General features: G+C 41.3%; 45 protein-coding genes, 5 pseudogenes and 1 other annotated feature (1 of these 51 running past the window's edge). Of the genes and pseudogenes, 40 read left to right on the plus strand and 10 right to left on the minus strand.

Going from position 1 to position 57,671, the window contains the following annotated elements:
* Positions 1-702 (plus strand): rhodanese-like domain-containing protein (locus H8Z79_RS14865; RefSeq protein ID WP_263970815.1); only part of this gene is annotated, 702 nt, incomplete at its 5' end.
* 116 nt (positions 703-818) lie between these two features.
* Here the strand turns inward: H8Z79_RS14865 and H8Z79_RS14870 are convergent.
* Together H8Z79_RS14870 and H8Z79_RS17710 are read right to left on the minus strand one after the other, a co-directional pair.
* A complete protein-coding gene (locus H8Z79_RS14870) occupies positions 819-1,478 on the minus strand; it encodes a Crp/Fnr family transcriptional regulator (RefSeq protein WP_225877025.1) in 660 nt (219 codons plus the stop codon).
* Positions 1,479-1,528: 50 nt separating this feature from the next.
* Positions 1,529-1,603 (minus strand): annotated as a pseudogene (locus H8Z79_RS17710) (transposase); the annotation flags it as partial.
* 263 nt (positions 1,604-1,866) lie between these two features.
* Here H8Z79_RS17710 and H8Z79_RS14875 point away from each other — a divergent pair.
* From H8Z79_RS14875 to H8Z79_RS17645, 8 genes and pseudogenes are all read left to right on the plus strand, one after another.
* On the plus strand, positions 1,867-3,174 hold the full coding sequence (locus tag H8Z79_RS14875; protein WP_015541695.1) for an ABC transporter substrate-binding protein: 1,308 nt from the start codon (positions 1,867-1,869) through the stop codon (positions 3,172-3,174).
* A gap of 91 nt (positions 3,175-3,265) precedes the next feature.
* Positions 3,266-4,144: a carbohydrate ABC transporter permease gene (locus H8Z79_RS14880; protein WP_015541696.1), complete on the plus strand. Its 879-nt coding sequence runs from the start codon at positions 3,266-3,268 to the stop codon at positions 4,142-4,144.
* Positions 4,141-4,962: a carbohydrate ABC transporter permease gene (locus tag H8Z79_RS14885; RefSeq protein ID WP_055066548.1), complete on the plus strand. Its 822-nt coding sequence runs from the start codon at positions 4,141-4,143 to the stop codon at positions 4,960-4,962. Before H8Z79_RS14880 ends, H8Z79_RS14885 begins: the two co-directional genes overlap by 4 nt.
* 12 nt (positions 4,963-4,974) lie before the next feature.
* Positions 4,975-6,045: a Gfo/Idh/MocA family protein gene (locus H8Z79_RS14890; RefSeq protein WP_015541697.1), complete on the plus strand. Its 1,071-nt coding sequence runs from the start codon at positions 4,975-4,977 to the stop codon at positions 6,043-6,045.
* A 23-nt stretch (positions 6,046-6,068) separates the two neighbouring features.
* The gene (locus H8Z79_RS14895; protein WP_118049829.1) at positions 6,069-7,877 is read left to right on the plus strand and encodes a cache domain-containing sensor histidine kinase; all 1,809 of its coding nucleotides are present in this window, start codon (positions 6,069-6,071) and stop codon (positions 7,875-7,877) included.
* Complete coding sequence (locus H8Z79_RS14900; RefSeq protein WP_118041641.1) at positions 7,852-9,357, plus strand: response regulator transcription factor; 1,506 nt, start codon at positions 7,852-7,854, stop codon at positions 9,355-9,357. The genes H8Z79_RS14895 and H8Z79_RS14900 overlap by 26 nt, the downstream gene beginning before the upstream one ends.
* A gap of 280 nt (positions 9,358-9,637) precedes the next feature.
* The gene (locus H8Z79_RS14905; protein WP_015541698.1) at positions 9,638-10,411 is read left to right on the plus strand and encodes a NifB/NifX family molybdenum-iron cluster-binding protein; all 774 of its coding nucleotides are present in this window, start codon (positions 9,638-9,640) and stop codon (positions 10,409-10,411) included.
* Between the two features lie 159 nt (positions 10,412-10,570).
* Positions 10,571-10,663 (plus strand): annotated as a pseudogene (locus H8Z79_RS17645) (thioredoxin-disulfide reductase); the annotation flags it as partial.
* A gap of 470 nt (positions 10,664-11,133) precedes the next feature.
* On the opposite strand, the gene H8Z79_RS14915 reads toward H8Z79_RS17645, so the two are convergent.
* Complete coding sequence (locus H8Z79_RS14915) at positions 11,134-12,333, minus strand: helix-turn-helix domain-containing protein (protein WP_015541700.1); 1,200 nt, start codon at positions 12,331-12,333, stop codon at positions 11,134-11,136.
* A gap of 342 nt (positions 12,334-12,675) precedes the next feature.
* Here H8Z79_RS14915 and H8Z79_RS14920 point away from each other — a divergent pair, with 342 nt between their 5' ends.
* The 14 genes and pseudogenes from H8Z79_RS14920 to H8Z79_RS14985 all read left to right on the plus strand — a co-directional run bounded on the left by H8Z79_RS14920 (position 12,676) and on the right by H8Z79_RS14985 (position 25,626).
* Positions 12,676-13,023, plus strand: coding sequence for a TnpV protein (locus H8Z79_RS14920; RefSeq protein ID WP_118041619.1), 348 nt, complete (start codon positions 12,676-12,678; stop codon positions 13,021-13,023).
* Positions 13,024-13,180: 157 nt separating this feature from the next.
* Entirely contained in the window at positions 13,181-14,230 is a 1,050-nt protein-coding gene (locus H8Z79_RS14925) for a PDDEXK nuclease domain-containing protein (protein ID WP_187002915.1), read from the plus strand.
* 93 nt (positions 14,231-14,323) lie between these two features.
* On the plus strand, positions 14,324-14,638 hold the full coding sequence (locus tag H8Z79_RS14930) for a helix-turn-helix domain-containing protein (protein WP_019162573.1): 315 nt from the start codon (positions 14,324-14,326) through the stop codon (positions 14,636-14,638).
* Between the two features lie 251 nt (positions 14,639-14,889).
* Positions 14,890-15,807 (plus strand): ParM/StbA family protein, encoded by a 918-nt coding sequence (locus H8Z79_RS14935; protein WP_225877026.1) that lies wholly within the window; start codon positions 14,890-14,892, stop codon positions 15,805-15,807.
* On the plus strand, positions 15,797-16,099 hold the full coding sequence (locus tag H8Z79_RS14940; RefSeq protein ID WP_187002916.1) for a helix-turn-helix domain-containing protein: 303 nt from the start codon (positions 15,797-15,799) through the stop codon (positions 16,097-16,099). Before H8Z79_RS14935 ends, H8Z79_RS14940 begins: the two co-directional genes overlap by 11 nt.
* Positions 16,100-16,182: 83 nt before the next feature.
* Positions 16,183-17,238, plus strand: a pseudogene (locus H8Z79_RS17205) (FtsK/SpoIIIE domain-containing protein); the annotation flags it as partial.
* A pseudogene (locus H8Z79_RS14950) lies at positions 17,235-17,417 on the plus strand (ABC transporter ATP-binding protein); the annotation flags it as partial. The pseudogenes H8Z79_RS17205 and H8Z79_RS14950, both read left to right, overlap by 4 nt.
* The gene (locus H8Z79_RS14955; RefSeq protein ID WP_225877027.1) at positions 17,407-17,898 is read left to right on the plus strand and encodes an FtsX-like permease family protein; all 492 of its coding nucleotides are present in this window, start codon (positions 17,407-17,409) and stop codon (positions 17,896-17,898) included. The pseudogene H8Z79_RS14950 and the gene H8Z79_RS14955, both read left to right, overlap by 11 nt.
* Before the next feature lie 329 nt (positions 17,899-18,227).
* Positions 18,228-18,422 carry a hypothetical protein gene (locus H8Z79_RS14960; protein ID WP_004614488.1) on the plus strand — a complete coding sequence of 65 codons (195 nt, stop codon included), beginning with the start codon at positions 18,228-18,230 and terminating at the stop codon, positions 18,420-18,422.
* A gap of 104 nt (positions 18,423-18,526) precedes the next feature.
* Positions 18,527-19,747: a tyrosine-type recombinase/integrase gene (locus H8Z79_RS14965; RefSeq protein ID WP_187002917.1), complete on the plus strand. Its 1,221-nt coding sequence runs from the start codon at positions 18,527-18,529 to the stop codon at positions 19,745-19,747.
* 297 nt (positions 19,748-20,044) lie between these two features.
* Positions 20,045-20,503: an Hsp20/alpha crystallin family protein gene (locus tag H8Z79_RS14970; protein WP_015541701.1), complete on the plus strand. Its 459-nt coding sequence runs from the start codon at positions 20,045-20,047 to the stop codon at positions 20,501-20,503.
* A gap of 163 nt (positions 20,504-20,666) precedes the next feature.
* Positions 20,667-21,119, plus strand: a complete 453-nt coding sequence (locus H8Z79_RS14975) for an Hsp20/alpha crystallin family protein (protein WP_015541702.1) — start codon at positions 20,667-20,669, stop codon at positions 21,117-21,119.
* 190 nt (positions 21,120-21,309) lie between these two features.
* A complete protein-coding gene (locus H8Z79_RS14980) occupies positions 21,310-23,661 on the plus strand; it encodes a LuxR C-terminal-related transcriptional regulator (RefSeq protein WP_015541703.1) in 2,352 nt (783 codons plus the stop codon).
* A gap of 216 nt (positions 23,662-23,877) precedes the next feature.
* Positions 23,878-25,626 (plus strand): ABC transporter ATP-binding protein, encoded by a 1,749-nt coding sequence (locus H8Z79_RS14985; RefSeq protein ID WP_118039246.1) that lies wholly within the window; start codon positions 23,878-23,880, stop codon positions 25,624-25,626.
* 8 nt (positions 25,627-25,634) lie between these two features.
* On the opposite strand, the gene thrH is transcribed toward H8Z79_RS14985, so the two are convergent.
* On the minus strand, positions 25,635-26,240 hold the full coding sequence (gene thrH / locus H8Z79_RS14990) for a bifunctional phosphoserine phosphatase/homoserine phosphotransferase ThrH (protein WP_118039247.1): 606 nt from the start codon (positions 26,238-26,240) through the stop codon (positions 25,635-25,637).
* A gap of 225 nt (positions 26,241-26,465) precedes the next feature.
* Between thrH and H8Z79_RS14995 the strand changes: the two genes are divergently transcribed.
* Together H8Z79_RS14995 and H8Z79_RS15000 are read left to right on the plus strand one after the other, a co-directional pair.
* The gene (locus H8Z79_RS14995) at positions 26,466-27,338 is read left to right on the plus strand and encodes a DMT family transporter (protein ID WP_118039248.1); all 873 of its coding nucleotides are present in this window, start codon (positions 26,466-26,468) and stop codon (positions 27,336-27,338) included.
* Between the two features lie 110 nt (positions 27,339-27,448).
* A pseudogene (locus tag H8Z79_RS15000) lies at positions 27,449-28,603 on the plus strand (FprA family A-type flavoprotein); the annotation flags it as partial.
* A gap of 114 nt (positions 28,604-28,717) precedes the next feature.
* On the opposite strand, the gene H8Z79_RS15005 reads toward H8Z79_RS15000, so the two are convergent.
* Complete coding sequence (locus H8Z79_RS15005) at positions 28,718-30,385, minus strand: alpha-glucosidase (RefSeq protein ID WP_118039250.1); 1,668 nt, start codon at positions 30,383-30,385, stop codon at positions 28,718-28,720.
* Positions 30,386-30,628: 243 nt separating this feature from the next.
* On the opposite strand from H8Z79_RS15005, the gene feoB reads away from it, so the two are divergent.
* Positions 30,629-32,992, plus strand: a complete 2,364-nt coding sequence (gene feoB / locus H8Z79_RS15010) for a ferrous iron transport protein B (RefSeq protein WP_118039251.1) — start codon at positions 30,629-30,631, stop codon at positions 32,990-32,992.
* 56 nt (positions 32,993-33,048) lie between these two features.
* Here the strand turns inward: feoB and H8Z79_RS15015 are convergent, their stop codons facing one another.
* The gene (locus H8Z79_RS15015) at positions 33,049-34,140 is read right to left on the minus strand and encodes an FtsW/RodA/SpoVE family cell cycle protein (protein WP_118039252.1); all 1,092 of its coding nucleotides are present in this window, start codon (positions 34,138-34,140) and stop codon (positions 33,049-33,051) included.
* A 125-nt stretch (positions 34,141-34,265) separates the two neighbouring features.
* Between H8Z79_RS15015 and H8Z79_RS15020 the strand changes: the two genes are divergently transcribed.
* From H8Z79_RS15020 to spoIIID, 3 genes are all read left to right on the plus strand, one after another.
* The gene (locus H8Z79_RS15020; protein WP_147348988.1) at positions 34,266-34,472 is read left to right on the plus strand and encodes a hypothetical protein; all 207 of its coding nucleotides are present in this window, start codon (positions 34,266-34,268) and stop codon (positions 34,470-34,472) included.
* Between the two features lie 14 nt (positions 34,473-34,486).
* On the plus strand, positions 34,487-35,173 hold the full coding sequence (locus tag H8Z79_RS15025; RefSeq protein ID WP_118039254.1) for a DNA alkylation repair protein: 687 nt from the start codon (positions 34,487-34,489) through the stop codon (positions 35,171-35,173).
* Between the two features lie 67 nt (positions 35,174-35,240).
* Entirely contained in the window at positions 35,241-35,495 is a 255-nt protein-coding gene (gene spoIIID / locus H8Z79_RS15030; RefSeq protein WP_118039255.1) for a sporulation transcriptional regulator SpoIIID, read from the plus strand.
* A 57-nt stretch (positions 35,496-35,552) separates the two neighbouring features.
* Here spoIIID and H8Z79_RS15035 read toward each other — a convergent pair whose 3' ends face one another.
* Positions 35,553-36,641 carry a pyridoxal phosphate-dependent aminotransferase gene (locus H8Z79_RS15035; protein ID WP_118039256.1) on the minus strand — a complete coding sequence of 363 codons (1,089 nt, stop codon included), beginning with the start codon at positions 36,639-36,641 and terminating at the stop codon, positions 35,553-35,555.
* A 180-nt stretch (positions 36,642-36,821) separates the two neighbouring features.
* Between H8Z79_RS15035 and H8Z79_RS15040 the strand changes: the two genes are divergently transcribed.
* The 3 genes from H8Z79_RS15040 to H8Z79_RS15050 are packed head-to-tail and all read left to right on the plus strand — an operon-like array spanning position 36,822 to position 38,476.
* On the plus strand, positions 36,822-37,073 hold the full coding sequence (locus tag H8Z79_RS15040) for a hypothetical protein (protein WP_015541721.1): 252 nt from the start codon (positions 36,822-36,824) through the stop codon (positions 37,071-37,073).
* Positions 37,074-37,086: 13 nt separating this feature from the next.
* Positions 37,087-37,650 (plus strand): GNAT family N-acetyltransferase, encoded by a 564-nt coding sequence (locus H8Z79_RS15045; RefSeq protein ID WP_118039257.1) that lies wholly within the window; start codon positions 37,087-37,089, stop codon positions 37,648-37,650.
* Positions 37,651-37,705: 55 nt separating this feature from the next.
* Positions 37,706-38,476 (plus strand): sulfite exporter TauE/SafE family protein, encoded by a 771-nt coding sequence (locus tag H8Z79_RS15050; RefSeq protein WP_243023212.1) that lies wholly within the window; start codon positions 37,706-37,708, stop codon positions 38,474-38,476.
* An 18-nt stretch (positions 38,477-38,494) separates the two neighbouring features.
* Here the strand turns inward: H8Z79_RS15050 and H8Z79_RS15055 are convergent, their stop codons facing one another.
* Positions 38,495-40,048, minus strand: a complete 1,554-nt coding sequence (locus tag H8Z79_RS15055) for a CDP-glycerol glycerophosphotransferase family protein (protein WP_187002918.1) — start codon at positions 40,046-40,048, stop codon at positions 38,495-38,497.
* Positions 40,049-40,078: 30 nt separating this feature from the next.
* Entirely contained in the window at positions 40,079-42,184 is a 2,106-nt protein-coding gene (locus H8Z79_RS15060; RefSeq protein WP_118039259.1) for a CDP-glycerol glycerophosphotransferase family protein, read from the minus strand.
* A 164-nt stretch (positions 42,185-42,348) separates the two neighbouring features.
* Here H8Z79_RS15060 and H8Z79_RS15065 point away from each other — a divergent pair, with 164 nt between their 5' ends.
* Positions 42,349-43,485, plus strand: a complete 1,137-nt coding sequence (locus tag H8Z79_RS15065; RefSeq protein WP_118039260.1) for an acyltransferase family protein — start codon at positions 42,349-42,351, stop codon at positions 43,483-43,485.
* On the opposite strand, the gene H8Z79_RS15070 is transcribed toward H8Z79_RS15065, so the two are convergent.
* A complete protein-coding gene (locus H8Z79_RS15070; protein ID WP_118039261.1) occupies positions 43,466-45,094 on the minus strand; it encodes a CDP-glycerol glycerophosphotransferase family protein in 1,629 nt (542 codons plus the stop codon). The two genes, H8Z79_RS15065 and H8Z79_RS15070, sit on opposite strands and share 20 nt — an antisense overlap.
* 81 nt (positions 45,095-45,175) lie before the next feature.
* Positions 45,176-45,309, plus strand: a sequence feature (ribosomal protein L10 leader region).
* Between the two features lie 37 nt (positions 45,310-45,346).
* Here H8Z79_RS15070 and rplJ point away from each other — a divergent pair.
* The 7 genes from rplJ to H8Z79_RS15105 form a co-directional block, all read left to right on the plus strand.
* Complete coding sequence (gene rplJ / locus H8Z79_RS15075; RefSeq protein ID WP_015541727.1) at positions 45,347-45,862, plus strand: 50S ribosomal protein L10; 516 nt, start codon at positions 45,347-45,349, stop codon at positions 45,860-45,862.
* 37 nt (positions 45,863-45,899) lie between these two features.
* A complete protein-coding gene (gene rplL, locus H8Z79_RS15080; RefSeq protein WP_015541728.1) occupies positions 45,900-46,274 on the plus strand; it encodes a 50S ribosomal protein L7/L12 in 375 nt (124 codons plus the stop codon).
* A 252-nt stretch (positions 46,275-46,526) separates the two neighbouring features.
* Positions 46,527-50,384 (plus strand): DNA-directed RNA polymerase subunit beta, encoded by a 3,858-nt coding sequence (gene rpoB, locus H8Z79_RS15085; RefSeq protein WP_015541729.1) that lies wholly within the window; start codon positions 46,527-46,529, stop codon positions 50,382-50,384.
* Between the two features lie 17 nt (positions 50,385-50,401).
* Complete coding sequence (gene rpoC, locus H8Z79_RS15090) at positions 50,402-54,109, plus strand: DNA-directed RNA polymerase subunit beta' (RefSeq protein ID WP_015541730.1); 3,708 nt, start codon at positions 50,402-50,404, stop codon at positions 54,107-54,109.
* Positions 54,110-54,315: 206 nt separating this feature from the next.
* Positions 54,316-56,040 (plus strand): serine/threonine-protein kinase, encoded by a 1,725-nt coding sequence (locus H8Z79_RS15095; RefSeq protein WP_225877028.1) that lies wholly within the window; start codon positions 54,316-54,318, stop codon positions 56,038-56,040.
* A 13-nt stretch (positions 56,041-56,053) separates the two neighbouring features.
* Entirely contained in the window at positions 56,054-56,878 is an 825-nt protein-coding gene (locus H8Z79_RS15100) for a PP2C family protein-serine/threonine phosphatase (protein WP_015541732.1), read from the plus strand.
* Positions 56,875-57,671 carry the 5' portion of a hypothetical protein gene (locus H8Z79_RS15105; RefSeq protein WP_015541733.1) on the plus strand. It continues 436 nt past the right edge of the window, so 797 of the gene's 1,233 nt are visible here — the first part of the coding sequence; the start codon lies at positions 56,875-56,877; its stop codon lies off the right edge, out of view. Before H8Z79_RS15100 ends, H8Z79_RS15105 begins: the two co-directional genes overlap by 4 nt.

Consider the following 57,671-nt stretch of genomic DNA (forward strand, 5'->3'; position numbering starts at 1 on the left):
ATCAAAGTATTTGATATGACAGCAGCCACTACAGGTATCAATGAAACCAATGCCAAAAAGTCAGGATTAGAGGTAGATACAGTAATTCTTTCTCCTATGAGTCATGCCGGTTACTATCCTGGTGGAAAAGTGATGACCATGAAGGTGGTTTTTGAAAAAGAAACCTATCGTTTGCTTGGTGCTCAGATTATTGGATATGAAGGAGTTGATAAACGTATTGATGTGCTGGCAACAGCAATTCATGCAGGGCTGAAGGCAACCCAGCTGAAAGACTTAGATCTCGCATATGCACCGCCTTATTCATCTGCCAAGGATCCTGTAAATATGGCTGGATTCATGATAGACAATATAGCGAAAGGTACCTTAAAACAATGGCATTTGGAAGATATGGATAAGATTTCTAAAGATCAAAATGTGGTGTTGCTGGATGTGAGAACGGTAGGTGAATTTAACAGGGGTCATATGGATGGATTCAACAATATTCCTGTAGATGAACTGAGGGAACGAATTAACGAAATTGAGAAAGGAAAGCCTGTGTATCTGATATGCCAAAGTGGTCTGCGCAGTTACATTGCCAGCCGTATTCTGGAAGGAAATGGATATGAAACATATAACTTTTCCGGTGGATTCCGCTTCTATGATGCAGTGGTTAATGACCGTGCGCTGATCGAAAGGGCATATGCATGCGGTATGGATTATTAAAAATAATCATAATATTTTTATAATTTTTTCGTAGTATAAAAAGATCCCCCATTTATTAGAATGACTTTTATAATTCTGATAAATGGAGGATTCTTTAGATGTTATAGAAAACAGTTTTATGATCTTTGTAGAGTTTCCAGTCTTTTCGAATCAAGGATTGCGATTTTGCCGCGGGAGAGTTTGACGAGTCCTTCGCCTTGAAAGTATCGGAGCATTCGCGTGATAACCTCCCTGTGGGAACCAAGATGGTTGGCGATGGTTTCGTGAGTGATCTTTAATTCATTTGTTCCTTCGATAGAGGTCTCTTCTAAAAGAAATGAAGCAACACGCTTATCCAAACTCTTCCACATGATTTGTTCAATCAGCCACATGACATCAGAAAAACGGGTAGCCATTAACTCATTGGTATAGTTTGCGACAGGAGCAGATTCCTTCATGATGCCCTTATAGATTTCAGCAGGGATGATCCAAAGATCAGTATCTTTTTCTGCTTCAATGGTTACTTCAAATTGAATGGATCGCATGATACATGAGGCGGATAAAAGACACATATCCATATCGAACAGACGGTAGAGTGTAATCTCTCGTCCTTCATTTGAAAGTATGTAGGTTCGAAGCTGCCCGGATTTAACCAGTAATAATCCAGTACAGTCCAGGTTTCCATTGTGAATGATCGTTCCTTTTTTTACATTTTGTGTGATTAAATTGTCTGAAATTAGTTTTTTCTGTGCTGTATTTAAGTCATTCCATAGTGGAAAATAATTTTCGAAGTTCATAATAGTTATCTCCTTTACGAACATAGTATACTTGCTTTTTTAAGACGCGTCAATTCGAAGAAACTAAAGTTAATTTTCTGTTGCCCTAATTCAAAAAAATCGTTATAATAATTAATTGTTAGCATAGTTACATTATAACATGTAACGGAGAAAAAGATGGTTGTCGTTAGCTATCTTTTTTTCTTTTTTCAGATAAATTTCGGGGAGGGTATGACTCGTTGTGAGTCATACCCTCCCTGCTTTGGAACTATTTATTTCCCGATAGCCCGCTCTTCTTTTGTTTATTTTCCATATTTTCTTTTCTTTTTCTCCATTTTAATTATGTGAAAAAAAAGATATACTTGCCTTACTTGATAAATATTTAAAAGAAAAAGGAGGAAAACAAAGTATGAGAACAAAAACAAAAAAACTGGCAGCGTTGGTTATGAGCGGAGTTATGACACTGTCTATTGCAGCACCGGTAGCTGTACAGGCCGATGATAAGGTAGAGCTTACCGGTATGGTACAGCAGTCCAGATGGTATTCCGGATTACAGAACATGGTGGAGAAGCTTGAGGAAGACGAGAATATTTCTATCGAATTTGAAGTTGTTCCTGATGACCAGTATGATAACCTGATGAAAATGAGATTAAATTCTCATGAAGCTCCTGATCTGATCGCATATCAGTTTGCTGATCTGTATGCTGCTGTAGACCCGGAAGAGTTCTTTGTTCCGTTAGATGATGAAGAATGGATGGCTAAAGTAAAAGCTCCGGAAATTACAGAATACAATGGAAAGCATTATGGATATTGCTTCGAGGCATCCAATGGTTTCCAGGGACTGATCTATAATAAAGATGTTTTTGAAAAAAATGGAATAACGGAACTTCCGAAAACTCTGGATGAATTTTATGCTGTCTGTGATAAATTAAAAGAAGCCGGAGTCGTTCCGATTGCTATGCCGTCAGATACCTGGGTACCGCAGATCTGGATGACTTCCGGTATGTCACGTGCATTGGGAACTGAAGAAGCTTGTGAGGATTTTGCAAATAAGATTCTGACAAACCAGGCAAAATTTAATGATTATCCGGAAATGGCTGCTGTAATCGACGAGTATCTGGATTTATTTAAAAAAGGTTACGTGAATGATGATTATATGACAGTAAGCTATGATGAGATTCTTGGACGTTTGGCAAGCGGTGAAATCGCAATGATTTATGGCGCAACAGAAATTCTGACATCTATTGAAGAATCTTATCCAGATGCTAACCTGACAATCTTCAATCCTCCTGTAGGATATGATGATAAAGACGTGCTGGCATATCTTCCTACAGCTATGGGACTGGCTGTAAATAAAGATACAGAAAATATGGATACAATCAAGAAGGTATTCGATCTTTGGAGCACACCGGAATATGGAAATCTGTATTTCCAGTCTCGTCCGGGATTCCCAAATATTGAAGGTATTGATGGTAATGAAAGTGCTATGAATCCGGATATTCCAAAAATCTACAATGAGTATATGAAAGATGGCAGAGTAGTTGCGCAGATGAACCAGTATATTGACACACTTCAGCCGCTGTTTGGAAATACTATTTGGGTTTACTACCTTGAAGCACCATCTAAAGGAAATATGGATGGAAAAGATATTCTGGATCGATTCCAGAAAGATGTGGATAAATTTATGACCGAAAAAGGCGCAGAAGGCTGGAAATAGTACATCCTCTACCCTTTGACTAATAAGATTAATCCAAAAAGGGGACTGGAGCAAAGAACTTTGGTCCCCTTTTCCATTAAGGAGATATAATATGACAAAAAAAAAGAAATCAATTTATCCTTTGTGGGTACTTACTCCGGCAATTTTGATATACACCCTTTTTTCGGTGGTTCCCATTGTGATCAGTCTGGTATGCTCTTTTACAGACTGGAATATGGGACGGCTATACACCCCTGTTTTTAATGGCTTGTCAAATTACGTGGAACTGTTACATGATCCTGTTTTTCTGCGATCAATTGGCAATACTTTCCTTTTTGCATTGATAACCACTATCCTGAAAACAGGAATAGGATTTCTGCTTGCGCTTGCTATGGTAAAAAAAATACCGGGAAGAGGGATCATGCGAACCATCTATTATGCTCCATGTGTAATCAGTATCACAGTTGTAGGAGTATTATTTAAAGCAATTTTGGCGAATAAAGGTTTGCTGAATAATGTTCTTCAAATAATAGGCCTGGGCGGACTCGCGAATGACTGGCTCGGAAGCTATGGTACTGCTATGGGAAGTGTTATTCTGGTAGAAACATGGATGTGGGCAGGATTTAATATGTTTATCTTCATCTCAGGATTACAGGCAATCCCGGAGGATTATTATGAAAGTGCTACATTAGAGGGCGCTTCCGCATTTGAAAAATTAAAAAATATCACACTTCCTCTGATTGTCCCGTCAATGACAGTTGTAGTGACACTCAGTATTGCCGGAGGACTCAAAGTATTTGATATTATTTATGTAATTACAAATGGAGGACCAGGATTTGATACACAGGTTCTGGCAACTTATACATACCAGTCATTCAGCCTGGGATTCCTTGGAGAATCATCAGCTGGAAGTATTATTCTGGCAATTATTGTCGTGATAATATCGTTTACTATGAATCACTATCTGACGAAACGAGAGGTGGAAATGTGAAGAAAAAAAAGGCAGAAAAAATTATTCTCTTTCTAGTTATGGTTGCATTGGCATTGTTATACATAGTACCATTTTTGATGATGGGGCTTGGCTCATTTAAAAACCAGGCGGATGCTGCAAAATTTGATCTTTCCCTGCCAACACAATGGATCTTTTCCAATTATAAGCACGTGCTGGAATCCGGAAAAATATTATCTGGATATATAAATAGTCTTATTGTTACAGTTCCGGTAACACTGGTATCTGTTTTTCTGGGAGCAATATCCGGTATTGTTATTTCTAGACGAAATGACAAAATGTCACATGGAATTTATTATTATTTTATCTTTGGTCTTACATTAACTTTGCAAACTGCATCAATCTTCTTTTTATTGCAGGCTTTGCATATATATGGTACATTTTTTTCTGTAATATGCATTTTCATTTCGCTCCGTATCCCTTTTACGGTTATGACTTTTTGTAGCTTCGTAAAAGGTGTGCCTAGAGAAATTGATGAAGCTGCTATTATGGACGGATGCAATTTCTGGCAGATGACCCTCAAGATATTAATGCCAATATTAAAACCAATTATGGTAACGAACGTTGTAATTACTGCTATTGATGTATGGAATAATTTTATGATTCCTCTGTTTTATCTGGGATCTGCAAAAAAAGCAACAGTATCCATGGCAATTTACAGCTTTTTCGGACGATATAACAGGGACTGGCAATATGTGTTTGCAGCATTAATGCTGGTTGTATTGCCGATGTTATTACTTTTTATAATTCTTCAGAAACATATTATTGCCGGTATGACAGCCGGTGCTGTGAAAGGATAAAGGGAAAAATAAATGATTACAAATTATATGATTATTGGTTACGGATGGAGAGCTGACTTCTACTACAGAATCGCAAAACTTTTGCCGGAACGTTTTTCTGTATGTGCAGGTGTATTACGTACAGAAGAACGTGCAAAAGAGGTTGCTCATAAAGAAGGCGTTTTTGCTACTTCTGATTTAGATCAGGCACTGGAACGTAAACCGGATTTTGCTGTCCTTTGTGTTCCAAGGGATGTAACGAAAGATTATCTGGTAAAATTAATGAAAAAAGGAATTCCGGTACTCTGCGAAACACCTCCGGGAAAGAATGTTGAAGAATTAAAAGAATTATGGGAAATGTCTCAGAAATACAATGGCCGCATTCAGATAGTAGAACAATATTTCCTTCAGCCTTACTATGCTGGTATACTGGATATAATAAAACAGGGATATCTGGGAAATGTATCCAGCATTATGCTGTCTGCACTTCACGGATATCATGCAGTCAGTGTATTCCGTAAAGTTCTTGGACTGAAATACGAAAACTGTACTATAGAAGGGAAAAAATTCTGGTCAGAAGTTACCGCTACAAATGGCAGAAATGGTTTTGATGAAAGCGGAACAGTCATTAAAGAGGACAGAGACTGGGCATATATGGAGTTTGAAAACGGAAAAACAGCCTTTATGGACTTTGAAGGTGAACAGTACTTTTCACAGATCCGTACGCGTCGATGGAATATTCGTGGTGTACGTGGTGAAATCAATGACAACACTGTACGATTTTTAAATGACTGCAACCAGCCGGTAGAACAGCTTATGAACAGAATCGATGTGGGAATCAATAATAACAGTGAATGGTCACATAAGGGAATAATGTTCCTGGATAAACAAATTTATAAAAATCCTTTTTATCCTGCAAGAATGAACGATGATGAAATTGCGGTAGCTGACTGCCTTTTGCATATGAAGAATTATGTAGAAACCGGAACAGAATTTTATTCACTGCGTGAAGCTCTTCAGGATACCTACTTATCCTTTATGCTGGAACAGGCAATTGAAACCGGTGATACCATCAAAACTGAAACACAGTCCTGGAGTATTTAACATTCGATAAAAGAGGTGATTACTTGACGAAATATCAATTTCAGAAAAAAATACTGTTACGTAGTATTTTTATTATGCTTATATTGTTTATTATCTTGACTGTTGTATTTTCCGGTTATGTTATTAAGACGCAAACAATTGAGTTTGAAGACCAGGTGGATACACAGCTTCAGGGAATCACCTCTCAAATTGATAATACGCTGCAGCTGGCAGATGATATTGCCTTACAGATTGCTGCAAACTTTCAGATTATAGATGTATTCAATAAATTACAGGGATATCATGGCAAAAAAAACTATTTTGTTGAAAAAACAGATATAGATTATGCTGTTAAACAGCATCTGATTTCCTATATGTTAAAACAGAATTTTCTGAAACGAATCAGTTTATTTGACGCTAACCAGGATCTTACTTATGTGGGAAGCGCAGTAGATTATGGATACTTAAAAAAGGGTTGTCCAAATCCAGAGCATTTTACAGAGATAGAAAATTATTTTGCAGAAGAAAATGGAAAAGGAAATCTGTTCTGGGTTGATGCTGCTGACCCATATATGAAGGATGTGTCACCAACAATTTCTGTTCTGCGTGAAATAAAGAATTATCAGCTGATTCCTTCAAAATGTCTTGGGTATGTGCAAGTCCAGGTTCAGATAGACAGCTTTGAACATCTGGGACAACTTCTGGGAAAAGACTCGGAATGCTATATTTTGGATCAGAAAAACAACCATATATTGTATTCATATCAAAGCAGCAGAAAAGAATCTGAAGTAAAAAAAATTTTAAATCAGATGAATAATCCAGTGAAAAGGGGATTGTACTGCAGGCTTTGGGAATCTGAAAAATATGGAATCAAAATCTTTGTTGTGTCTCAAAACACAGGACTGATTCATAGTCTGATCTCCACATTTACGTGGGGATTTATTTTGCTTTTATCTTTAATTCTCATCATGATTTCAGGACAGAAAAATGTGATCAGACGAACAACGGAGCCAATTGTTCAAATGTGTGAGATGCTGACAGGGTTGAAGGTTGATAAAAATCTGAAAAATATCCCTCTGGTAAGCGGTAATGAAACAGATGAATTAAGACAGCTGAATCATGCATTTGATGAACTGATAAAAAACTTAAAAATATCTATGGAAAAAGAGATGATCAGCAGGGTAAATGAAATACAGAGTCAGATGTATGCATTGCAGACTCAAATAAATCCTCACTTTATCCATAATATTTTAACGATTATTTCTGCCATGTCTGGCACTTCCGAACGTGAAAAAATACCGGAAATCTGCGAAAAACTTTCGAGCATGATCCGATACAATGTGAGCAGTTCAGAAAGCAGAGTGGATCTGAGCAGTGAACTTTTACACGCAGAGAATTATCTGGAATTAATGAAAATGCGTTACGAGGAAAAATTTCAGTATTCTATGTCTTATGTAGGAGAAATGCCAAATTTTCATTTGCCAAGATTTATCATTCAGCCGCTTCTTGAAAACTGCTTTGCACATGGCTTTCATAATAAAGAATTTCCGTGGAAAATTGATATTCAGATTTATTGTTCGGAGGAATGCTGGGAAGTACAGATCCGAGATAACGGATGCGGTATGGATCAGGAAGAACTGGAAAAACTGGAACTTGAATTACTGGAAATGAGAAATCGTGATGTGAAATCTCTTATGAAGGAATTGAAGATTGGCGGTCTGACTATAAAAAATGTTTATCTGCGATTATTTCTGGCTTATGGTAATAATATGATTTTTGATATAAGTAATAAATCTGAAGGAATGTGCATTACAGTTGGAGAAAATTATGAAAATACGTGTACTGGTAGTTGAAGATGAGCCTCCGATTCAGAGGAGTATTTGTCAGAAAATAGAGGAAAGTAATGAGAATTATATAGTAGTAGCTGCAATAGACAATGGAAAGGATGCTATACAATATCTGAAAGAGTATCCGGTAGATGTTATGTTTGTGGATATGAATCTGCCTATTGTGAGCGGAAAAGAACTGTTAAAATTTTGCTACAGTGAAAAGCTTCCGGTACTGCCCGTGGTTTTGAGTGGCTATACAGATTTTGAATACGTGAAATGTGCGGTAGCAAACCATGCAGTGGATTATTTGCTGAAGCCCTTAAACAGCCAGGAGCTGAAACTTATACTACAAAAAATTGAGATAAGAATCCGTGAACAGCAGCAGGAAGAAAAAATCCAAAATCTGACAGATGCAATAAAAGGATTCAATACACTGCAAACGAAAGAAAGCAATTCAGAAAAGAATCCTTCATATAGCATGCTGCTGATATCTCTTGGCGCATGTCCATATGAGAATGAAAGAAACTACAGGGAGCTCTTTGAAAAGCTGGATTTAGAAGGGAATTTTTCACAAATTGTTTCAGAGGAGAATTTCTGGCTGGTAAATGGAAAAAATATTAATGAAAAAATTATTTTTGTTCGCAGAGATCAAGTCCCGGATATCAATCATCTGAATCAATTTGTCAGGTCTTTGAAGTTTTTGGGGCTCACGATTACCATTGTATTTTACAAAGATGCCGTAAAAGTGTCTGATATTTTTGCAACATATCATTTACTGCAAAAATATGCACGTAAACATGTGATTTTTCTAAAGAATTCTGTTTTGATTTATAGTCCGGAAGGATTCAAATCGGATTATACAGATCTCAGAAGAAAAATCGACGGTATGATTCTCCAATGCAAAAATATGAACATAAGTGACATAACAGATTCTTTTGCAGAATTACTGAAATTACTTACTGTAAGGCCGATTACGCAAAAAGAAGCAGTAAGAAATATTAAATATTTCGTATCAGAGTTATACAAAGTGCATCATGGACACAGAGAATTCTTTGAAGTGGAAGAAGATATTCAATTTATTCTGGAGAATTATTATACGAAAGAAGAAATACTCAAAGAATTTGATTTCCTGTTAAAAGATATTTTTGGAATCGAGGTATATGATTCCAGAGATAAAAAGATTATTGCCTTAAAGATGAAAAACTATCTGGATGAAAAATTCAGAAGCAATGTGACAAACCAGTTACTGGCAGCTAATTTTGGATTTGTGCCGTCATATTTAGTCAGCATTTTTAAAATCTGCTATGGTTTGACACCGATGGATTATCTGGTAAATAAGAGAATAGATGAGGCAAAAGTGCTTCTGGAAGATGGTTCATTAAAGATTAAAGATATTGCCCGTGTGGTAGGATATGAGGATTCCCTTTATTTTTCGAAAGTGTTTAAAAAATTTACAGGGGTTAGTCCGAAAGAATATAAGGGCGGGCTATCGGGAAATAAATAGTTCCAAAGCAGGGAGGGTATGACTCACAACGAGTCATACCCTCCCCGAAATTTATCTGAAAAAAGAAAAAAAGATGGCTAACGACAACCATCTTTTTCTCCGTTACATGTTATAATGTAACTATGCTAACAATTAATTATTATAACGATTTTTTTGAATTAGGGCAACAGAAAATTAACTTTAGTTTCTTTGAATTCATAAAGGGCATATGTCAAAAAATATTATTGACATATGCCTTTTATAAGATTATTATATAAGAAAAGCGAGAAAGGAGCAGTTTATGCCGAGACCAGTAAAATGCAGAAAAGTTTGTTATTTCCCCAATATTTTAGAATTCCTTCCGGCAGATAATACTGAGAAAAAAACACCTATTGTTCTGACGGTAGATGAGTATGAGACAATTCGTCTTTTGGACAAGAAAGGTTATAGTCAGGAGCAGTGTGCAGCATCTATGCAAGTCGCAAGAACAACAGTTCAACGGATTTACGAGATTGCCAGGAAGAAAATAGCAGATGCACTTATTGATGGACATCCGCTTAGAATTGAGGGTGGGGATTTCATAATCTGTGACGGTCAGAGCAGCAACTGCAGCTTTGGAGGATGTTATAAACAGGAAATATACAAAAAATATGCAGAAGAAAAAGGAGAAGGTATCATGAGAATAGCAGTAACATATGAAAATGGACAGATTTTCCAGCACTTTGGACACACAGAGACATTTAAGATTTACGATGTAGAGGAAGGAAAAGTAGTACATTCAGAAATAGTAGATACGAATGGAAGCGGACATGGTGCATTAGCGGGAGTTCTTAATGCATTGAATGCAGATGTTCTGATCTGTGGCGGAATCGGAGGCGGTGCACAGACAGCGTTAGCGGCAGCTGGTATTAAACTTTTTGGAGGAGTTTCCGGAGATGCGGATGAAGCAGTAGAAGCCTTTATTAATGAAACATTGGATTACAATCCAGATGTGAAGTGTTCTCATCACGAGCACAGTCACGAGGAAGGACATACATGTGGCGAGCATAGATGTGGAAGCCATAGCTGTCATTAAGAAGAATAGTAAAAAATAATAATACGAAGGATGTGCCAAAGTAATGGAGAAGTTACCGTAGCACATCCTTTTTTGTTATTTTCATAGTGATTATTTCTTACTTGCCGAAAGTAATGAATTTATGTTTACGATATGATTATCGTGGGAGGAGGACCTGGTGGGTATGTCAGAACAAAGTTACTTCGTCAGATAGTAACAGCTGTTGCAGATGGTGCTATGGCAGTACATATGGCAGAAAAATATATGGGGAAATGTAAAGTGAATTCCGCCTTTATGCATAGGAAGCTGCGTGAGATTATCAAGGTGATTCGTGTTCATAGTCAGGATGAAATTGAAATCGAATGGAATTTTGACGATGTTTTTTCAGAACAGAGATAACTTGAGCAGGACAAGAATGACTTATCAGAAGATAATAAAGGTGCCGGGGCTACCTGATGGAAGCGTCAGATAGTCTTCGGCAGAAAAAAATAAAATTTTGGTTGAATGCAAGAGTTATTGCAACCCGGGTATATCACGCTAAATATAAGGTGTTTTGAGAGAGTAAATGCAATTATAAGATAGAAGTTACAGTTGAAATAGGCTATACTTAGAATACAGGCAGATGAAAATCAGAAGCTTTTTAACATCAAAATAAGACGGCTGGCATGAATCTTGCAGGACTAAATGCAACCCGTCTGAAGAGATGAAAACTGCTTCTCTCAGGCATTATATTTGGGCGTTTGTTATTTTATAAGATCAGGCTTGATGTGATTCATCATAAGGTTTACTTTCTGTTCAGTAAGAGAGTCAAAAGAAGTTCCTTTTGGGAGGATATAACGTATAAACTCATGATTCTTTTCCAGGCGTCCTTTCTGCCAGGAGGACATGGGGTCGCAGTAAAAGACCTTTGTAAGGACATCCTGCCGGTGCGGCATCTCAAATAATGAAGGATCCAGGAAAGAACTCCCGTTGTCTGTCAGTATTATCGGAAACAGCTGTGAATAAGTCTGTGGGCCAAGTTCAGACAGCAGGAGATCAAAAACATCCTGAACATATTTCCTTCGGTCACCAGGCAAGAGAAAAAGAAGCATCAGGGAACAGTTCCGAAAGAACAGAGTAAGGAGGACAGGACCGGATTTACCACCGGCGCCTTCCACTACATCAAGTTCTACTATTGAAGAATCGTGGGAAGAAGCAAGAAAATCCAGGAGATCTCTGTAAGTACGGTTCTTTCGATATCCGGGAACCGGTGTATCAAGCTGTTTCTTTTTACGTTTTTTGTAGCGGACTTTTCTGGGAAGATCAAGGTTGATAACAGAAAGATATTGCTTATCCACGTAGGAATAAAGAGTACGCTGACAGCAGGGAATATCTTCCATATGAGAAAGAAAGATATGAGAAAGCGGCTGGCCCTTTTTTATAAGTGGGGAAACGAGCCTGTCGAGCTGATCAAGTTCTTCAGGGGAGAGATTAATGCCGCTGCGGGAGGAAGAACGGAGTTCCAAAGAGGTATCATGGGAATGTTTGGCGCGGTAGAAAAAGAAATCATGGGAACAACGGCGCAGCTTAGGACAAGCGTTACAGACATAAGGAGGTTTTTTTAAGAGCTCGCATTTAGCAGTCGTAAAAGAAGGACAGAAAGAAGCGCATTTCCTGCTTCGACACTTAGAGCAAAGAGAGGAGCAGGAAAGATTACCGCAGACGCCCTGTTTGGAGCAGGAAGAAAAATAAATGCACTCGGATTTCCTGCGGCTGCGGTCATCGTAATAGTGAGGGGAGAAGATCAGATGGCGTCGAACTTCCCTGGAAACAGAGGAAGGGCTCTTGCCAAGTTCGTCAGCAATCTTTTTGAAGCTCCATCCTTTTTCGATGCCAGCCTCGATAGAGATTCTGTCAGAGAGTGTAAAGTGTTTGCCTTTGTTGGATTCAATAAAAGTATTCATAAATAGAAACTCCTTTCATGTTGGAGCCTGAGAGTAAGTTCATGTTACTATGATTGCAGAGGTAAATGCAACCCCTATGTCTGCGTTTGAGAACAAAAAGATCTAAGGGTTGCATTTACTTTTTCAATTAACTTTTCACAAATTCTTCACAAAAAATTAGCACTCACCTCTTGATAATGGAAGTCGATTTTTGTCCTGTCTTGTGTATCCCGGAAGTGCCTGTTTTACAGGCTTTCCGGGGCATCAGCCATTTTGTCTGGTATTGTAAAGCAGTGTCAGATTTATCGTAAATGTCGTAAATTTGTGGTCAAAAAATGATGAGAAATGGAGAGTGCTAATAAAATGGAATTAACGTATACAAATGTAAATGGATATCTGATCCCGAATCTCACCTATAAATCCGGTGAGCAGATGGAGCAACTTGGCAAGTATGGTTTTCTTCGCAGAGATTATCTGAAAAACTATCGAAATTCAACCTATCAGGTGATGCTTTTACAGGATACCATTGGAGAGCATCTTCTGGAAGTAGATAAGGCAGCCAGAGAACGGGAAGAAATGATTCTGAAACAGTTGGAAGAAAAAGAACCATTGCCAGATAAAGAAGCAGATCAGATTGCCTGGGTAAGAACTGCTAATCAGCACAGAGCGATTGCGGAAGAGATTATTCTCAAGGAATTGATTTATGTTTAAATGAAGGTGATGAGGTCGTGGAATGCGACCTCATTATTATATGTGACCATGAAAAAGCAGTAGGCAGAATGAGAAAAATAGGGTAATATAACAGTAAGCAGTTGGGACAGTTTTGAAATGCCAATTTGGCATTTCAAGTTATAGAAGGGAATCGATAATGAAAAAAGAGATATTAATAGCAGATAATATTGATAATATTTATGATGAAATAAATGCGTTAATCAGGGAAAAGAAAACTAATGTAAAAAAAGTTGTGAATGATGCCATTATTTCTCTTAATTGGGGAATTGGAAAAAGACTTAGTGTGGAGTTAACTGGAAATAACAAGCCTGAGTATGGAAAAAAGGTTGTTGCAGAAGTCAGTAAACGGCTGGAACAGGAGTATGGTTCGGGATTTGATAAAACATCAATTTCAAGAATGATTAAGTTTTATCAGGAATTTCCTGACTTCGAAAAAGTTGCGACATTGTCGCAACAATTGACCTGGTCGCATTTTGTAGAGATTCTGCCAATACAAGATGAGTTAAAAAGAGATTTTTATGCTGCAATGTGTATGCAGGAAAACAGGTCAGTGCGAACACTGCGTGAAAGAAAAAAATCCATGCTTTATGAACGAACTGCAATATCGAAGAAACCAGAAGAAACGATTAAAAATGAAATTGCGGAATTACGAGATGATGGAAAAATGAGTCTGGATCTTTTTTACAGAGATCCATATATGCTTGATTTTCTCGGTTTACGTGATACTTATAGTGAAAAAGATTTAGAAAATGCTATTCTTGCAGAATTAGAAAAATTTATTCTGGAAATGGGATCGGATTTTGCATTTTTAGCAAGACAGAAACATTTTGTACTGGATGGCAAGGACTACTATATGGATTTATTATTCTATCATAGAGGCTTGAGAAGGTTGGTTCTTGTTGAACTAAAGCTTGGGGAATTTGAACCGCAGGATAAAGGACAAGTCGAGCTGTATTTGCGATGGCTGGAAAAGAATGAAAGAGTGGAAGGTGAAGAAAGTCCTGTTGCACTTATATTATGTGCAGAAAAATCACAGGAAACTATAGAATTAATGCAATTGGATCATGGAAATATTCATGTGGGACAGTATATGACCCAAATGCCTCCAAAAGAACTTTTAGAACAGAAGCTATCCCTTGCTATTGCAAATGCGAGAGAATTGTTAGAACAAAGGAAAGAAGAATAGAAATTTTCAATTTAATAATGAAGTGCAGAGAAAGGCGTGAGTCATAGAAATGTGGCTTGCGTCTTTTTCTATCTGGAAAGGAAGTGAGATAGAATGGCACAGATTTTTCGTGTAGAGAGAACTAAGAATTTTACGGTAATGAGTAATCATCATTTCAAGAATAAGAATCTGACATTGAAAGCGAAAGGCCTATTATCGCTGATGTTAAGTTTGCCAGATGACTGGAATTACAATATGCAAGGACTGGCAACATTGAGCAGAGATGGGATTGATTCTGTTCGTTCTGCAATTAAGGAATTAGAGCATCATGGATATGTGGAACGTCATAGATTGCGTAATGAGTATGGCTTTTATGGCGATACCGAATATATTATCCGGGAAGTTCCATTAGGAGAAGAAAATGATTAAGTGGAGAAGAGAAGTGCCTAAGGGTGGATAGTCCAATTTTGGACAATCAGGTCATAGGAAATTTCTATCTCCGGACATCAGAAAATAGGAAAACCAGATATGGTAAATCCCATACTGGACAAACCGTTGCTATTAATAATCCATGTTATTAAATATGAATTATTAAAGAACCAGTAAATAAAATATCCATCTTATCAATTCACGTAAGTATTAATGGGATTGGATAAGAAAAGAAAGAATGAGGTATGATTATGAGAATGATGAAAAATAACAGAAATGAAACAGTTATGGTGATCGGGATTGATCATGGTTATGGAAACATGAAAACTGCCACCAGATGCTTTCCATCCGGTGTAGCCAGATATGACAAGGAGCCAATCTTTCAGAACAATCTTCTTGTTTACAATGGCATGTATTACCAGATCGGAGAGGAACACAAGGAGTTCTGTGCAGAGAAAACGCAGGACGAGGACTATTATGTGCTGACACTGGCGGCTATCGCAAGGGAACTGGATGGGAAAGGTATGAACCGGGCAAAGGTACACATTGCAGCCGGACTTCCACTTACCTGGCACTTTAGCGTGCAGGGAAAAGCTCCAGTGGAGCTTTTCATCGCAGTAGTTACACAGAAAGAAGATTTCCAGAAATATCTTCTCCAGAATGAAAGCGTGGATTTTATATTCCGCAATAAAGAGTATCATGTAGAGTTTGCAGGCGCTGATATTTACCCACAGGGATTTGCAGCAGCCTTTTACCGCTTACAGGATTTCAAAGGAATCAACATGCTTGTGGATATTGGAAACGGAACTATGAACATCATGTATATCAACAATTCCCGTCCATTAGAGAAGAAATGCTTTACAGAGAAATATGGAACGCATCAGTGTGTGCTTACTGTAAGGGAATCCCTGCTGAAAGAACTGGGAACAGTGGTGGACGATCTGGTGATTGAGCAGGTGATCCGTACCGGGACAGCAGATATTGGTGAGAAATATCTGACAGTCATTCGTAAAGCTGCCAGAGATTATACGAAAGAAATCTTCCATAAGCTGAGAGAACGGGAATATAATCCAGAACTGATGCGTTTGTATGTGGTCGGCGGTGGCGGTTGTATGATCCAGAATTTTGGAGAATATGACAAGAGTCGGGTAAGAAGAATTGGGAAATGAGTTAAAAGTTTCCAGACAAACAATTTCAAAATGGGAGTCATGTCAATCTTATCCAGATTTTCAACGCTTAGTATTGTTAAGCGATTATTTTGGATTAACATTAGACGAATTAGTAAGAGATATTGATGTACAAGAGGTAAGAGAAAAAAACTTGAATAACGAAAAACTATCTTCAATATACAGCGATATGAATGAAGCAAAAAGTTTTATTAGAGTTTGTCTTGCTATTGGTGTAGTAGTTCTTATCTTTTTTGCAATGATTGTTACGTATGGAATATTCTTTGTAAAATAAAATGTAAATTTTTGTATATCACTCAAAGCAGTTAGTCTTAGGATTGACTGCTTTTTTCATACCCAGAAAGGAGTGATTGATTTATGCGTATGAATTGGAACAAAGGACACCGTATCAGAGCCAGCGACAAGCACCTTGTCTATCACTTTTCCATAGGGACGCTTCTGTTTGTATTCATGGCGGTTCTCCTGCTACTGAATATCAAACAGCTTATATGTACTGATTGGGAGCATTTCAGCTTGTTAGAGAACGGCTTGACGCTTTCTCCTTACAACTTCATAACCATACTGATAGCGACTGGTGTTTGTGCATTGGTCGCTTTTCTGTACTACCGCTTCTGTTACGACAGTTTCAAGAAGCTCCTGCACCGTCAAAAGCTGGCACGAATGATACTGGAAAATAAGTGGTATGAAGCCGATACCGTACAAGACAGTGGTTTTTTTACTGACCTGCAAAGCAGATCAAGGGAAAAAATCGTCTGGTTTCCAAAGATTTACTATCAAATGGAAAAGGGACTGCTTCATATCCGCTGTGAAATTACGCTGGGGAAATATCAAGACCAGCTTTTACGGTTAGAGGATAAATTGGAAAGTGGCTTGTATTGTGAGCTGACCGACAAGACCCTGCATGACGGCTATATCGAATATACCCTGCTTTATGATATGATAGCGAACCGCATTACCATTGATGAAGTACGTGCAGAGAACGGCTGTCTTAGACTGATGAAAAATCTTGTCTGGGAATATGACGCACTTCCTCATGCTCTGATTGCTGGTGGGACGGGTGGCGGTAAAACTTATTTTCTGCTGACGCTTATTGAAGCCTTACTCCATACCAACGCTGTCCTTTATATCTTAGACCCGAAGAATAGCGACCTTGCGGACTTAGGAACGGTCATGCCAAACGTCTACCATACCAAAGAAGAAATGATAGACTGCGTCAATGCCTTTTATGAGGGCATGGTACAGCGAAGCGAGGAAATGAAGCGACACCCGAACTATAAGACGGGCGAAAACTACGCCTATCTGGGACTGCCACCCTGCTTTCTTATCTTTGATGAATATGTGGCATTTTTTGAAATGCTAGGGACAAAAGAAAGCGTGAGCCTACTTAGCCAGTTAAAGAAAATCGTTATGTTACTATTTTAATGGTAACACATGACCCGTTTAGTGCGTCTTTCTGTGAACGTATTTTGTTCTTGAAAGACGGTAAAATATTCAATGAAATTTTCAGAGGGGAAAAAAGCAGAAAAGATTTCTTCAATGAAATACTGGATATATTAACCTTGCTTGGAGGTGAAGTGGGAAATGTTAGGTAAGTTAGCGTATAGAAATACAAAAAGAAATATTAAAGATTATATGATTTATCTGATAACCGTTACTGTTTCCTTTTCTCTTATATTTGCTTTTAATTTGGTGGCAAGTTCTGATGAAATTGTAAAGTTATGTTCCAGTATGGATGCATTTAAGAATTCATTGTTCGCTGTAAATATTCTTATTATTTTTGTGATATGCTTTTTGATCAACTATACAACGAAATTTATGTTTGAAAAAAGAAGTAAAGAATTAGGAACATATATGCTTCTTGGCATTAAGAAAAAAGAAATTGCCCACTTAGTTGTAATTGAAAATATACTGTTGGGAATTTTAGCATTTGTATTAGCTATTCCTATTGGCTTTTTATTCAGCCAGTTTGTGTCGTTAGTAATTGTAAACTTACTGGGTATTCCAAAAACTCTCTTTATTTCTTTGAATTTCGTTTCTATTGGACTATTGATAATTTATTTTTTAACTGAATAAAGCAGACAGATACGTTTGTGAGATAGCGAGCCACGGGGACTGTACGCCACGACCTTTCCAAAAGAAAGCGAGCGACCCACGCAGTGATCCGAGAGCGACTGTTGGAAAAGTCGTTTTGCCATGACCTATCCTCACAGAATAATGATACGTCCGCATGGTGCGGTTCTGCCCACAAGAATGGGAATAGTTGAGATACTAATGGAGCTTTCCAAAGCCGTCTGTCTGCTTATGTAACTTATAAATAGACACACAGTAAAGGGGGTGTTACATTATGTTAAATACTGATGTGTTAAATGATGTGATGTTCCAGCGAGGTAAGGTGTTGGAATATGAATAAAACGAAGATAAGAGCAACGGAACAGCCGATTGCTGTTGATATAGAGGGACTGTCTGCTATGTTATCTTGTGGTCGTGCTACTGCAAGAAAGATTGGCGAGCAGGCAGGAGCAAAAATTGTGATAGGTCGCAGGGTTCTTTATTCCATAGAAAAAGTCAAGAAATACTTGTTATATTTGGAAGAATAGAGCGATTTTCTATTTATGTTCTCTGGCGTGTGTAGTATAATAAGAAAGGACAAAGCACGCTGTGAGAACAAGAAAAGAGGCTTTTTCAGAAAGGAATGGTTCTCATGGCAATTAGTAGAAAAGACCCAAAAGGAAGAAAATTAAGAGAGGGCGAAAACTGGCGTAATGATGGAAGATACAGTTATCGTTATACAGATGTAAGAACAGGCAAGAGATTGACAGTCTATGCACAAGATTTACCAGAGCTTCGAGAAAAAGAGAAGCAGATTGCAAAAGATATGGAAGATAATATATTGACAGACGGAGCAATCAAAAAAATGACGCTTAACACGTTGTTTGAGCGTTATATGACAACTCGTGAGCTGGCTGATACTACAAGGGTTAGTTATGTTCGTGCTTGGGAAAACAGAGTAAAAGACGAGATTGGAAATATTAAAGTTGTTCAGCTTTTACCCTCACATATTAAAGCGTATTATGCGAAACTTTCCAAAGCTGGATATGCTTATTCTACAATCAAGTATATTCACAACCTGCTTTATCCTGCATTAGAAATGGCTGTTGATGATGATATTATCCGAAAGAACCCTGCAAAAAGTTCCATTAGTGATTATGGAAAACCAGCAGAGGAAAAAGAAGCCTTAACAGTTTCTCAACAAGAAAAGTTTATGGAGTTTGTAAAACAGAGCAATGTCTATAACACATATTATCCTATGTTTACCATAATGATTGGTACGGGGTTAAGATGTGGGGAGCTTATTGGTCTTACATGGAAAGATATAAACATCAAGGCAAAAACGGTTAATGTAGACCACCAGCTCATTTATAAGAATTTAGGCGACGGTTGCAAGTTCCATATCTCAACACCAAAAACGGAGTCGGGTATTCGTATTATACCTATGACACAAGAAGTTGCAAAAGCCTTTGAGGAACAAAGGAAAATCAATTTCATGCTTGCAAAGGATAAGAGCATTGAGGTGGACGGGTATTCGGGGTTTGTCTTTACAGCGAAATCGGGCAGACCGCTTATGCCGAATGGCGTAAATAGTGTTTTATATAACATTGTAGACGCATATAACAAAACCGAAGTAGAGAGAGCAAAAAAAGAGCATAGGAAAGCAGAGCTGTTACCAAAGTTTTCAGCTCATGTAATGCGTCACACAGCTTGTACCAGAATGGCAGAGTGCCGTATGGACGTAAAAGTTCTTCAATATATTATGGGACACGCTCATATAGATGTAACAATGGAAGTGTACAACCATATTGGAGAGCTGACAAGGATTGAAAATGAGATTGCAAGACTAGATAGTATGGTGTTAAATGCTTGACACCACAAAAAGAGAAATTGGTGTCAAATTGGTGTCAAAACAGAAAAAATCACAATTTCAAAAGAAATAAGATACTGCAAACCATTGATTTTAAAGGGTTTGCAAAAAAAATCTCAAAAAATTAGCACTCACCTCTTGACAGTGCTAACAAAGTGTGTTATATTACAACTAGAACAAAGGAAGAGGGATAAAGAGATAAGAAGATTAAAGAAAATCTCTTAGATATCTTTCATACCAACCGGGTTCCGAATAAAAACTTATTTCAATATAGATTATTAAAAAAGGGAGAGATGACTTATGTTAATGCCTAGTATTTTTGGAGAAAACTTATTCGACGATTTCTTTACACCGTTCTATTACGATGACAAAGATGAGAAGAAAGCAGAAAAGAAACTTTATGGACACAGAGCACAGAATCTTCTGAAAACAGATATCAAAGAAACCAAGGAAGGTTATGAACTGGTTATTGATGTACCTGGATTTAAGAAAGATGAAGTAAAGGTAGCACTGAAAGATGGTTATCTGACCGTCAGTGCAGCCAAAGGTCTTGATGAAGAAGAGGATGACAAGAAGACAGGACGTTACATCAGGCGTGAACGTTATGCAGGTGCCTGCGAGAGAAGCTTCTATGTTGGCGAAGATGTCACACAGGAAGACATCAAAGGTGAATACAAACACGGTATCCTGAAACTGTTTGTTCCGAAGAAAGAAGCAAAACCAGTTTCCAACGATCCGAAGTATATTACCATTGAATAATCGATGGCCAACTGATTTGACAGAATTTCGGCAGATAATATCTGACAGGTAAAAGTTTATGGTACTGCCCGAAGACTTCGGGCGGTGCCGTTAAATATAGATTTGAAGGCAACAGCCGCAAGGCTTAAATATAGATTTTTTATCATAAAAGGAGAGATGACTTATGTTGATGCCTAGTATTTTTGGAGAAAACTTATTTGATGATGATTGGATGAACTTCCCGTTTAACGATGAGTTTTGGGGCAAGAAAAATCCACTTTATGGTAAACATGCACAGAACATGATGAAAACAGATATCCGTGAGACCGATGGCAGCTATGAACTTGATGTAGATCTTCCTGGATTTAAGAAAGATGAGATCAAGGTTCAGCTGAAAGACGGCTACCTGACACTGGCAGCAGCCAAAGGTCTGGATAAAGATGAAAAAGATAAAGAAGGTAACTACATCAGACGCGAACGCTATGCGGGAACCTTAAGCAGAAGCTTCTATGTTGGCGATGCTGTCAGCGAAGAAGATATTCATGCAAAATACGAATACGGTATTCTGAAACTTTCTGTTCCGAAGAAAGCACCAAAAGCCGTTGAAAAAAATGGTTACATTGCAATCGAAGGCTAACCTTCCAATGCTTATTCTCCTCATATATGTCCGGGATCCGTAAGGATCCCGGCTTTTTTGTGTAACGAAAAACTGTTACCATAATCATGTAAAAACAAAAAACTATCCTTTCGGATAGTTCCATAAAGAAAAATACTCTGCTACAATAAAGATACACTACACAAAATCTGAAAATCAAGAGGAGAGGAGTATGAAGAAAAACATTAAATCTGTAAGCGAAACATACATATGCCCGAAAAAAGCAGGGTATAAATTCCGTTCAGCCCGGAAATTTCATACTCCACTTTATCTTTATGGAGTGACCGGTATTGGCAAAACTGCATTGATCTTAAATAATGTTAATATGAAGAAATGCAGTTATTACAGTGCTACAACGATTCTTGCAGATGAGATCAATATAGAAAAGAAAACTACTGAGCACACTGTTGTGATCGATGATCTCCAGTCACTTGCGGATTCTTCCCAAAAAGAAGCTTATTTTGAAAAAATAAAAGAACTGCTCGGCAGAGAAGACATATGGCTGATCCTGATTTCACGGTGTCCGTTCCCACGCTGGCTGATGCCACTTCGTGCAAAATATATCTTTGTAGAAATCGAAGAAGAAGATTTCCTTTTTTCTCTTGATGAGCAGATTGCATACATAGAGCAGTTCGGACTTGAACTTCCGCATGAACAACATCAGGAAGCATGGAGTATAGGTGGTGGAAATCCATTGTCGCTGTTCTTTTATGTCATGGAAAACTGTAATCTGGAGCGGACGATTAAGCGTCAGTGGGATTATCTGGAGGTTCATGTATATGATCAGTGGGATCTGCAGCTTCAGGAATTTTTTATGGATGTTTCAGTCGTAGAAGAATTTACAGTTCAGCTTGCAGCAATGCTGACCGGCAGGCGTGATGTAGAAAAGTTGATCTCACAGGCTGAAGAAACAGGAAATTTCTTTGAAATATGTGGTACAAACGGAATCTGGAGATGCCGCTGGCCGATGCGTAAATCTATGCAGCAGAGACTTCGCAGACGCAAAACCGCAGAACAGATCGAGCGTCTATATTACAGTGCAGGGTTATATTATGAGATTAACGACCAGATCCCGGAAGCACTTGATATGTATGAAAAATATAATGATATGGATAGCATTTCAAGACTTCTGACTGCAAATGCAAGAAAAAATCCTTCCAGTGGGCATTACTTTGAGCTTCGCAGATATTACCTGGAACTTCCGGACAATATTGTGGAAAACAGTCCTGTTCTTATGGCGGGGCTCAGTTTACTGCAGTCAATGTTGATGAATATCGAAGAAAGCGATCGTTGGTATCACGCATTGGAAAAATATGCAGAGGAACATACGGGAAGCGAGAAGCGGGAGGCAAGAAGCCGCCTTCTTTATCTTAAAATTGCATTGCCACATACGGGAAGTACCGGACTGATCGATATTTTCAAGAATGCGGATCTGTTACTGCGCGACCGAAAAGCAGTACTTCCGGAGTTTTCTGTTACGAGTAATCTTCCGTCTCTGATGAATGGAGGAAAAGATTTCTGTGAATGGAGCAAACATGACAAAGAACTTGCGCGCGGGATCGGCATACCGGTAGCATTTGTTCTTGGCAAATATGGCAAAGGTCTTGTTCCGATGGCACTTGCAGAAAGTTATCTGGAAAAGGGACAGGATATTTTTGAGATTTTTTCACTTGCAGAAAAAGGAAAAATGGAGACAGACAGCGGCGGCAAGCTGGAAATGTTTTTTGTCGGTGTCGGTCTGCTTGCATGGCTTTCGGTTTTAAACAGAGATGCAGAAGGTGCAGAAAAAACGTTGCTGAGTTTTCGGGAACGGGCGAGGAAAGATGCACCGAATCTGCTTCCTAATATAGATGCTTTTTTATGCCGTGTGTATTTATACATGGGAAAAGATGTGGCAGACTGGATGGCACAGGCGCCGGATGAGAGCAGAGAATTTTGTACCATGGATCGTTTCCGTTATCTGACAAAAGTAAGAATCTACATACAGAGGGGGCAGTATCAGGCTGCGTATTGTCTGATTCAGCAGATTCTGTATTATGCAGAGATGATGAAACGAACTTACATATATATGGAAGCAACGCTTCTTCTGGCAATCGTACAATACCAGATGAATCAGCCAGCGTGGAAAGAAACGCTGCAGGAGTGTATAAGCAGGGCAGAAGAGTATCATTTTGTACGGGTTCTGACCAGAGAAGGCCCGGTATTGTTTCAGATGTTGGAAAAAGATAAATTTATCTGGCAGGATGCAGAGTACAAAAATCAGGTTCTGACAGAATGCCGGCAGATGGCAGAAGCCTACCCATTCTATCTCAGCGAAGAAGGAGAAGAGCAGATCGCTTTAAGTACCAATGCAGTCAAAATACTGAAATTACAGGCAGAAGGTATGGCGTCAGCGGCTATAGCCCAAAGCATGAAACTTTCGGAAGCGACAGTGAAATACCACTGTCGGGAAACATACCGTAAATTAGGCGTTAAAAATAAAACAGCAGCAATCGCGGAAGCGCGAAGACGCAAGCTGATCTGAGTGAAAACAAAATAATGAGCATGAAAGGGGCAGAACCATACGGTTCCTGCCTCTTCTCTATACCAAAGTATGCAAGAGAAGCTGCCAGTGGCAGGTTCTCTGTATGACATGAAACCCATTATCTTGCATTTTTTACATCATCTGTGCTAAGATGAGTGTCAGAAAGTGAGTGAAATAAATATGAAACAATAGAAAATAAAAGATGGGAGAAAAAAGATGAATCGGAAAGATTTCAAAAACAAAAGTGAAATGCAGATATTTCTGTCATATTTCAAACCTCACAGGAAACTGTTTTTCCTGGATATGGCATGTGCACTGGGAATTGCGATAATCGATCTGGCGTTTCCATTTATTTCCAGATGGTGTATGTACAAACTTTTGCCGGATAATGCATGGAGAACATTCTGGACCGTCATGGCAATCGTATTTTGTGCATACATTCTGCGGTCTGTTTTTACCTATATTATTACTTACTGGGGACACACGTTTGGTGTCCGGATAGAAACAGATTTTCGACGTGACTTATTTCAGCATATTCAGGAGCTGAGTTATTCGTATTTTGATAATGCCCGCGTGGGACAGTTAATGAGTCGGCTCACATCGGAACTGTTTGATATTACGGAGTTTGCACATCATGCGCCGGAAGATATTTTTATTTCAACAGTAACGATCATTGGTGCGCTGATCATTATGTTTACGATCCAGTGGAAACTGGCGCTGGTGATCGCGGTGACAATTCCGATTTTTCTTGTGATTGTGTGGAAATGCCGTTTTTCCATGCAGAATGCATCCCGTAATGTAAAAAAGGAGATGGCAGCGATCAATACGGATTTTGAATCCGGACTTTCCGGTCTTCGGACGGCGAAAGCTTTTGCAAATGAGGAAAAAGAACTCGACAAATTTGATTCTGCAAATTTGAGCTACCGTGATTCAAAAGCGGATTTTTATCGGGCAATGGGAATGTTTAATTCTGTAATGGAATTTTTCATGTGTATTCTTTCAGCAATCGTGATTGCGGTCGGCGGTGCACTGATCATGTCAGATCAGTTGAACATCATTGACCTGATCACATTCAGTTTGTATGTTTCTACTTTTGTAAATCCGGTACGTAAGCTTTCAACGACGGTGGAACTGATTGCGAACGGAACAGCCAGTCTGCACAGATTTGTGGAACTGATGCGGACAGAACCGGGACTTAAGGATGCACCGGATGCCACGGAGTTTCAGGATGTCAGAGGACAGATCGATATAGATCATGTCGGATTTGCTTATGAGGGAGATCAGACAGTACTTAAGGATGTTTCCCTTCATATAAAACCGGGTGAGACGATTGCGTTTGTAGGATCTTCCGGTGGTGGAAAAACTACGCTCAGTCAGTTGATTCCGCGATTCTATGATGTGACTGACGGAAGTATTTCCATTGATGGAATGGATGTAAGAAAGGCCACGCAGGAATCGCTGCACAGAAATATCGGTGTTGTGCAGCAGGAAGTTTTCCTTTTTGCAGACAGTATTGCGGAGAACATCCGTTATGGAAAACTCGATGCGACAATGAATGAAATCATACAGGCGGCAAAGATGGCAGAAATTTATGATGATATTATGGAAATGCCGAAAGGATTTGATACGAATGTCGGAGAAAGAGGCGCGCTTCTTTCCGGTGGACAGAAACAAAGAATTTCAATTGCACGTATTTTTCTGAAAAATCCACCGATTCTGATTCTGGATGAGGCCACTTCAGCGCTGGATAGTGTGACAGAGGCAAAAATCCAGAAAACATTTGAGAAACTTGCGGTCGGAAGAACGACGATCATCATAGCCCACAGACTTTCTACAGTCAAGAGTGCAGATGACATCGTGGTCATTGAACAGGGACAGATTGTTGAAAAAGGATCGCACAACGAACTGATGCAAAAAGAAGGGGTATATGCATCACTGGTTCATACACAGGAATTAAAAAAGTAATCGGGGGATTAACCCTCGATTACTTTTTTGATTGCGTCATAAAGTTCGTCGTATGTTTCATATGCCGGAATTTCAGGATATTCGGATTTGATCGCATCGGTGCTCTTAAAGAGGAATCCTGCCTTGCTTGCCTGGATCATACCGAGGTCATTGTGGCTGTCACCGCTTGCAATGGTATCATATCCGATAGACTGCAGTGCTTTTACGGTTGTGTATTTGGATTTTTCACAGCGCATCTTGAAGTCTGTGATCTCGCCGTTGTCTGCGACTACGAGAGAGTTGCAGAAGATAGTCGGATAACCGAGTTTTTTCATCAGAGGTCCGGCAAACTGTGAAAATGTATCACTGATGATGATGACCTGAGTCAGCTCGCGAAGTTTGTCCAGAAATTCTTTGGCGCCCGGGATCGGATCGATTTTGGAAATAGTTTCCTGAATCTCCTTCAGTCCAAGGCCATGTTCTTTCAAAATATTGAGACGGTATTTCATCAGTTTATCGTAGTCAGGCTCATCTCTTGTTGTTCTTTTTAATTCCGGGATACCGGTCTCTTCTGCAAATGCGATCCAGATTTCAGGAACCAGTACGCCTTCAAGGTCTAAACAGACAATTTCCATAGTTTCTCCTCCGTTCTGAGACAACTTTATCATTGTAGCATGGTACCGCGTCTCTTTAAGCGTGTATTTGAATATCATTATAACCGAAAAATATCGAAATCGCTATATAAAATTACGGAAAAGTCAATTTCCTTAATCTATTCAAAAGGAATCCTGCTTGTATCACGTTGGCAGTTAGTGATATGATAAACAGGAAAAAATGATGAGAGGCTTGGTGAAATAGAAATGAAACAGGAAAATTATATAAAAGGAATGGTGATGCTCATTCTGTCGGCGTTTTTCTTTGCATGTATGAATGTCAGTGTGCGTCTGGCGGGAGATCTGCCATCCATTCAGAAAAGTTTTTTCCGTAATCTGGTGGCGGCAATTTTTGCAGCAATCATTTTAGGTAAAAATCATATTGTACCAAAGGTGCAGAAACAGTACTGGGGTGCGCTGTTCCTTCGCTGTGCGTTCGGCACACTGGGAATCCTCTGTAACTTTTATGCGATCGACCATCTGCTTGTTGCAGATGCTTCGATCCTGAACAAATTGTCCCCGTTTTTTGCAATTATTTTTTCTTTTCTGATTTTGAAAGAAAAGATCACCCCGGTGCAGGGAGCTTGCGTGCTGCTGGCATTTATCGGATGCCTTTTCGTGGTAAAACCGGGATTTCAGAATGCAGCCCTGATTCCTGCGCTGATCGGAGTCTGCGGAGGACTTGGAGCAGGAATTGCCTATACAATGGTGCGTGTGCTGGGAACACATGGGGTGAAAGGCCCGATCATTGTATTTTACTTTTCTGCATTTTCCTGCCTGTTTGTGCTTCCGTATCTGATTTTCGATTATACTCCGATGACAGGAAAACAGCTCGTGACGCTTCTGATGGCGGGTCTTTTTGCAGCAGGCGGTCAGTTTACGATCACAGCAGCATATACGTATGCACCGGCAGGTAAGATTTCTATTTTTGATTATTCGCAGATCATATTCGCAACACTTCTGGGATTTTTCCTGTTTGGTGAAATTCCGGATTGCTATAGTTTCATAGGATATGGATTGATCATTCTTGCATCACTGGGGATGTTTGTTTATAACATGAAGGTTATAAAATGTCGATAATAAAAAGGTCCCTATTGATTTCGGTTAAGGGAGCAGATATAATGTGGACAGAAATGAAAATGTTTTAAAATAACACAAAAGCCGGATCAATAAGGAGGTACATTGTTAAGATGAAAATCGGAAATGATATTTATTATGTAGGTGTAAATGACCATCAGGTCGACCTGTTTGAGGGACAGTATGAGGTGCCGAACGGCATGTCCTATAACTCATATGTGATCAAAGATGAAAAGATCGCAGTTATGGATACGGTAGATGCAAACTTCACAGAAGAATGGCTTGGAAATGTTGCCAAAGTCCTGGATGGAGCAAAGCCGGATTATCTGGTTGTACAGCATATGGAGCCGGATCATGCGGCAAACATCGAAAACTTCATGAAAGCATATCCGGATACAACCGTTGTTGCAAATACAAAGACCTTTACCATGATGGAAAACTTCTTCAGAGGCATGGATCTGGAAGGTAAAAAACTGGTCGTTGCCAACGGCGAGAGCCTGACACTCGGCAAACATGTCCTGACATTTGTATTTGCACCGATGGTTCACTGGCCGGAAGTTATGGTTACATATGACAGCACAGACAAAGTCCTGTTTTCCGCAGACGGATTTGGTAAATTCGGTGCTCTTGATGTAGAAGAAGACTGGGATTGCGAAGCCCGCCGTTATTACATCGGTATTGTTGGTAAATACGGTGCACAGGTACAGAAGCTTCTCAAAGCAGCTGCAACTCTGGATATCCAGACGATCTGCCCGCTGCATGGACCGATCCTGACTGAGAATCTGGGACATTACATTGAGAAATATGACATCTGGTCCTCTTACAAGGTTGAGAGTGAAGGTGTTGTGATCGCATATTCATCTGTTTATGGAAATACAAAGAAAGCCGTAGAAGTTCTGGCACAGAAGCTGGAAGAGAAAGGCTGCCCGAAAGTTTCAGTATTTGATCTTGCAAGAGATGATATGGCAGAAGCCGTTGAAGATGCATTCCGCTATGGTAAACTGGTTCTTGCCACAATCACCTACAATGCCGATATCTTTCCGTTCATGAAAACATACATCGACCATCTGACAGAAAGAAACTATCAGAACCGTACGATTGGTCTGATCGAGAACGGAAGCTGGGCTCCGAATGCTGCAAAAGTTATGAAGGCAGAATTCGAAAAGAGCAAAAATATCACATGGCTTGATACCACAGTTAAGATCATGTCTTCCTTAAGCGAAGAAAACATCAAAGAACTTGATCAGATGGCTGAAGAGCTTTGCAAATAAAATAAAGAAATCCCCACAGGATATGAGTTGCTGAAACTTTGAAAAATTTCAGTATGCATGTTCCTGTGGGGACTTTTTACTGTATGAAATCAGATAAACGGAAAATTTGGTTTACAGTTCGATTACAACCGCCTGGTAATTATCAAGAATTACAGAGTCGTCGCTGATGTTCAGCTGAGGATAATTGTTGAGCAGGATTTTGCGGCATGCAGACGGCAGTTTTACAGTCTGAGGCTCTTTCTGGAAATTGCCGAGTACAAGGAGGGTTTTGTCTCCTTTACGATAGTAAGACATCAGGTTGTGCTGCTCTTCGAGATAAGGAATCAGTTCGCCGTAAACAATGGTTTCTTTATATTCCGGATTTTTACGCAGTGCAATCAGTTCTTTATAGAAAGAAAGAAGAGAATCCGGATCGTTTTCCTGTGAAGCTACATTGATCTCTTTATAATTCGGGTTGAGCGGAAGCCATGGATTTCCACTGGTAAATCCGGCATTGGCGCTGTCGTTCCACTGAACCGGTGTACGGGCATTGTCACGGCTGTATCTGGAGATGCAGGACAGTGCCTCCTTTTCGTTCAGACCGGCATTTTTTGCAACATGATATTCGTCGATTGTGCTGATATCATCGACCTGATTGATGGACTGGAAGCGCAGGTTTTCCATACCGATCTCCTGTCCCTGATAGATAAACGGCAGGCCACGGAGCATAAAATACATTGTTGCAAGAAGTTTCTTACTGTGGAGAGAAAGGTCTCCGTCCGGGATGTAGTGGCTGACACCACGCGGTTCATCATGGTTTTCTATAATATTGGAAAGATAACCGATATCCCTGACACGCTGCTGGGAGTGGAAACAGCATTCTTTGTAGTCATCAGGAGTGATGGTTTTGCGGTCGTACCAGCCGTTCGGGCTTCCGCCGAAAATAGTCGTGGAGAAATCAAACATACTGGAAAAATATCCATGGTCTCCGATGAAATCCGGAAGTTCTTCGTCTTTTTCATCAAATACTTCACCTACGGAAAAAGCATTGTGCGGGCCAAAGGTGCGCGCCTGCATTTCGCTTAAGAATTCACCGATTCCGGTAGCTTCTTTCAACATATTCTGAATGCTGGAAAGGCCGTCCGGACGATCGACGGGATAGTCTGCAAATGGAAATTTCTTCTTGATATTAATGATCGCATCGATACGGAAACCGCTGACACCGCGATCCAGCCACCAGTTGATATTTTTGTATATTTCTTCACGAACCTCCGGATTTTCCCAGTTCAGATCCGGTTGTTTCCTGTGGAAAACGTGCAGATACTGTTTGTCCGGATGTCCCGGCAGAGTTTCCCAGACAGGACCACCGAAGTAACTGCGCCAGTTGCATGGCAGTTCGCCTTCTTTTTTGTCGGTAATGTAGAAGAAATTGCCGTATTTTCCGTCCGGATCCTCGCAGGCTTTTTGGAACCACTCATGTTCATCAGAACAGTGGTTTACTACGAGATCCAGAAGAATATACATATCGCGTTTTTTTGCCTCGGCAAGAAGACGGTCCATGTCTTCCAGTGTTCCGAAAACAGGATTGATGTTGTAATAATCAGAGATGTCGTATCCCTGATCGGCAAAAGGAGACGGATAGCATGGGGAAATCCATACAATGTCGACACCCAGAACTTTCAGATAGTCTAATTTTTCTATAATTCCCGGGATATCCCCGATTCCGTCACCGTTTGAGTCATAAAAACTCTTTGGATAAATTTGATAGGCAACTTTTTCATGCCACCATTTTTTTTCCATAATAAAGTCCTCCTCAGTTTATATCGTGAATCTATTATAAGCTTTTTTGAGACGAAAGTGTTATAAAAATATATTTATATCTCTGATAAAAAATGAAGTAGATATATAAGGAAGAAAATTCTCAGGAAATTCTATTGACAATTTTTCTCATTTGGCATACCGTTAATCTGTATATAATGATAAAAAAAATCAATAAAACAAAGAATTAGACAAAAACAGGAAAAGACAGAAAGGAAAGTCGATATGACATCATTACGTGAACTTCCGATTGGAAAGACTGCAACAATACGTTCTGTCGGTGGAGAAGGAGCATTGCGGCAGCATTTTCTGGATATGGGACTGATCCCGAAGGGCGAAGTGACCATGGTGAAATATGCACCGATGGGAGATCCGATGGAACTTCGTATCCACAGCTATGAACTGACGCTGCGGCTTGCAGATGCAGAAAAGATAGAGATAGAGAATATACGCGACGCTGTTAATGTATCGGACAGCAGGGCGTTACATAAAAATGATACAGCGAGGACAATTCCGCATCCGGGACTTGGTGAAGGCGGAAAATATCACAAAAAAGAGACAGAGCATCCGCTTCCGGACAATGAAATTCTTACGTTCGCGCTTGCGGGAAATCAGAACTGCGGTAAAACAACATTATTTAATCAGCTGACCGGTTCCAGCCAGCATGTCGGAAATTTTCCGGGTGTTACAGTAGACAGAAAAGATGGAAATATTCGTGGAAAAAGCAATACGCTGGTTACCGACCTTCCGGGTATTTACTCTATGTCACCGTATTCCAGCGAGGAGATCGTAACTCGAAATTTTGTGCTTGATGAGCATCCAAAAGGAATCATTAATATTGTAGATGCGACGAATATCGAGAGAAACCTGTATCTGACGATGCAGTTGATGGAACTGGATATTCCAATGGTACTTGCGCTGAATATGATGGATGAGGTGAGGGAAAACGGCGGTTCCATTCTGGTCAATCAGATGGAGGAGATGCTGGGAATCCCGGTCATTCCGATTTCTGCGGCAAAGAATGAAGGAATTGATGAACTGGTACAGCATGCCGTTCATGTAGCAAAATATCAGGAACGTCCGCAGGCAATTGATTTCTGTGATGTGAATGAAGATGGTGGTGCGGTACATCGGTGCCTTCATGCAATCATGCATCTGATTGAGGATCATGCGAAGGCAGCCGGGATTCCGGTACGTTTTGCAGCAGCGAAGCTTGCCGAAGGTGATTCGCTGATTATGGAAAGTCTGAAACTGGACCAGAATGAAAAAGAGACACTGGAGCATATCGTTAAACAGATGGAAAAAGAGCGTGGGCTTGACCGTGCAGCGGCTATTGCCCATATGCGTTTTGATTTCATTGAGAAAGTCTGTGATGAAACAGTCGTAAAGCCAAAAGAAAGCAAAGAACATCTGAGGAGTATGAAGATTGACCGCATTCTGACAGGAAAGTATACGGCAATTCCGTGCTTTATCGGAATCATGGGACTTGTTTTCTTTCTGACTTTCAGCGTGATCGGTGCATTTCTGCAGAATATTCTTGAGATGGGCATTACGGCACTGGGCAATATTGTAGATCATTGGATGAGTGCGGCCGGTGTCAATGATGTGATTCATTCGCTTGTTATGGATGGAGTTTTTAACGGAGTCGGAAGTGTTTTAAGTTTCCTTCCGGTTATTGTGACGTTATTTTTCTTCTTATCTTTGCTGGAAGACAGCGGATATATGGCGAGAGTTGCCTTTGTGATGGATAAACTTCTTCGAAAGATCGGACTTTCCGGAAGAAGTATTGTTCCGATGCTGGTCGGATTTGGCTGTACTGTTCCGGGTGTTATGGCAAGCCGTACACTTCCGTCGGAACGTGACCGTAAGATGACGATCCTGCTGACTCCGTTTATGAGCTGTTCGGCAAAGCTTCCAATCTATGCATTTTTTACGGCAGCATTTTTCCCGAAACATGGAGCGCTTGTGATGATTGCGCTGTACTTTGGCGGGATTTTGATGGGGATTCTTATGGCGCTTCTGATGCGGAGAACGTTGTTCAGTGGAGAAGCAGTGCCGTTTGTTATGGAACTTCCGAATTATCGTATGCCGGGTGCAAAGAATGTCGGACATCTGCTCTGGGACAAAGCGAAAGATTTCCTGCAGAGAGCATTTACTGTTATATTTATGGCAACACTGGTGATCTGGTTCCTGCAGACTTTTGATATGCATCTCAGTATTGTGACTGATTCAAAAGACAGTATTCTTGCGATGGTGGCAAGCGTGGTTGCGCCGATCTTCAAACCGATGGGATTCGGTGACTGGCGGATCTCCACAGCATTGATCACCGGATTTATGGCAAAAGAAAGCGTGGTATCGACACTTTCCGTTTTATTTGGAAGCACTGCGGCTTTGCTGGGATGTATTACACCTTTGGCTGCCGCGAGCCTGCTTGCATTCTGCCTTCTGTATACACCATGTGTTGCTGCAATTGCATCGGTCAAAAGAGAACTTGGCAGTAAATGGGCAGTTGGTGTTGTGGTCGGACAGTGTGTGATTGCATGGATAGTCGCATTTGTTGTGCATCTGGTCGGAGGGTTTTTCTTCTGATAGTTGATCGTATCAAACGGAAATTTCCGGGAGGGCAGGATATCATAGTGAAACTGCTATTTCCGGTAACGGCTTACATTCAGGGCAAGCCCCATTTCTCCGAGGAGAAAGACGATGGAAGTGCCACCGTAACTGATGAAGGGAAGTGTGATTCCGGTGTTGGGAATTGTGTTGGTGACAACGGCAATGTTCAGAATGACCTGAATTGCCAGATGTCCCATGATCCCGGCCGTAAGCAGAGCGGCAGAAAGTTCCTGACTGTGCATGGAGATCACGCAGAGCCGCCAGAGCAGCAGGGCGAAGACCAGAATCAGGATAATGGCACCTGCAAGCCCTGTTTCTTCACATATAATTGAAAAAATCATATCATTCTGGGCTTCGGGGACAAAGCCCAGTTTTTGTATGCTGTCACCAAGACCACGGCCAAAAAGCCCACCGCTTCCAATCGCATAAAGCCCCTGAATGGTCTGGAAGCCTTTTTCATATTTTTCCGGATCGCGCCAGATAGCGAGGCGTTCCAGACGGTAGCTTTCTGCAGCGAGAAAGACGGCAATAAAACCGATGCCGGCACTGCCGAGCGCGACGAACTGCATGTAGTGTGGACTGGAAGCGAAGATCAGAATGACACCGATTCCGAGAATGATGATCGCGGTACTTAAGTTGTTGGAACCGACCAGACCTACGATGGGGAGCAGAGTCAGCATCGTGCGGCACATGAACCAGAAGCCGTCCGTTCGCCTGCGAGAGTATTCTATCTGCCAGGTGAGAAAGAGAATGACGGCAACTTTGGCAAACTCTGAAGGCTGAAAGGAAAGAGGACCGAGATTCAGCCAGCGTTTTGAACCGTTGATCTCCTGTCCGACAAGCAGTACTGCGGTAGAAAGAAGCATGGAGAGCAGATAGGCGGCAGGCGCAAGCCGGACAAAAAAGCGATAATTCATAGTGGAGATTACATACATGGCACCAAGACCGAGTGAGGTGGCGAAAAGCTGTTTTTTGAAGTAATAGGCAGAGTCATGGAAGCGAACCCGGCCGTTGTATTCGCTGGCACTTAAGAGGATGATCAGCCCAAAAACAGCCAGGACAAGAACGAGGATCAGAAGGGCAGTATCAACAGGTGGTTGTGCGTTCTTTTTCTGATCGGACATGAAGCACCCCAAAAGTCTTTTATTAAATGCTATATAAAAAATACCGAAAATATACATGAGGGATTGTACAAAAATAATGGTGTGCTATAATTTCATTAATCCGATCCTGAATGTTCTTACCGGCGGTGCAACATATTCTTTATCCGATGTTGCAGGCAAAGAAAGAAGAGGAACCGGCAGAACCGACCACGAAAATCTGTCCTTACTGTCAGAGTGAGATCAGTATCAAAGCAAGCCGCCGCCCGCACTGCACATCGGTACTTGAAGAAACAAAACACCTTGCGGGACAGTGCCGTGTGAACAGTTATGAAAATAGATCTGATATTATGTAAACTATGGAGGGGCTATGGAGTACAGAGAAAAGCTGGAAAAGAAATTATTTGAAATGCAGGATCTGAAATACAGGGATTTTCACAGCAGGCTGCTTCCGGGAATCGACAAAGAAACGATTATCGGGATCCGCACACCGGAGCTTCGAAAATTTACAAAAGAGTATGCAAAGACTCCGGAGGCAGAGCTTTTTATGCAGGAGTTGCCACACAGATATTATGAAGAGAACAATATGCATATAATGATTGCATCGTGGATAAAAGATTACGAAAAATGCCTTGCGGAAGTGAAAAGATTTCTTCCGTATGTAAATAACTGGGCAACCTGTGACCTCCCTGCACCAAAGATTTTTGTAAAACATAAAGATGAATTGCTTCCGGAGATCCGCAGCTGGATTGCGTCAGATGAGACTTATACGATCCGTTATGGAATCGGCATGCTGATGACGTTTTATCTGGATGAAGATTTCAGACCGGAATATCTGAAAATGGCAGCAGATGTCGAATCTGAAGAATACTATGTAAATATGATGATCGCATGGTATCTTGCAACGGCGCTTGCGAAGCAGTGGGATGCCACCATTCCATATCTGGAAGAACGTAAGTTGTCAGAGTGGGTGCACCGTAAGACTATCCAGAAAGCAATCGAGAGCTACCGGATCACACCGGAGCAGAAGGATTATCTGAAGACCCTGCGAAAATAGCATAGAAGACATACCACAAAACTCCTCCGCATACACTGTAAAAACAGTGCCTTCGGAGGAGTTTTCTTTGAAAGATTACATCGAAGAACGTGCAGTGGAAATTGCATATTACATAATAGAAACGAAAGCAACGGTACGGCAGACAGCAAAAAAATTCGGGATAAGCAAGAGTACGGTACATAAAGATGTCACAGACCGGCTAAGCGAAATCAATCCCGGCCTTGCGGGGGAAGCCCGTAAGATTCTAGACGTCAATAAGGAAGAACGCCACATCCGTGGCGGACTTGCTACCCGGGAGAAGTACCTTCATATGCAGCATTGAACCAGCGGACGTACCCCGGCGCCTCCTCGATATGCAATGAAAAAAGAAGCAGCTGGATCACAGCTGCTTCAGTACGTTTAAGAGTTTTGTATTATCGTCGGGCATCATGATGCAGAAGCGGACAAATTCACCGTCCAGACACTGGAAGGAAGAACAGTCGCGGATCATCAGGCCTTTTTTGATGCAGGCCTCAAAGACATCGGCGGAAGTCAGACCGTCCCGGCGGATTTTTAATAAGATAAAATTGGCATAGGCAGGATAAACTTTAAAAGTTGGGATATTTTGAAGTTCCTGCTCCATGCGGTCACGCTCATCGAGAATCAGATCACGCGTTTCCTGAATGTAGTCGTGGTCACGGAGCATCAGCTCTCCGGCAAAGGCACCAAGACTGTTCAGTGACCATGGCGTCTGTTTTTCTCGCATTTTGGAAAGAAATTCCATATTTCCGGTAATTCCGTAACCGAGACGCATGCCCGGTGCAGCATAAAATTTAGAAACACCACGCAGTACCATGAGATTGGTAAATTCTCTGGTCAGAGGAATCGCAGTTATTTCTTCGACATCCGGTGCGAACTCTGCGTAAGTTTCATCGATCATGACAAAAATATCTTTATCGGCACAGAATGCGATCAGTTTGCGGAGATCCTCCTGCATGACCGCAGAGGAAGTCGGGTTGTTCGGATTGCAGAGAATCAGGAAATCATAACCGTTTTCCAGAATTTTGCACAAATCCTCTACATCGAGAGTGAAATTTCGTTCTTCTCGCAGATGATAATATTCCTGTGTGCTTCCGGAGAAAGAGAGTTCTCTGGAATATTCGGAATATGTCGGTCCGAGAATCAGGGTGTGTTTCGGCGCACGTTCCTGAATCAGAAGTGAAATCAGTTCACTGGAACCGTTGCCCGGTAAAATAAATTCAGCGGGAATCCTGCAGTATTCTGAGATCGTATTTCTGAGAGACACATAATCTCTGTCCGGATAGGAAGAAAAAAGATCAACATTTTCTGCAATTGCTCTTTTTACAGAGGCGGAGAGTCCCAGCGGATTGACGTTTGCTCCAAATTTGACGATATCTTCTTTATTTAAATGATAGTAGTCACATATTTTTTCTATGTCACTTCCATGAAAAACCATTTTTGTAGTCATAAGGTTACACTCCTCATTTTTTCGCTATTTACTATAATAAATCATCGAAGCGTTTTTTACAATAGACAACCGTCGAAGATGTGTTATACTAGAAAAACAGATGTTATTGTGAACAGAAACAAACAGACAACATTTGTAATAATATTTATAGCAGACAAAAATGTAAGGTGAGGGATAAATATGAGACTGCAGATTGTGCAGGATGCACTGAAAACAAAAAATATCAAATATGAATATACCGAAGAGGATGGCTGCGGCAGCCTTGATTTTATGTTCCGCGGTCTGAAATTTCATGTGTGGGAGTACTGCGATGGAATCTGGGGCGCAGAAACGAACATCTATGAGGCTGGCAGAAGCGAGGACATCGAGGGTGATTATGAAGAAAAAATTGCCGATGAGATTCTGTCATGGCCGGATATGATCAATAACTGAACAGGAGAGAAAAATGAAACTTGTGAATATCGCCGATGAAGGCGCAAAATATAAATGGCAGCTTTACGATCTATATGATAAAGCATTTCCGGAACAGGAGAAAAAGCCCCTGCATGTAATGGAAAAACTGGTAGCAGATGGAAAGATGGAGATGCTTGCCATGGTCGACGAAGATGAATTCGCAGGACTGGCAATCAATCTGATCGATGCGGAGCAGGATCGGGCGCTTCTGGATTATTATGCGATCGCACCGGAGAAACGAAATTCCGGATATGGAAGCATGGGACTGGAGGCATTGCTTAAAAAGTTCAAAAATCATAAATATATTTTTGAAATAGAAACACAGGATGAAAAAGCAGAAAATGCCGAAGAACGCAAAAGAAGAAAGGCTTTTTATCTTCGGAACGGACTTAGGGAGACAGGATTGTTTGTAAATGTGTATGATACGGATTTTGAAATCCTTACACCGGACGGTGAGCTGACTTTCTGGGAATATGTAGATTTTCTGCGAGAAGTAATGTATGAAGAATACGTACAGATTCTTCGCCCGACTCTGATCGCGATGAAAAAGAAATAGCAAATAATATAACAGACAGTAATAAAAATACAAAAGGAAATTGAGGACAGGGAATGTGGGAGAGAATGTAATTTTAGTTTATCTGGTAGTATGTTTTTTTGTATTTCTGGCGGGATTTGTAGATTCGATTGCCGGAGGAGGCGGACTGATCTCGCTTCCGGCATATATGATCGCAGGGCTGCCTGTACATACAGCAATTGCAACAAATAAAATGAGCAGTTTTATGGGGACTTCTGTATCGTCTTTTTACTACATGAAAAAAGGCTTTATGAAGTGGAGAATCTGTATTCCTGCTGTTTTTGGTGCGATTGCCGGTTCCTGGATGGGTTCTCATCTGGCACTTCTGATTTCGGAGAGCGTTTTGAAGATTGCCATGCTGATCGTGCTGCCGATAATTTTGTTTTATGTTCTGAGGAACAACGCGCTTAAAGGAAATGAGGAAAATACAACAGACGTAATTGATGGAATGCTGATTTTTAAATGCGCGATCATTGCGGTCGTAATCGGTGTATATGACGGTATTTACGGGCCGGGAACGGGTACATTTCTGATGCTTTTGTTTACGGGATTCTGTCATATGACACTGAATGATGCAGCAGGAACCACAAAAGCGATCAACCTGACAACCAATATCACGGCCCTTGTGGTATTTCTGATCAATGGTAAAGTACTTCTTCCATTGGGAATTGCAGCCGGGGTATGCAATATGGCGGGCAATTATCTCGGAAGCCACAGTTTTACATCTAATGGACACAAGATCGTAAAACCGGTTATGATCGTGGTGATCGTGATTTTCTTTATTAAAGTATTGACAGAATTGATTTGAAACAACAAAAGCCAGAGCTTAATAGCCCTGGCTTTTGATATATTCATAAGTTCTCTTGCAGTTGTCATGGTCTCTGGCAACAAATAAATTTTCGCGCATTGCGGTATAAGTTTCTTTTTCCCGAAAACCATTTTCGGCGTACTCGCGGATGAGACGTACCAGCTCATTCTGCTTTGTACAACGGTCACCGAACAGATCTTTTTCCATATCTATATAGCTTCCGTTGGTTTCGTTGTACTGTTTCAGATCAAACTGATAAAAAAGTATCGGTTTTTCCAGATAATAAGCATCCCAGCAGGCACTTGAATAATCTGTGATCATCATGGAACAGCCCATAAGAAGCTGATTCAGAGGCACGGAATTGAAAGAAATCAGTTCGATCAGATTATTATCAGCATGGAAATTATCAATAAATTCCCTGAGCTTCGGATGAATATAAAATACAAGCCGAATCTGTTTTTCTTTCAGATAATCCAATAACTCCTGATCATTCAGAAGGGAAGTATAGTGCCGATAATAACTGCTCTGACAAAACAGCTCATCATTCTGGCCTTCCAGCCAGCTTCGCCATGTCGGCATCAGCAATATAAACGGATGTGCCGGATCAGCGGTGTTTTCCAGCTTGTCCCAGCGTGCGAGTCCGGTGACAGGGACTTTGGACGGTTCGTATTCCATATGCTGTGTGATGATATTTTTTTCAAATTCAGATGATGCCGTAAAATATGTCACAGGCGAGGAAGAATGCACCCCAAAAAGATTATCTACATTTTTAAGGTACAGCACGCCATGCTGAAGAAAATAGAGTTTTTGTTTATTGATCTCTCTTGTGATAGGGTTCGGCATCGGTTTCCAGATATAGGCATGGTGACGTCCGTCCGGAGAAATATACAGATCCGCAGTCAAAAGATACAGAATATGGCGAAAACTCAGGAAAGGGATCACGTTTTTACTGTATTTCTGCATGTCATTCCACTGAGGAGATTTCCGGTCCAGAATAAAGTAGACATTCTTTTCATTTTGTTTCATACAGTATTCAAAAAAGTAAAAACCATTTTCCTGCGCGGTGACACAGAATTTTTCGTAAATCAGCCATATATGATGTTTCTTGAGGAGTTTGCCGAATATTTTATAAATAGCAAAAGCGGACAGTTCCTTTATTCGGAAACTGAGTCGGTCATGTGGCTGCCAGTGACGGCATCGAAGCAGGAAACTGTGACCGGAGCCGCCCATCGGGAAATACACGAAATCACCCCGACGGACATAGTGCCTTCCGAGAAGGAGGGCAAGACGGACTTTGCTGTCAAGAACGGCTGTGTAAACAGTATCGGAAGTCGTGTCCTGAAAAACCAGTGCCCAGTCACCGTCATTTTGTTCCAGAAAAGAGACGTCAATCTTTAGTACCATTTCTGATGAATCGTCTATCGACAGTTCTACAGGATGTGAAAAATGAAATCCTGTATTCTGAAAAACGATTGAAGCCTGAAGCTGTGTGGCTTTCTCAGGACGACTCAGAAGCAGAATGAGCCTTTTCTTTTTTATTTTTAAGTTTTTAATATGAAGTGTTTGTTCCATAAAAACCTTCCTGATCATGGATGAAGGCGATTATTTCCGCTTCATCCATTTTTTGATTTCTTCGCAGATATGTCTGCTGTGTTCGTGATCTTCAAACCGGAAATATTCCTGCTGCATTTGTTCATATTTTGGTTCCATGCGGAAGCCATTCTGGATTGTTTTTTCCAGAGAATCCAGCAGCTGATCAAGAGTTTCGGCACGGTCACCAAAGAGGTCTGTCTTCATGTCAATGTAGCTGCCATGTGCTTCATTGTATTTGTCCAGATCAAACTGGTAAAACAGAGTCGGCTTGTTCTGGTACAGGACATCCCAGGAGACACTGGAATAATCCGTGATCAGCATTTTGCACTGCATCAGCAGTTCATTTACCGGTGTGTCACCGAAAGATTTCAGGTGAATACGGTCGCCTGCAATGTGGAAAGATTCCGTATGTGTCTGGAAAATCGCGTGCAGATAAAAATTTGCGTGCAGATCATATTTTTCCAGAATATCTTTAAAACGCTGAGAATTAAGCAGTGCTGCATAATGCCGGAAATAGTCGCTTTCTTCAAATTCGCGGTCAGAAGCACCTTCCAGCCAGCTTCTCCATGTCGGCATAACCAGAATATCATGTGAATTCTGAGATTTGTCTTTTAATACATCCCAACGTGCGAAACCGGTATTGATCACTTCATCCGGTTCATAATCAAAGTTATCAATTACGATCTGCTTTTCCTTTTCACTTGTAACAACAAAAAGATCGCAGCTACCCGGCTTGCCTTTGCCATAGAAGAAATCGACACGTTTCAATGCTGTAACCCCATGCTGAAGAAACACGAACGGCAGATTTTTCGTATATCTGGTAAAAATACTGTGGCGGCTTCTCTGTGCGTAAATATGACTGCGGGCATCGGTACTTACGAGCAGTTCGGCAGCAAGGATATAACACATATGACGAATTGTCATAAAGTGTACAACATTTTTCTTATATGGACGGATCATATCATAGTCAGGAGAATCTTTCGTGATCACATAGTAAATTTTCTGACCGAGATAGGTTTCCTCGTCATGGTCCATGCAGTGTTTGAAGAAATAATATCCGTTGTCCTGTGCTCTGGTCGAGTATTTCTCGTCTACAAGGCAGATATGTTTCTTTTTCCAGTAAGGCTTTGCTATATTATAAAGAAACATTGCAGTAAATTCCTTCAAAACGATATCAAAACCATCGTATTGTTCGCGGGCACGATTGATCAGCGCCAGTTTGGCTCCGCCGGTGTAATAAGGATAGACATAAAAATCATCCGGTGTGCGGAAAGAACCATTGTACAGGAATTTCATGAACATACGACGGCGTGGTGGGATGAGAATCTGTATAAGACTGGTGCGTTCGGTGTCGGAATCGAAAAGCTGAATCATGACATCCCAGTAAAGTCCGTTCCAGTCAATCGTGTGGAGATCAAGTGTTATTTTTATGCGAAGAAGCTCTCCGTTTTCTTTAATTCGGACCGTCTTAAAATCATAGGAAATGGCATCTTCGAGAAGCTTGTTACGAAAACGCAAAATGCTTTTCTGGTATTTGAGAGAACCGGGGTTCAGGTCAAAAGTAATCCGAAGAATTCCGCCGCGCATGTTTAAGCCCTTTAACTCGCAGCGGTGGGATAACTGCACGTGGTGGTTGCGGCTGTGCAGAGTGATAGTAAGCGACTGGTCGGAAACGGTCTCCGGGTTAAGACCAAGCTCCACGATACGTTCGGTTGGAGGTACTTTAACATCATCTTTCAGATAAATGTCTTCGATAAAAATATGAGGTGCCGGGGCAGAAGTGAAACCGGAAATTTCGTGCAGGCGATAGTAGGAAATTTTTGATGTAGTGGTCATTTCTGCAAGCAGACGGAAGGTTTTTGTGTAACGATATTCGTAAAATTCCTGCAATGCGGTAAAATCCAGAAGATAAGTGTCTGAAGACAGACTGGAGATTCCCGGATATAAGATGGTTCTGGTATCAGTGTCTTTCAGTAAAAAACGGACAGAATCTGTCGGTGATACCGGAGCGTTTATCAGTTTTAAAGTGATTCTGCCTTCGGCGGCAGATATAATTTCAACATCGAGAGAACCTGTGATCGTCAGGTTAGATGAAGAATTTTGATTGCTGAGCATAATGCCTCCTTGATAAAATAGTGTCCTTTTGGCGGACGTTTTGTGAAATTGTGCATTCATTATAACATAGGGGAGAGTGCAAAACAACGAGGAGAAAATTGACAAAGGATATTGCCGTGGGATAAAATAGTTTGAAAGGCAGAAAATCAGAAAGGAAACTACAGATGAATGTAAAAAGCAGATTTACAAAAAATAATACGCTGGCAATGAAGGGAATTGCGATTTCTTTTTTGCTTTTTTATCATTGTTTTTCGAAGAAATCCAGGATGGGCGGCATGTATGTGGATTTTGCACCGCTTTCCAGAGAAGTGGCAATGATGATCAGCCGCTGTATGGTTCAGTGCGTTGGGCTGTTTGCTTTTTTGTCTGTATATGGACTTACACGTTCTGTAAAAAAGAAATATCAGTCTTATGAGTTCAGTGGCCGGGAAGGAACTATGTTTGTACTGGAGAGATATCTGCATCTGGTACTGTTCTTTACAATTCCCTTTTTCTTCTGTATGGGTGTGACATTTCTGACAGATACATCCAGTTATGCGAAGGGGCTGGTAAGTGCACTGGTCAGTATTGTCATGGATTTCTTCTGTGTGGGACATCTTTTTGGCACACAGGTGCTGATCAGTACCTGGTGGTATTTAAGTCTGGAAGTACTTCTCATCGTATTTCTTCCGTTTGTTCTGCGTTTTTATCGGAAATACAGTTGGCTGATCGTACTTATGTTTCTGCTTCCGGGAAGCTTTCTGATTGAAAAGCATGTGCATCTTACAAAATATCTGTTTGTGATGCCGCTTGCAGTATGTTTTGCAGATCAGGATGTACTGGAGAGAATCCGCGATTTTATGATTGTCAGAAACAAATGGATGAATAAAATCCTTAAGTTTGCGATAGAAACGATTGTCATGTGTGCACTTTTTATGTTCTGGTACAGTAAATGGGGCAGAAATCATTTTGAATTTGTGCTGAACGGACTGATCCCGGTGTCTGTGATCTGCTGGTCGTATGAATTTTTGATCAATCTTCCGGTGATCCGTGAAATCCTGCAGTTCATGGGAAAACATTCTGCGAATGTATTTTACATACATAGTTTTATCCGTGCAAAATGGATTGGAAATTTTGTATATTCCTTTGGACATGCATTTCTGATCTGGTTTGTATTGATGGCGAGCAGCATCGTGATTTCAATCTTTTTGGAGGGAATAAAAAAAGCCGTTCGGTTTGAACGGCTTTCGGGAAAAATAACAGATAGAATTCTGGGCTGGGCAGACAAAATACTCTGGTGCGTCAGCAGAAACGACGTTTGATGGCTTTACAGATCTGTCGGCTGTGCTGCTGATCCTTAAACTGAAAATATTCCGAACGCTGTCGGGCATAGGCTGGTTTTAATGCAAAGTCATGTTCGGCAGCTTTTTCTATGAGATCAAACAGTTCAGATGAAGTTTCGGCACGGTCACCAAACAGATCTTTATGCATATCAATGTAGCTGCCGTGAGCCTCATTGTACTGATCAAGGTCAAACTGATAAAACAGAGTCGGTTTGTTCTGGTAAAGCATATCCCAGCAGACGCTGGAATAATCTGTGATCAGCATACGGCATTTCATCAGCATCTCGTTTACGGGTGTATCCCCGAATGAAAGTACATGGATCCTGTTACTTGCTATACGGAAGGTCTTAAGGTGGCTCTGAAACTTGGCGTGCAGATAAAAATAAATCTGAAGGTCATATTTTTCCAGAATTTCACTGAAACGTTCGGAGTTAAGAAGCTGCATATAGTTTCGGAAGTAGTCACTGTTTTCAAATGCTTCATCTGAAACTGAATCGAGCCAGTTTCGCCAGGTTGGCATAATCAGGATATTATGGCTTTCCTGAGAGCAGTCTTTCAGAACATCCCAGCGTGCAAATCCGGTATTGGCGACTTCGGCCGGTTCATAACCAAAATTGTCGAGGATGATTTTTTCTTCCATTGTATTTGTGACGATAAAAAGATCACATCCGCTGCGCATTCCTTTTCCATAAAAGGCATCGACGCGTTTCAGAGCAGTCACCCCGTGCTGCAGAAAAACGGATTTCTTCTTTTTTATATAGCGGTTAAAAATACTGTGCCGACACTGTGTTGCATATGCATGGTATTTGGAGTCGGAACTGATGATCAGCTCCGCGGCGAGAAGGCAGCACATATGACGGAGCGACATAAAAGGAATAATATTTCTGCCGTATGGTGCGACTTTCGGATAGTCCGGTGATTTTTTATCTATAATATACAAAATCTTCTTATTTAAATAAGCCTGTTCATTGTTTTCCATGCAGTGTTTGAAAAAGTAATAGCCGTTATCCTGTGCCATGGAAGAAAATTTTTCACATACAAGGCAGATATGCTGCTTTTTCCAGTAGCTGCGAGTGAGACGGTAGAGCAGGACCGCAAATATTTCCTTATAAATAAGAGAAGTGCTGTCGTATGGAGTACACTCACGGTAGGCGAATGCCAGCGTTTTATCTCCGGTATAAAATGGATAGAAAGAAAAGCCGTTTTCGGTATGATGCGCTCCGTTATAAAGGAATTTATGAAAAAGCCGTTGCCGGGTATCCATATGGACAGGAATCTCTGCAAGCTCCCCGGATGCAGGATCTTCCAATATGATGTATACGTGCCAGTACAGGCTTTTGAGCAGCAGATCCTTAAGGTTCAGCGAAATCTGCAGGCGCACAGTGGATTTTCTATCAGCAATGAGATCTGTCCGGAAATCAAAGGAAGTGGCATCTTCGTTCAGTTTATTCTGATAGGAAAGGATAGTTTTTACATATTTAAAAGAACCGGCTGTAAGATCTGCGCTGATATTCAGGTTTCCATGGCGGAGTCGGATGGAGCGCAGAGAGCAGGACGCAGCCGGGTTGGAAAGTGTCTGATTGGTCATAAGTCCTCCGAAAAAATTTTTTCTATATTATATCATAAAAAAATCGGAATAAACAGTTGACATGAAGAAAAAGATGTGATAAGTTAATACAGAACGCTGCCGAAGACAGTAGGTGCCGTAAGGCATAAGGATCAAAACGCCTACCGAGGACTAAGTATTCTATTTAAGATTACAGAGACCTTACTGTCATGCAGTAAGGCTTTTTTTATGTTTTGACGCGGCGGTATAAATCTATAAGGAGGTGTACCATTTATGGCAAAAGTAGAACTGAAACAACCAATCGTAGAAGAAATCTCAAACAGCATTAAAGACGCACAGGCAGTAGTACTTGTTAACTACAGTGGTCTTACAGTTGAACAGGATACAATTCTGCGTAAGGAATTAAGAGAAGCTGGTGTTCAGTACAAAGTTTACAAAAACACAATGATGAAACGTGCATTCGCAGGTACTGATTGTGAAGAACTTAGCCAGCATCTGGAAGGAACTAACGCTCTTGCAATTTCTGCAACAGATGCTACAGCACCGGCAAGAATCCTTGCTAAATACGCAAAACAGTTCCCGGCTCTTGAACTCATCGCAGGTGTAGTTGAAGGAGCATACAATGATCAGGCTGGAATTCAGGCTCTGTCTCAGGTTCCGTCCAGAGAAGAACTTCTTGGAAAACTTCTTGGAAGCATCCAGTCCCCTATTACCAACTTTGCTCGTGTGCTTAATCAGATCGCAGAGGCAAATGGTGGAGCAGCTGAAACAGAAGCAGCAGCTGAATAATAAATAAAATAAATTTTAAAAATGGAGGAAAATTAAAATGGCAAAATTAACAACAGAAGAATTTATTGCAGCAATCAAAGAATTATCTGTATTAGAATTAAATGAACTCGTAAAAGCTTGCGAAGAAGAATTCGGTGTATCCGCAGCAGCAGGTGTTGTAGTAGCAGCAGCTGGAGCAGCTGGAGAAGCAGCAGAAGAAAAAGATGAGTTCGACGTAGAACTTACAGAAGTTGGACCGAACAAAGTAAAAGTTATCAAAGTTGTTCGTGAAGTTACCGGTCTTGGACTGAAAGAAGCTAAAGCAGTAGTTGACGGTGCTCCGAAGGTTGTTAAAGAAGGCGCATCCAAAGCAGAAGCTGAAGACATCAAAACAAAACTTGAAGCAGAAGGCGCTAAGATCACTCTTAAATAATTCTGTTAAAGAACGAAGCGATACGGGGACACCTTATGGTGTCCCTGTTTTTGCGTTACACGGTATACAGAAAAATGTCGGGAGCATTTTTGAGATAAAATCAAGATAAAAATTTCGAAATAGTTGTTGACAGGTTGACATCGCTATGCTATAGTGAAGAATGCTATATTATGGCAAGGATATGCCTGTTTATCTCAAACCGTAAACAGGATCATGTTGTAAAATAAATAAAAAAACAGGGGTGAAACGTCAATGGAAAAAAACAGAATTCGTTCTGTAAAAACTGGAAAAAGCATGCGCATGAGCTACCAGAGACAAAAAGAAGTTCTGGAAATGCCGAATTTGATTGAAGTCCAGAAAGATTCCTATAAGTGGTTTCTCGATGAGGGCCTCAAAGAAGTGTTTGATGATATTTCTCCGATCGCGGATTATGGCGGAAAGTTCAGCCTGGAATTCATCGATTTCACGTACGATGCAAAAGATGCAAAATATACCATCGAACAGTGCAAAGAACGTGACGTAACTTACGCGGCACCTTTGAAGGTTCGCGTGCGACTGATTAACAAAGAAACAGAGGAAATCAACGAACACGAGATCTTTATGGGAGATCTTCCGTTAATGACAGAGACAGGTACTTTTGTTATCAACGGTGCTGAGCGTGTTATCGTCAGTCAGCTGGTGCGTTCCCCTGGTATCTACTATGCGATTGCGCATGATAAAATTGGTAAGAGATTATTTTCCAGTACTGTTATTCCGAACAGAGGTGCATGGCTGGAATATGAGACTGATTCCAATGATGTCTTCTATGTACGTGTGGACAGAACCCGCAAGGTTCCGATCACTGTGCTGATTCGTGCCCTTGGTATCGGCACCAATGCAGAAATCGTAGAATTATTTGGTGAAGAGCCAAAAATCCTCGCAAGTTTTGCAAAAGATACATCTACCAACTATCAGGAAGGTCTTCTTGAATTATATAAGAAGATCCGTCCGGGCGAGCCGCTCGCAGTAGAGAGCGCTGAGAGCCTTATCATGGCAATGTTCTTTGATCCGAGAAGATATGACCTTGCCAAAGTTGGACGTTATAAATTTAATAAGAAACTTCACTTTAACAAACGTATCGTCGGACATAAGCTCGGCGAGACTGTTGTGGATCCGTCTACAGGAGAAATCCTTGCAGAAGAAGGAACCAACGTAACAGTTGAACTTGCTGACAAGATTCAGAATGCAGCAGTACCATTCGTATGGATTCAGGGTGAAGAACGTAAGATCAAAGTTCTTTCCAGTATGATGGTCGATATCACTGCGCATGTTGATCTTGACTGTGATCCGAAAGACTTGGGTGTTACAGAATTAGTATACTATCCTGTACTCGAAAAGATTCTGGAAGAAAATGATAATCTTGAGGATATCAAAGCTGCTGTCCAGAGAGATATCCACGACCTTATCCCGAAGCATATCACAAAGGAAGACATCCTTGCTTCCATCAACTACAATATGCATCTGGAATACGGAATCGGAAATGATGATGACATCGACCATCTGGGCAACCGTCGTATCCGTTCTGTTGGTGAACTTCTTCAGAACCAGTACCGCATCGGTCTTTCCAGACTGGAAAGAGTCGTACGTGAGCGTATGACAACTCAGGACACAGAGAGTGTTTCTCCGCAGTCCCTGATCAATATCAAACCTGTAACTGCAGCAGTGAAAGAGTTCTTCGGTTCTTCCCAGCTGTCACAGTTTATGGATCAGAACAACCCTCTTGGTGAACTGACACATAAGAGACGTCTTTCTGCACTGGGACCTGGCGGTCTGTCACGAGACAGAGCCGGATTCGAGGTCCGAGACGTTCACTATTCTCACTATGGTCGTATGTGCCCGATCGAGACACCTGAAGGTCCGAACATCGGTCTGATTAACTCCCTTGCATCCTATGCAAGAATTAACGAATATGGATTTATTGAGGCTCCATATCGTAGAATAGATAAAGCAGACCCGGCAAATCCGGTCGTAACGGATGAAGTTGTTTACATGACAGCAGATGAAGAAGATAACTACCATGTAGCACAGGCGAATGAGCCGCTGGATGAGGAGGGACATTTCCTTCATAAGAATGTATCCGGTCGTTTCCGTGAAGAAACACAGGAATATGAGAAGCGCATGTTTGACTACATGGACGTATCTCCTAAGATGGTATTCTCCGTAGCTACAGCACTGATTCCGTTCCTGCAGAACGACGACGCCAACCGTGCGCTGATGGGATCCAACATGCAGCGTCAGGCAGTACCACTTCTTACAACAGAAGCTCCTGTAGTAGGAACCGGTATGGAAACAAAGACAGCGGTCGATTCCGGTGTCTGCGTACTTGCAAAGAAATCCGGTACTGTTCTCCGTTCCACATCTACAGACATTACAATCAAGAACGATGATGGAACAAAAGATGATTATCATCTGATCAAATTCCTTCGCAGTAACCAGAGCAACTGCTACAACCAGAAACCGATCGTGTTCCAGGGTGAGCATGTAGAGGCCGGACAGGTTATCGCAGATGGTCCGTCTACCGCGAATGGTGAACTTGCCCTTGGTAAGAATCCGCTGATCGGCTTCATGACATGGGAAGGTTACAACTACGAGGATGCTGTCCTCTTAAGTGAAAGACTGGTAATGAACGATGTTTATACTTCAGTTCATATTGAAGAATATGAAGCAGAAGCCAGAGATACAAAGCTCGGACCGGAAGAGATCACACGAGATGTTCCTGGTGTCGGTGATGATGCTCTGAAAGATCTGGACGAACGTGGTATTATCCGTATCGGTGCAGAAGTTCGTGCCGGTGATATTCTTGTCGGTAAAGTTACTCCTAAGGGAGAAACAGAACTGACTGCAGAAGAACGCCTTCTGCGTGCTATTTTCGGTGAGAAAGCAAGAGAAGTCCGCGATACTTCCCTTAAGGTTCCTCATGGTGAATATGGTATTATCGTAGATGCCAAAGTATTTACAAGAGAGAACGGTGATGAACTGTCTCCTGGTGTAAATCAGGCAGTACGTATTTATATTGCTCAGAAACGTAAGATTTCTGTTGGTGACAAGATGGCTGGTCGTCATGGTAACAAGGGTGTCGTTTCACGAGTTCTCCCTGTTGAAGATATGCCATTCCTGCCGAACGGACGTCCGCTGGATATCGTGCTGAACCCTCTGGGTGTACCTTCCCGTATGAACATCGGTCAGGTTCTTGAGATCCACTTAAGTCTTGCTGCCAAAGCTCTTGGATTCAACGTTGCAACACCGGTATTCGACGGTGCGAGCGAAGTTGATATTCAGGATACTCTGGAACTGGCAAACGATTATGTAAATATTGAAGATTTTGAAGAGTTCCGTGCAAAATATCAGGATACACTTGCTCCTGATGTTATGGAATACCTTGATGAGCACAAAGATCACAGAGAGCTGTGGAAGGGTGTTCCGATTTCCAGAGATGGTAAAGTACAGCTTCGTGACGGACGTACCGGCGAGTACTTTGACGGTCGAGTAACAATCGGACACATGCATTATCTGAAACTGCATCATCTGGTTGATGATAAGATCCATGCACGTTCTACAGGTCCTTACTCACTCGTAACACAGCAGCCTCTGGGTGGTAAAGCTCAGTTCGGCGGACAGCGTTTCGGTGAGATGGAGGTTTGGGCTCTGGAGGCATATGGTGCTTCCTATACACTGCAGGAGATCCTGACCGTTAAATCCGATGATGTTGTTGGTCGTGTGAAGACATACGAAGCAATCATCAAAGGTGACAATATCCCTGAACCGGGAATTCCGGAATCCTTCAAGGTACTGTTAAAAGAACTTCAGTCTCTGGGACTTGATGTCAAAGTTCTCAAAGATGATAATACAGAAGTACATTTACTCGAGTCTGTAGATTACGGCGATACAGATCTTCGTTCCGTAATCGAAGGAGACAGCAGACATCGCAGAGAAGAAGAATCCTTCGGCAAACATGGCTACACCAAGCAGGAATTCGAAGGTGAAGAACTCGTAGATGTTGAAGAGGATGAGGACGAAGAAGATGATTTCATTGATTTCGACGAATCCTATGATGATGAAGACGACAAGTAAGAAAGGGGAAAGAATACATGGCAGAAACAACCACAGCCAATGAAACATATCAGCCAATGACTTTCGATGCCATCAAGATCGGACTGGCGTCCCCTGAGAAGATCAGAGAATGGTCCAGAGGTGAGGTACTGAAACCGGAAACCATTAACTACCGTACTCTGAAACCAGAGAAGGACGGACTTTTCTGTGAGAAAATTTTCGGGCCAAGCAAGGACTGGGAGTGCCATTGTGGTAAATACAAAAAGATCCGTTATAAAGGTGTTGTCTGCGACCGATGCGGCGTAGAAGTTACAAAGGCATCTGTCAGAAGAGAACGTATGGGACATATCGAGCTTGCAGCCCCGGTATCCCATATCTGGTATTTCAAGGGAATCCCGTCAAGAATGGGACTGATCCTTGATCTTTCTCCGAGAACATTGGAAAAGGTTTTATACTTTGCAAACTATATTGTACTGGATCCGGCAGACTCCGGACTTCAGTACAAACAGGTTCTTACAGAGAAGGAGTATCAGGATGCGCGTGAAGCATACGGATACAACTTCCGTGTAGGAATGGGTGCAGAGTCTATCATGGAACTGCTCAAAGCAATCGACCTCGAAAAAGATGCCGCAGAGCTGAAAGCAGAACTGGTTGACGCTACAGGACAGAAACGTGCCAGAATCATCAAGAGACTGGAAGTTGTAGAGTCCTTCCGTGAATCAGGAAACCGTCCGGAATGGATGATCATGACAGCAATCCCGGTTATTCCACCGGATCTGCGTCCTATGGTACAGCTTGACGGTGGCCGTTTTGCAACATCTGACCTGAATGATCTGTACAGAAGAATTATCAACCGTAACAACCGTCTGAAACGTCTTCTGGAGCTGGGCGCACCGGATATTATCGTGCGTAACGAAAAACGTATGCTTCAGGAAGCAGTAGACGCTCTGATCGACAACGGCCGTCGTGGCCGTCCGGTAACAGGACCTGGAAACAGAGCTCTCAAATCCCTTTCCGATATGCTGAAAGGTAAATCCGGACGTTTCCGTCAGAACCTGCTCGGTAAACGAGTTGACTACTCAGGACGTTCCGTTATTGTCGTTGGACCGGAACTTAAGATTTATCAGTGTGGTCTTCCGAAGGAAATGGCAATCGAGCTTTTCAAACCTTTCGTTATGAAAGAACTCGTTGCAAACGGAACTTCACACAATATCAAAAATGCTAAGAAAATGGTTGAAAAGCTTCAGCCGGAAGTATGGGATGTACTGGAAGATGTCATCAAAGAACATCCGGTTATGCTGAACCGTGCACCTACACTGCATCGTCTGGGTATCCAGGCATTCGAGCCGATCCTTGTAGAAGGTAAAGCTATCAAACTTCATCCGCTCGTTTGTACTGCGTTCAACGCCGACTTCGATGGTGACCAGATGGCTGTTCATCTTCCACTTTCACAGGAAGCTCAGGCAGAGTGCCGTTTCCTTCTGCTTTCACCAAACAACCTTCTGAAACCTTCAGATGGTGGTCCGGTAGCTGTTCCGTCACAGGATATGGTCCTTGGTATCTACTATCTGACACAGGAAAGACCTGGAAATCCGGGAGAAGGTAAGTTCTTCAAGAGCGTAAACGAAGCAATTCTTGCTTATGAAAATAAAGTTATCACTCTTCAGTCAAAGATCAAAGTTCGCTGCACAAGAACTCTGGCAGACGGAAGAGAAATGACAGGTGTCGTAGAATCTACACTTGGCCGTTTCCTGTTCAACGAAATCCTTCCTCAGGATCTTGGATTTGTTGACAGAAGCATTCCGGGTAATGAACTTCTCCTTGAAGTTGATTTCCTTGTAGGTAAGAAACAGCTGAAACAGATTCTGGAAAAAGTCATCAATACACACGGAGTAACGAAGACCGCAGAAGTTCTTGATGATATCAAGGCTACCGGTTACAAATACTCCACACGTGCTGCAATGACCGTATCCATTTCCGATATGACTGTGCCGCCTCAGAAACCTGAGATGATCCAGAATGCACAGAATATCGTTGACAAGATCACAAAGAACTACAAACGTGGTCTTATCACCGAAGAAGAGCGTTACAAAGAAGTTGTTGAAACATGGAAGAAGACTGACGATGAGCTTACCAAAGCACTTCTGAATGGTCTTGATAAATACAACAACATCTTCATGATGGCTGACTCCGGTGCCCGTGGTTCCGATAAACAGATCAAACAGCTTGCAGGTATGCGAGGTCTGATGGCTGATACAACCGGTCATACGATCGAACTTCCTATCAAGTCAAACTTCCGTGAAGGTCTTGAAGTACTGGAATACTTCATGTCTGCACATGGTGCTCGTAAAGGTATGTCCGATACAGCGCTTCGTACAGCCGATTCCGGTTACCTGACCAGACGAATGGTTGACGTTTCTCAGGAGCTGATCGTTCGTGAAACTGACTGCTGTGAAAACAGAGATGAGATTTCCGGCATGTATGTCAAAGGTTTCATGGATGGCAAAGAGGAAATCGAAAACCTTCAGGAACGTATCACAGGACGTTTCTCCTGTGAGACCATCACAAACAAAGATGGTGAAGTTCTTGTTAAAGCAAACCATATGATCACACCAAAACGTGCTGCCCGTATCATGAAAGAGGGCGTAAACGCAAATGGTGGCCCGATCGATGAAGTTAAGATCCGTACAATTCTGACTTGTAAATGCAAGGTTGGTGTCTGCGCAAAATGTTATGGCGCAAACATGGCAACCGGTGAAGCAGTTCAGGTTGGTGAGTCTGTTGGTATTATCGCAGCTCAGTCTATCGGTGAGCCTGGTACACAGCTTACCATGCGTACATTCCATAGTGGTGGTGTAGCCGGTGGAGATATCACACAGGGTCTTCCTCGAGTTGAGGAGCTTTTTGAGGCAAGAAAGCCGAAAGGTCTTGCTATTATCACAGAAATTCCTGGTGTTGCTGTAATCAACGATACTAAGAAAAAACGTGAGATTATCGTTACAAATCCGGAAAACGGCGATTCTAAGACATATCTGATTCCTTATGGATCACGTATCAAGATTGCTGACGGACAGGTTCTGGAGGCTGGTGATGAGCTGACAGAAGGTAGCGTAAATCCACATGACATTCTGAGAATCAAAGGCGTTCGTGCAGTTCAGGATTACATGCTTCGTGAAGTACAGCGTGTATACCGTCTGCAGGGTGTTGAGATCAGTGATAAACATATCGAAGTTCTCGTTCGCCAGATGCTGAAGAAGATCCGTATCGAAGAAAACGGAGATACAGAGTTCCTTCCGGGAACACTCGTTGATGTTCTTGAATTTGAAGAAGTCAATGAAAAACTCGAAAAAGAAGGAAAGACACCGGCAGAAGGAAAACAGATCATGCTTGGTATTACCAAGGCATCTCTGGCAACAGATTCTTTCTTGTCAGCAGCATCCTTCCAGGAGACAACCAAGGTTCTGACAGAAGCAGCAATCAAGGGTAAAGTTGACCACCTTGTAGGTCTGAAAGAAAACGTTATCATTGGTAAGCTGATCCCGGCCGGAACCGGTCTGAAACGTTACAGAGACATTCAGCTTGATACCGGAATGCCGGAAGAAATCCCGGCAGAGTCCGAAGAAACTGCAGAAGCACTTCCGGAAGATGAAGAACTCATCATAATGGATGATGCCGATGAAGAAATTTTGGACGATGTGGACGAAGAGCCAACAGAAGATATAACAGAAGATACAACAGAAGAGTAAAATATAGAATCCCTGACTGTACTGCGGTACAGTCGGGGATTTTTGCATCTAAAACTATTCCTTAAGAAGACGTTGTAAATATGAATATTGTATGAAAAAATATGGAAAAATATCGAAAATTACAGACAGAGGCAGGTGAACATGCTATACTAGGGGCATGTGAGCGACTATAAATGGAAAGATATTTCAGAAGGAAAGGAGGGGGAATGATGGATAAACATTTGCCGGTATCTGTATGGCCGGAATGGAAGATTGTTGAAAAAATCGGCGAAGGTTCTTTTGGTAAAGTTTATAAAGCATGCCGGACAGAGCAGGGAACAACATTTTACTCTGCAATAAAAGTCATCACGATCCCCTCAAATCAGGGTGAGCTGAGCAGTGTCCGCTCTGAAAGTCCTAATGAACAGTCTGTGAAAGAGTATTTTCAGGGACTTGTTGATGAATGCATTCAGGAAGTCAGCACAATGGAATACTTTCGTGGAAACTCCTATGTTGTTTCTGTTGAAGATTATAAAGTTGTGGAGTATCTGGATGATATCGGATGGGATATCTTTATCCGAATGGAATATCTTACAAGCTTTATGGAGTATTGTGCGGAGAAACCGTTAAAAGAAGAGGATGTGATTCACCTCGGAATCGATCTCTGCAAAGCGCTGGAGTATTGTCAGTGCCAGAATATCATACATCGTGATATCAAACCGGAAAATATTTTTGTATCGAGATTTGGCGAATTCAAACTGGGAGATTTTGGCATTGCCCGTGAACTTGACCGGTCGATGAGCGGCCTATCCAAAAAGGGGACATTCTCCTACATGGCTCCGGAAATGTACAAGGGTGAAGAATACGATGCCCGGGTGGATATTTATTCACTGGGAATTGTTTTATATAAGCTCTGCAATCATAACCGGCTGCCTTTTATCAGCCTGCAGAAACAGCTGATTACATACCACGATAAAGAAAATGCGCTCAACCGGAGAATGGCAGGAGAAGAACTGCCGATGCCGGCACAGGCAGATAATACTTTGGGCGAAGTGATTTTGAAGGCATGTGCGTATGACCGTGATAAACGATATCAGACTGCAGTGGAGTTCCGGGAAGTACTGGAACGGTTGAGATCCGGGGAAAACACTTTGTCAAAGCACGGTCAGCGCAAACATAAACAGACAAATCAAAAGACAAAGATCGCAGATGAACCGGAAAAACAGCTGGCGGGGGAAGTTGAGAAGACTGTTGCAGTCCGGAAACCGGTACAAAAGCAGATGCCAGTTTCAAAGTCGAAGAAGGGTGCCCCACAGAGAAAAACATCTAAAAAGAAACGCAAAAAATTTGATCCACTGGTAGCCGCAGTTCTGATTATGCTGGTTGCGGTCTGCGTAATTATCGGTGTATTTATCTGGATGCTCAGGGCAAATGCAGAGTTACAGCAACTGAAAAAATCTGTAACAGAAACAGTTCAGACGGCAGAGAATAAGCAGCTTCAGGAGACACTGGAGAAGATTCAGACACAGGCTACGGAGATCAGTGATAATCTGAACAGTTACAGCTGGATCGGTTCAGAAGATCAGGGAAAGATCAGTTATTTGAAACAGCTTGATAATGGTAATGTTCAGTTGATGAAAGTTCTGATCTATCCTTCTATGTCAAAGGACGGGGATTATCAGGAGTATTATTACTGGGATGATGAACTGTTTTTTGCTTACATATGGGCAGATAGTCATACATTAAGTACTTTGAAAGACGGAGAACAGAGGGTTGATCGTTATTATTATGACGAGGGTAAGTTAGTTCGCTGGATTGATGAGAATAATCGCTGTCATGATAACGAAACTGACAATGATGAATACAAGAGTCGCGGAGAAAAGTACCGGAATTTTGCAGAAGAGTACAAGAATCAGCTGAATCTTTCTGCCGAAAGCAATGCTGAATCGTAAGAAAGGGTGAAATATGGCGTATCAGATTAAATATGCATATACGTGTCATATCGGAAAGATACGTAATAATAATGAAGATAATTTCTGGTGCTGCGGAGAATTTCTGAGCGCACAGAATCAGGGAATGAGCCATATTCAAAGCGGCTGCAGGAAACAGTCGGAGCTTCCGGTGATGGCAGTTTTTGACGGAATGGGCGGTGAAAGCTGTGGTGAAATGGCCGCATTTCTTGCAGCCGAATCCTGTGGAATGCATTATAAAGAACAAAAGGAGCGTGTTCGCAGAGAGGGAGATCGTTTTCTGATTGAAGCCTGTGAGAAGATGAATCAGGCAGTCTGCAATTATGGTACAGAAAATCGGATTGACAGCATGGGAACGACTGCAGCGATGCTCGCATTTGGTGATGATATTATTTACGGATGTAATCTTGGAGACAGCAGGATATATAGAAGTAGCTCCGGGAAATTCGGTCAGATTTCCGAGGATCACATACTGGGCAGACATTTTCTGGGAAAAGCTCCATTGACTCAGTATCTCGGAATGAAGGAAGAAGATTTGCAGCTGGTACCATCTGTGTCAGGATACCCTATTATAGAAGGTGACCGATATTTAATCTGTTCGGATGGGATTACAGATATGCTGTCGGATGGCGAAATTGCTGATATTTTCACAAGAGAGATTTCGACAGAAGAAACTGTTCAGGTGCTCGTTGAACGTGCGCTGAAAAAAGGCGGCAGAGACAATATTACTGTGATTTTGTGTGAAATAGAGAAGCAAAATGAAAACTGGTGGAAACGCATGTGGCATCAGCTAAAAAGACATGAAGGTGATATATCATGAAAAATAGAATGCAGGATCTTGACTTTGAGCAGACCGTTGCTTTTGATTCCGTAAAAGATTTTGAATTTACAAGGAAAGCTGCGCAGAAATTCAGACAGGTAGTCAGCCTTGATGAATTTGAAGATGAAGATGCGGATGTAATTTTTCATTATTTATATAAAGAAATGGAACTTGTTTCTTTCGGAGATCATCTGAAACGCTATATTTATGAACGTGCAGGCCTGGAAGAACCATATAATGAAGTAACACAGGATATCTACAGAGATATAGTGATAGAATCCTTCCATGAAACCTGCACCCCAAAATCCATGAACCCGACATCGACGAAGCTTACGTCACTTGCAAATAACTGGCTGACGCAGGCTTCTGTTAAAAGAGAGACCGTTTTTCTGTTGGGATTCGGACTGCGGATGAGCGTGGAAGATGTGTCAGATTTTCTGACTCGTGTACTGAGAGAACAGGATTTTGATTTTCATAATCCGGATGAAGTGATTTACTGGTTCTGCTATTACAGGCAGCTTGGCTATCACAAGGCAGAAGAACTGAAGAAAAAATATGAAAATTTACAGCCGGATGCAAACTATACAGATGCGCCACAAGTGTATTCCGGGAAAATCTGTCTGGATACAGAAGAAAAACTCCTGGCATACCTTGCATATGTGAAGGCAGGGACAGATGATCCGATGTCCGAAAAGAGTCAGGCATTTCAGGAGTTTGTACGTCTGCTCACAAAGGCAAAGGAAATTATCGCCAAAATGTATCAGAGAGACGAGGAAGAGAAATCCAGAAATAA

Origin of the sequence: Blautia intestinalis (assembly GCF_014297355.1) — a bacterium.
GTDB classification, from domain to species: domain Bacteria; phylum Bacillota; class Clostridia; order Lachnospirales; family Lachnospiraceae; genus Blautia_A; species Blautia_A intestinalis.

Coding starts and splice junctions, on each gene's coding strand:
- H8Z79_RS14870 (WP_225877025.1), bottom strand. CDS start 1,478: ATGAACTTCGAAAATTATTTTCCACTATGGAATGACTTAAATACAGCA.
- H8Z79_RS14875 (WP_015541695.1), top strand. CDS start 1,867: ATGAGAACAAAAACAAAAAAACTGGCAGCGTTGGTTATGAGCGGAGTT.
- H8Z79_RS14880 (WP_015541696.1), top strand. CDS start 3,266: ATGACAAAAAAAAAGAAATCAATTTATCCTTTGTGGGTACTTACTCCG.
- H8Z79_RS14890 (WP_015541697.1), top strand. CDS start 4,975: ATGATTACAAATTATATGATTATTGGTTACGGATGGAGAGCTGACTTC.
- H8Z79_RS14900 (WP_118041641.1), top strand. CDS start 7,852: ATGAAAATACGTGTACTGGTAGTTGAAGATGAGCCTCCGATTCAGAGG.
- H8Z79_RS14905 (WP_015541698.1), top strand. CDS start 9,638: ATGCCGAGACCAGTAAAATGCAGAAAAGTTTGTTATTTCCCCAATATT.
- H8Z79_RS14915 (WP_015541700.1), bottom strand. CDS start 12,333: ATGAATACTTTTATTGAATCCAACAAAGGCAAACACTTTACACTCTCT.
- H8Z79_RS14920 (WP_118041619.1), top strand. CDS start 12,676: ATGGAATTAACGTATACAAATGTAAATGGATATCTGATCCCGAATCTC.
- H8Z79_RS14925 (WP_187002915.1), top strand. CDS start 13,181: ATGAAAAAAGAGATATTAATAGCAGATAATATTGATAATATTTATGAT.
- H8Z79_RS14930 (WP_019162573.1), top strand. CDS start 14,324: ATGGCACAGATTTTTCGTGTAGAGAGAACTAAGAATTTTACGGTAATG.
- H8Z79_RS14935 (WP_225877026.1), top strand. CDS start 14,890: ATGAGAATGATGAAAAATAACAGAAATGAAACAGTTATGGTGATCGGG.
- H8Z79_RS14955 (WP_225877027.1), top strand. CDS start 17,407: ATGTTAGGTAAGTTAGCGTATAGAAATACAAAAAGAAATATTAAAGAT.
- H8Z79_RS14960 (WP_004614488.1), top strand. CDS start 18,228: ATGAATAAAACGAAGATAAGAGCAACGGAACAGCCGATTGCTGTTGAT.
- H8Z79_RS14965 (WP_187002917.1), top strand. CDS start 18,527: ATGGCAATTAGTAGAAAAGACCCAAAAGGAAGAAAATTAAGAGAGGGC.
- H8Z79_RS14970 (WP_015541701.1), top strand. CDS start 20,045: ATGTTAATGCCTAGTATTTTTGGAGAAAACTTATTCGACGATTTCTTT.
- H8Z79_RS14975 (WP_015541702.1), top strand. CDS start 20,667: ATGTTGATGCCTAGTATTTTTGGAGAAAACTTATTTGATGATGATTGG.
- H8Z79_RS14980 (WP_015541703.1), top strand. CDS start 21,310: ATGAAGAAAAACATTAAATCTGTAAGCGAAACATACATATGCCCGAAA.
- H8Z79_RS14985 (WP_118039246.1), top strand. CDS start 23,878: ATGAATCGGAAAGATTTCAAAAACAAAAGTGAAATGCAGATATTTCTG.
- thrH (WP_118039247.1), bottom strand. CDS start 26,240: ATGGAAATTGTCTGTTTAGACCTTGAAGGCGTACTGGTTCCTGAAATC.
- H8Z79_RS14995 (WP_118039248.1), top strand. CDS start 26,466: ATGAAACAGGAAAATTATATAAAAGGAATGGTGATGCTCATTCTGTCG.
- H8Z79_RS15005 (WP_118039250.1), bottom strand. CDS start 30,385: ATGGAAAAAAAATGGTGGCATGAAAAAGTTGCCTATCAAATTTATCCA.
- feoB (WP_118039251.1), top strand. CDS start 30,629: ATGACATCATTACGTGAACTTCCGATTGGAAAGACTGCAACAATACGT.
- H8Z79_RS15015 (WP_118039252.1), bottom strand. CDS start 34,140: ATGTCCGATCAGAAAAAGAACGCACAACCACCTGTTGATACTGCCCTT.
- H8Z79_RS15025 (WP_118039254.1), top strand. CDS start 34,487: ATGGAGTACAGAGAAAAGCTGGAAAAGAAATTATTTGAAATGCAGGAT.
- H8Z79_RS15035 (WP_118039256.1), bottom strand. CDS start 36,641: ATGACTACAAAAATGGTTTTTCATGGAAGTGACATAGAAAAAATATGT.
- H8Z79_RS15040 (WP_015541721.1), top strand. CDS start 36,822: ATGAGACTGCAGATTGTGCAGGATGCACTGAAAACAAAAAATATCAAA.
- H8Z79_RS15045 (WP_118039257.1), top strand. CDS start 37,087: ATGAAACTTGTGAATATCGCCGATGAAGGCGCAAAATATAAATGGCAG.
- H8Z79_RS15055 (WP_187002918.1), bottom strand. CDS start 40,048: ATGGAACAAACACTTCATATTAAAAACTTAAAAATAAAAAAGAAAAGG.
- H8Z79_RS15060 (WP_118039259.1), bottom strand. CDS start 42,184: ATGCTCAGCAATCAAAATTCTTCATCTAACCTGACGATCACAGGTTCT.
- H8Z79_RS15065 (WP_118039260.1), top strand. CDS start 42,349: ATGAATGTAAAAAGCAGATTTACAAAAAATAATACGCTGGCAATGAAG.
- H8Z79_RS15070 (WP_118039261.1), bottom strand. CDS start 45,094: ATGACCAATCAGACACTTTCCAACCCGGCTGCGTCCTGCTCTCTGCGC.
- rplJ (WP_015541727.1), top strand. CDS start 45,347: ATGGCAAAAGTAGAACTGAAACAACCAATCGTAGAAGAAATCTCAAAC.
- rplL (WP_015541728.1), top strand. CDS start 45,900: ATGGCAAAATTAACAACAGAAGAATTTATTGCAGCAATCAAAGAATTA.
- rpoB (WP_015541729.1), top strand. CDS start 46,527: ATGGAAAAAAACAGAATTCGTTCTGTAAAAACTGGAAAAAGCATGCGC.
- rpoC (WP_015541730.1), top strand. CDS start 50,402: ATGGCAGAAACAACCACAGCCAATGAAACATATCAGCCAATGACTTTC.
- H8Z79_RS15095 (WP_225877028.1), top strand. CDS start 54,316: ATGATGGATAAACATTTGCCGGTATCTGTATGGCCGGAATGGAAGATT.
- H8Z79_RS15100 (WP_015541732.1), top strand. CDS start 56,054: ATGGCGTATCAGATTAAATATGCATATACGTGTCATATCGGAAAGATA.